Genomic DNA, 57671 nt, shown 5'->3' with positions numbered 1-57671 from the left:
CGCTGCGGCGACGGCCAATCCGCTGGCCACCCGCGCGGCCTGCGAGGTGTTGCGCGACGGTGGCACCGCGGCCGACGCCCTGGTGGCCGCACAGATGGTGCTCGGGCTCGTCGAACCGCAGTCGTCGGGCATCGGCGGTGGCGCGTTCGCCCTCTACTACGACGCGGCGTCGAACACGGTGCGCGCCTTCGACGGCCGCGAGACGGCACCCGCGGCCGCCACCGAGACCTACCTGACGCAGATCTCCCCCACCGATCCGGCACCGCCCGTACCGAGTGCCCGTGCATCGGGTCGTTCGATCGGCGTCCCCGGGGTTCTGCGGATGCTCGACATGGTCCACGGCGAGTACGGTAAGCAGGCCTGGCGCGACCTCTTCGAACCGGCCATCACGCTGGCAGACAGCGGTTTCGAGATCAGCCCGCGGTTGTCCGGGGCGATCGCCGCGTCCGCCGAGGAGCTGAAGGCCGACGAGGAGGCCCGCACCTACTTCCTGACCGGCGAGGGCACGGCGAAGCCCGCGGGCACCGACCTCGTCAATCCCGCCTATGCGAAAACCCTTGGCGCACTGGCCACCGACGGCGCCGCCGCGATGTACGACGGCCCGCTCGCCCAGGCGATCGTCGCCGAGGCGGGCAGCACCGCCGGCGGCATGACGCCCAGCCTCATGACCGTCGACGACCTGCGCGACTACCGGGCGATCGTCCGCGAGCCCATCGTGACGGAGTACCGCGGCCGCCAGATCGTGGCGATGCCCGGTCCGTCGTCGGGCGGCATCGCGGTCGCCTCCACGCTGGGCATCCTGGAGAACTTCGACCTGCCGTCGATGGAGCCCACCGAGCTGGACGACGCCGGGGTGAGCCGCGACGGAGGTCGGCCGGATCCCGCTGCGGTGCACCTGATCACCGAGGCCGAGCGACTCGCCTACGCCGATCGCGACAAGTACGTCGCCGACCCCGATTTCGTGCCGCTGCCGGGACGCGGCGTCGAGACCATCCTCGATCCCGCATACCTGAAGGCCCGCGCCGGGATGATCAAACCCGATTCCTCACTGGGTGAGGCACCCGCCGGGGACCTCGGGCCCGTCCCGCTCGGTTCGCATCCGGGCACCGAACACGGCACGAGCCACATCACCGTCGCCGACCGCTACGGCAACGTCGCGTCCATGACGACGACCATCGAATCGGCATTCGGCAGCTATCACATGGTCGACGGCTTCCTGCTCAACAACCAGCTCACCGACTTCTCGGCCGAACCGCGCGACGACGACGGCGCCCTCCTCGCCAACCGGGTGTCCCCCGGCAAGCGCCCGCGGTCGTCGATGGCCCCGACCCTGGTGATGCAGCCCGGGACCGACGGCGAACCCGCACAGGTGGTCGCCGCGCTGGGATCCCCGGGCGGATCGGTCATCATCCAGTTCGTCGTCAAGACGCTCGTCGGGATGCTCGACTGGGATCTGAACCCGCAACAGGCGGTGTCGATGATCGACTTCGGCTCCGCCAACACCCCGACGTCGAACGTCGGCGGCGAACATCCACTCGTCGACACCGCCGACGACGGCGCCCACGATCCCCTCGTGCGGGGCCTCCGCGAGCGCGGCCAAGAGGTGTCCGTCGACGAACAGTCCAGCGGGCTCAGCGCGATCATGCGCCACGACTCCGGGTGGATCGGCGGCGCCGACCCTCGTCGTGAGGGTGCCGTGATGGGCGACGACGCCGCGCTGAAGTGACCCGCTGAATCGTCCGAACGGACGAATTGTCCCGAGACACCCGCTGGGACAGTAGTTTTCCTCAGCGTCACACGGGGGCAACGGGGGGCATACACCCAGCTCATAGCGTCGAGTCGCTCGCAACCAGCGACAACCTAGCGACTTCGTCGTGCCGACCTGCCGGTGGTCGACGAGAAACACCAGGAGTAACCATGAGTGGCAGCATGTCCCGCCGTCAGGCCATCGAGGCCGTGACGACCTATGAGGTGTCGGCGCCCGGATTCACCGAGCCGTTGGCAGACACCTTCGGACGCAACGTGTTCAGCTTGTCGGTCATGAAGAAGCGCCTGCCGAAGCATGTCTTCAAGGCGGTCGCGGCAACCATCGACACCGGTTGCGCGCTGGACCCGACCCTCGCCGACTACGTCGCGGTCGCGATGAAGGACTGGGCCATCGAGAAGGGCGCCACGCACTACGCGCACGTCTTCTACCCGCTCACCGGTTTCACCGCGGAGAAGCACGACTCGTTCCTCGAGCCCGATTCGAGCGGCGCCTCGCTCGCCGAGTTCGCCGGCAAGACCCTGCTGCAGGGTGAGCCCGACGCGTCGAGCTTCCCCAACGGCGGTCTGCGCGGCACCTTCGAGGCCCGCGGCTACACCGGCTGGGACGTGACGAGCCCCGCCTACATCCTGGAGAACCCGAACGGCAACACCCTGTGCATCCCCACGATCTTCATCTCGTGGACCGGGGAGGCACTGGACAAGAAGACCCCGCTCCTGCGCAGCCAGCAGGCCATGAGCAAGCAGGCGGTGCGTCTGCTGAAGCTCTTCGGCCACGAGAACGTCGACACCGTCGTCTCCTATGCCGGCGCCGAGCAGGAGTACTTCCTGATCGACGAGCACTTCTTCTACGCACGCCCCGACCTGACGACCTCCAACCGCACCCTGTTCGGCGCCCCGCCGTCGAAGGGTCAGGAGTTCGACGACCACTACTTCGGCGCCATCCCCGAGCGCGTGCTGTCGTTCATGATCGAACTCGACCGCGAGCTGTTCAAGCAGGGCATCCCGGCCAAGACCCGCCACAACGAGGTCGCGCCCGGGCAGTTCGAGATCGCGCCGGTCTTCGAGCGTTCGGTTCTGGCCCACGATCACCAGCAGCTGATGATGACCACGATGAAAGCCGTCGCGGAGAAGTACGGCATGAAGTGCCTGCTGCACGAGAAGCCGTTCGCCGGCGTCAACGGCTCGGGCAAACACGTCAACTTCTCGCTCGGCAACGCCAACCAGGGGAACCTGCTCAACCCCGGCGACACCCCGCACGAGAACATGCAGTTCCTCACCTTCTGCGGTGCGATCATCCGCTCCGTCCACCTCTACGGCGGCCTGCTGCGTGCCGCCGTCGCGTCGGCGTCGAACGATCATCGCCTGGGCGCGAACGAGGCTCCGCCGGCGATCATCTCGATCTTCCTCGGCGAGCAGCTGATGGACGTCTTCGAGCAGATCGCCAAGGGCGGCGCGACCGGTTCCAAGGCGGCCGGCGTCCTCGAGCTCGGCGTCGACACCCTACCGCCGCTGAAGGCCGACCCGGGCGACCGCAACCGCACCAGCCCGTTCGCGTTCACCGGCAATCGATTCGAGTACCGCGCACCGGGTTCCAACCAGTCGATCTCCGATCCGATGGTCGCGATCAACACCATCCTGGCCGACTCCCTCGACCACATCTCCGCCGAGCTGGAAAAGCTGCTCGCCGACGGCGCCGACCTCAACGACGCCGTGCAGAAGGTGCTGCAGGAGATCGTCAACGCCCACGGTGCCGTGATCTTCAACGGCAACGGCTACTCCGACGAGTGGCAGGAAGAGGCCGCCGCGCGCGGTCTGAAGAACCTCCGCACCACCGTCGACGCCGTCACCGAGTACACCGCACCCGAGGTCGTCGAGATCTTCGAGAAGTACGGGGTGCTGTCGGCTCGTGAACTCGAGGCCCGCGAGGACGTCATCTTCGAGTACTACGCGCTGACCCTGCTCGTCGAGGCCAAGGAGACCGCCGAGATCGCCAAGACCATGATCATGCCGGCCGCGATTCGCTACCAAGGTGAACTGGCCGGCACCGCGGCGTCGTTGAAGATGGCCGGGATCGAGGCTCCCACACCGCTTCTCGCCGAGCTCACCGAGTTGATCAGCAAGCTGCAGGCCGCCATCGCCACTCTCGACGAGGGTATCGCCGGTATGCACGGGGACAGCACCTACGAGGAGTCGAAGTACGCGCTCGAGACGCTGATACCGGCGACCGCCGCGGTGCGCGAGGTCGCGGACACGCTCGAGAGCATCGTCGCCGACGACCTCTGGCCGCTACCCACCTACAACGAGATGCTCACGATTCTCTGACATCTCGCGGGTGTCCCCGAGCTACCGCACCCGCAACGACAACGCCACGACGAGCCTGGTCGCGGGATCCTCGAGGTTCATCCCGGTGAGGGTCTCGATCCGGCGGATGCGGTAGCGCAACGTGTTCGGGTGGACGTGCAGGTCATCGGCAGCCGAACGGACGTCGCCGAAATGGTCGAGATAGGCGCGCAGGGAGACGGTGAAGTCGCTGCCGGTGCGGTCGTCGAGGTCGGCGAGGTCGGAGACCCGCGGGTCGACGAGGTCGGGGTTCTCGGCGAGGAGCGCGACGATCTCGCCGAGCAGGACCCCGGTGCGCGACCCGGCGACCGTGGTGACGTCGTCGATCAGTTCCCCTTCGACAACGGCCGCGTCGAGCACTCGGTCGATCTGGCTGCGCAGTTCGGGTACCGCGGCGAGTTCGTGCGGCCCGGCGACCACCGCTCGGATTCGGAGTCCGAACTGCCGCTGCGTCGCATCAACGGACACCCGCGCCCACTCGACCGCGGCGTCGTCCGTCACACCGGGCAGCACGACGTAGGCGCGGTCGCCGATGGTCGAGGTCACCGACAGGGGACTGAACGCGCTGGCGTGCAGCGTGAGCGCGGAGAGGCGAGTGGCGTTCTCCGCCAACCGGACCGGGGCGTCGTCGGCTGAACCGATCGTTGCGAATCCGACGAGGACCACCGCGACGGACGGGTCGACGCCGAGCTGGGCGGCGAGCGCGTCGACGTCGACGATGTCGCCGCGCACGCCGAGCAGCCGACGGACAAGTTCGTCGTGTTCGGTGCCCGCGGAACGACGACGGGCGATCACCCGGGCGGCCACCGCGGCCGCTCCGGTGAGCACCTCGTCGGTGTCGCCGGCGAACGATCCGGCTCCACGCTGCAACCACACGACCCCCAGGAACTCGGCCGTGCCCGGGGCCCGGATCGCGACCGCGCGGCGTTCCCGCAGGCCGAGATCGGTGCGGGCGTCAACCGCGATCACCCGCGCCGATGTGCGCAACGCATCCATCACACCCCACTGCCGGAGCCAGGCGAGCATCTCCGGCGGACCCTCGCGACCGAGGATCGACAGGCGCCGCAACTCGTCGGCCTCGTCGCCGGCCGTGCTGTAGGCCAGCACGTGCGACCGCTCGTCCTCGATGCTCACCAGTCCGCCGGTGCGCCGGGCCACCTCGGCCGCGAGTTCGAAGAGATCGCCCGTCGCGCCCGACTCCATCGACTCGCCGTCGTCCGGCGAACGCCGCGGGGTGTCGAGGACACGCGACACCAGGTTGTAGATGCGCTCCCACCGGGCGTGCGGGTCGATGGCGACGACCGCGATCCCCAGCCGGTCGGCGAGGTCGGTCAGCGTCGCCGACCACGTCTTGCTCATGACGGCGACGGGGCGATGGATTCCGAGACCCGCCAGCAGTTCGGTGGCGACTTCGTCGGGTAGACCCACCAGCAGGAACACATCGGCCGACCGTGCCGCGCGACCGAGGCCGAAGTGGACGTCGTCGATGTCGATCATCGCGAGGCTGCGCACCGGCACGTCGAGTCCCCGCGGCGCGGTGACCAGGGTCGCCACCGTCCGGTCCAAGGCCAGGATGAGACGCCCGAGCGCGACACCCGGCGATTTGTCCATACGGACAAGGCTACGGCTGTGCGGTTTGCCGATCGGCCATATCGCGCGAACCCCGTCCACCGGTGGACTGACGTCATGGACGCCATCACCACTCCCCCGCGCCCGGCCAACGAGCCGGTTCACACCTACGCCCCCGGATCGCCCGAGCGCGCCCGGATCGTCAACGAGCTCAACCGTCAGTCCAACGCCGGCCGGCGCGAACTGCCGCACATCATCGGCGGCCGCCTGCACCTCGGACACGGCGAACAGATCGACGTCGTGCAACCGCATGCCCACCACGAGGTGCTCGGCTTCCTCACCAACGCCACCCACGACGACGCCCGTGCCGCCGTCGACGCCGCGATGGACGCGAAGGACGACTGGGCGCACACCAGCTTCGACGACCGGGCCGCGGTGATCCTGCGTGCCGCCGAACTGCTGTCGGGGCCGTGGCGTGAACGGATCGCCGCCGCGACGATGCTCGGCCAGTCGAAGTCGGTGCAGCAGGCCGAGATCGACGCTCCCTGCGAGCTCGCCGACTTCTGGCGGTTCAACGTCGCCTTCGCGCGCGAGATCCTCGCCGAACAGCCGGTGTCGTCACCCGGTGTGTGGAATCGGCTCGATCATCGACCGCTCGACGGATTCGTCTACACGGTCACCCCGTTCAACTTCACCGCCATCGCCGCGAATCTGCCGACGGCGCCGATGCTGATGGGCAACACCGTGGTCTGGAAGCCCTCTCCCACACAGGCGTATTCGGCGCAGTACACGATGGCACTCCTCGAGGCGGCGGGCTTGCCTCCCGGGGTCATCAACCTCGTCCACGGCGATGGACGCGCCGTGTCGGATGTGGTTCTCGCCGATGAGAACCTGGCCGGAATCCACTTCACCGGCTCGACCAAGACCTTCCAGTACCTCTGGCGCGAGGTCGGCAACAACATCGACAAGTACCGCAACTATCCGCGGCTCGTCGGCGAGACCGGCGGCAAGGACTTCGTCGTCGCGCATTCCTCCGCCGAACCTCATGCTCTCCGAACGGCATTGATCCGCGGTGCGTTCGAGTACCAGGGCCAGAAATGCTCGGCCGCCTCCCGTGCCTACATCGCCCGGTCGGTGTGGGACAAGATGGGGAACGACTTCCTCAGCGAGACAGCCGAACTCACCTACGGTGACGTCCGCGACCTGTCGAACTTCGGCGGCGCTCTGATCGACCAGCGCGCGTTCGACAAGAACATCGCGGCGCTGCGGCGCGCCAAGTCGTCGCCGATGATGACCGTCGCCGTCGGCGGACAGGTCGACGACACGGTCGGATACTTCGTGCGCCCCACCGTGTTGCTGTCCGACGACCCGCGGGACGAGGTCTTCTCCACGGAGTACTTCGGCCCGATCCTGGCGGTGTACGTCTACGACGACGCCGACTACGAGACGGTTCTCGACCTGGTCGACACCACGGCGAAGTATGCGCTCACCGGCGCGGTCATGGCGACCGACGTCGCCGCGGTCGCCCTCGCGTCGGACCGGCTCCGCCACGCGGCCGGCAACTTCTACATCAACGACAAGCCGACCGGCGCCGTCGTCGGTCAGCAACCGTTCGGCGGTGGTCGGGCGTCGGGCACCAACGACAAGGCGGGGTCGAAGCAGAACCTGTTGCGCTGGACGTCGACCCGCACCATCAAGGAGACGTTCAACCCGGCGACGACGTCCCGGTATCCACACATGAGCACCGACTTCACGGGGGTCACCAGTTGAGCACGCTCTTCGACACCCTGCTGCGTCCGACGATCACCGCCGCGGCGCGCAGCGAACGGATCCACCAGGCCTCGCAGCGTTGGTCGATGACCGAGAAGGTCGTGCGCCGGTTCGTGCCCGGTGAAACGCTCGACGACGTCCTCGCCGCCATCCGATGTGAGCTCGACGACGGGCTGGCGGTGACCATCGACTTCCTCGGTGAGGACACCGTCGACGAGTCCCAAGCCGATGCCACCGTCGCCGCATATGTGTCTCTGCTGGAGGCGATGCCGGGCCCGGCTACGACGCCACCGGGTGCGCTGGAGGTGTCGCTGAAGCTGACAGCACTCGGTCAGCGGCTGCCCGAACACGGCGCCAAGATCGCCGAGGAGAACGCCCGAACCATCGCCGCGGCAGCACGTTCTGCCGGGGCACTGGTCACCATCGACGCCGAAGATCACACAACCATCGACGAGCGTCTGGCCATCGTGCGCTCGCTGAGACGGGACTTCCCCGACGTCGGGACCGTGCTGCAGGCGTATCTCCGACGCACCGAGGACGACTGCGCGGACTTCGCCCGGTCGGGCGCGCGAATCCGGTTGTGCAAGGGCGCCTACGCCGAACCACCGTCGGTCGCCTATCCCGACCGTCGCCAGGTCGACGAGGCGTACCTCCGCTGCCTGCGAATACTGATGAAGGGCAACGGCTATCCGATGGTCGCCAGCCACGACCCGACGATGATCGACGCGGCCTCGATCCTGGCGGCCGAATTCGACCGCGCCCCCGGCACCTGGGAACACCAGATGCTCTACGGCATCCGCACCGACGAGCAACGCCGGCTCGTCGAATCCGGAGCGCGTGTGCGCGTGTACATCCCGTACGGCACCGAGTGGTACGGCTACCTCGTTCGGCGCCTCGCCGAGAAGCCCGCCAACCTCGGGTTCTTCCTGCGGGCGTTGGTGGGGTGACTGTTTACAACGGCTGGGCCCGCTTCACCGGAACGGCGGATCGGGTGGCGTCGAGTTCGACGTCGGTGATGATCGTCGCGGGACCGACGTGCAGAGTCCCCGACGTCATCGGCTGGGCACGCAATCCGCCTCGACCGATGAGCGCTTTGCGGACGCCCTCACCGGCGACGGTGTCCATCCACGAACAGGGGTGCGCGGGACGTCCGCCACGGAAGCGGATGGGCCCGGAGCCGGTGTCGAGGTCGAACTCCCGGCCGCGCAGCGGATCGAGTTCGACGCCGCGGACCACGACGTTGCGCCGTGCGAGCACTGGGTCGGCCTCACCGGCGGCCGCCGCCCAGGCCTCGATCGCCAGGAAGGTCACCGCGGCCTCGGTGTGTGCCTTCACACCGAAGAAGCGGTCGCCGCGAATCCCCTTGTCGGCGACGATCTCCACCGAGTCGGGTGTGAGCGTCTCGACCTCGTCGGCGGGACCGTCCTTGGGTCGCCCGAAGTATGCGTGCTTCGGCGACACCACGAAGGTGAGGATCTCGCAGGGATACTCGAAGCCCATCAGTAGCCGGTGAACGAGTCGGTGTGGATGCGCCACGGACGCAACCTCGTTGCAGGGTCGAGGTGCCGAATCGTCGACGACGTGCGTTCGACGAATGCCGGTGGGCCCGAGACGTAATAGTGCGCACCTCCGACGTCCGGACCGACGAGCTCGGCCAGTCGGTCGTGATCGTCGACGCCGTCGGCGAGTTCGGGTGCGACGACCGTCGTCACGCGCGCCCCCTTCGACCCGGCGTCGTCGACCACGTCGCCGTAGACCGCCCGGCCCGGTTCGCGGAGTACGTGCACCACGGTCAGACCGGACAGATCGCCGGGCAGCGAACGCATCATCGAGACGAACGGCGTGATCCCGATACCCGACGCGAGGAGCACGACCCCGCCTTTGCCGGGGAACGCCCGCGGCAGGACGAAGTCGCCACCGATCTCGTCGACCCAGGCTCGCCGGGCGCGGCCGTCGATGAGGGCAGCCTTGAACGACGACGGCTCCCCCGCGACCGTGAAACCGAACTCGACCGGATCCTCCTGCGGCGCGGACACGAACGAGAAGACCCGTCGCGAACCGGTCCACACCGGAGCCGACCACCGCGGCACACTCACGCTCGACCACTGCCCCGCCCGGAACGACGGTGCGCCGCCGGCTGGCTCGCCGCGCAACGCATAGGTGCGGTCGGCCAGCGTCGACGTCTCGACGTCGAGCCGCACCCGGCGCGCGGTGCGCGTGGCCAGGCGGACTGCGAAGGCGTAGAGGCTGCCGACGAGCAGCGCGATCTCCGGCACGAACGCCAAGGTGTACGAGTCGGTCACCTCGATCGTGTACTGGCAGTGCATCAGCACCCCGACCAGGGTCGCGTAGATCAGCCGATGCGGCTGTCGTGCCGGGGATGTCAGCGGTTCGGGCAGCATGATGGCCGCGATGAACAGCATCGGGGACGACACGATCCACGTCGACAGATCCTGGCCGCCGCGAACCAGTTCGACCACACCGATCGTCACCAGCGACGCGACGACGAACACTGCCACGAGGAGCCATTCGCGGATCAGGGTGACCACGGCAGTACCGATGACGATCATCGGGATCAGCAGCGGTTCGGCCGCCACCCACCAGAACGGGAAGCTCAGTCCCTCCACGCCGGCGTAGGCCAACGCGTAACAGCCGACAACGCCGGCGACCGCCGGGTTCAGGATCAGCCGACGCCGCCATGCCAGAACATATTTCGACGCCGCCGCGATCACCGCCGCCGTTGCGACGGTCGCCATCGCGGTGTCCTCCGAACCACCCGGCACCACGAAGAACAGGATCAGTCCGGTGATGAGCCAGGAGTCGGAGTTCGGCGGCACCCGGAGAACGGCGGCGAACAGATAGGTGGCCGCGCCGCTCACCCCGACCGCCACGAACAGCCACATCGCGAGTTCGTCTGGTCCGTAACCGAAGTCGGCATCGACCGCGGACACCACGAAGGCCGCGACCGCGAGCAGGACCAGCCCGCACAACACCGCCCGGTACGGGGTCAGGTGTCGCCGCGCGGCGTCGAAGGGCGCGAGTAGTCGCGGGAGGACCGCGGTCGTCCCGGGCGAGACATCGGTCGTCACAGGAACAGCTCCAATCCGGGGACCGCGGTGTGTTCGACACTGCCGTTGCGTCGGATGGTCACGTGATGAAAGCCCTCCGCGTGATGGCCGAAGTCGCCGCGCAGGAATGCGGCCGGGGTGAAGAACAGCGCCGTCGCCAGCCCGTCGGCCTCCATCGCCGACGGCGCGATCACCCACGTGGCCAGCACTTCCCACGCAGGCGAGGCGGTGCGCGGGTCCACGATGTGGTGCCAGTCCGCCCACACCCGGCGGTTGCTGGCCGACGCGCAGACAGCCCCGCCGTCGAGCGCGACCACACCGATCGCCTTGGTCGGGTCCATCGGGTGTTCCAACGCGACCCGCAGCGGGCGGGTGCGGGGTGAGACGACCATGTCGCCCCCGGCGTCGACGACGAAGTCGTCGGTGGCCCGCGCGACGATCTCCGCCACCCGGTCGGCAGCGAAACCCTTGCCCGCCGCGCCGACATCGAGCAGCGCCGGTCGGCGCAGTTCCAGCGCGGCGTCGTGTCCGGCGATCACCTCGTCCCACGCCGGCACTGCGGACACCCGAGCGGCGGGCCGCAGCGTGTAGTCCGGGTCGTACCCGGCGTCGGCAAGCGTCTGTCCGACCAGTGGCGTGACGGCACCGCGGGTCAGCCGATACAACCTGCGATACCAGTCGACGAGCGGCTGATCCGACTCCGCGATCGGGTAGCTCCCGGCCGTCCGCGACATCTCGGCGACCGTCGAGTCATCGCGAAATCTGGACCACGCCACGTCGATCCGGTCGATCTCGACGCGCACCTCGTCGACGACGGCGCCAGGCAGCGGTGTCGGTGTCGTGACCGTCCACCGGGTGCCGATCGCGTCGAACACCCAGTCATGGACGGCTGCAGGAGAATTCACGTCGGGAGAGCTCACGCCGGTCGGACTCAGTTGATGGCTTCCTGTTTGATCTTCTCGATCGCCTCGTTGAAACCGCCCGAGGTCAGCGACGAACCGGAGACCTTGTCGACGTCGATGTCGTTGATGTTCTTGCCCACGACGACATCCGAGATCCCGCCGGCGAACTTGCCCTGATACTCCACCGAGGGGCCCTTGGTCTGACTCGTGTCGACCGACACCGCGGTGATGACGTCGTTCGACAGCGTGACAGTGACGCCGACCTTCTGCGGTCCGCCCGGCGAGATGTATCCGCCTTCCGCGGTGTAGTCGCCGTCCTTGTACTGCTCGCCCGTGGCGCCGTCGGTGGCCGTCGAGGTGGAGGTCTCGGCAGCGGTCGTGCCGGCGGAGCCGGAGTCGTCGGAGGAACAGGCGCCGGCGACGAGGCCGACGGCGGCCATCGCCGCGACGACGCCTCCGGTGCGCATCAGAACCGACGAACGGCTCGAACCGGACAGCTCAGGATCAGACGTGGCAACGCTCGAAGTGGGGGTCACCGGCCCATTGTCCCTGATCGCCCGAAGGCCCGCCCCTCTGGTGCGGGGAACTCGTGCCGGTCAGCGACCGGCCGCGGCGACGCGCGCCTGGATGGCGTCGACGAAGACGGTCCGGATGTCGGCGGCGTTCTCGGCGATGTAGGTGGTGCCGCCGGTGGCCTCGGCGATCTGCTTGAGCGCGTCGGAGTCCGCGTCGTCGGAGATGCCGATCGTCAGGACCAGGACGGGTCGAGCCGGGTCCTCGAGGCGCTTCAGCTCGGCGAGCAGTTCGTCGAGGGAGATGCTGTTCGGGTCCTCGTTCTGCCCGTCGGTCATGATGATGACGCTGTTGGAGTAGTTCGGGTCGTAGGTGTCCTGGACCTTCTTGAACGCCGCGAGCGTTGTGTCGTAGAGGCCGGTGCCGCCGCCGAGATCCGACAACCCCTCCTCGACCGCCCTGCCGAGCGCCTCCCGGTGCGTGCCGCTGCCCGAACGCGCGTCGAGTCGTCGGATGGGGGCCATCTCGACCCAGTCCTGGCCGTCGCCGCCCTTGTCGACGCTGAACGCCCAGCCGCCGATCATCGTGTTGTTGGGGAACAGCTTCAGGCCGGTCGTCGACGCGTCGATCAGCAGACCGGCCCGGGTGGTGCCGCCGGCCGGGGTCGCCATCGATCCCGAGGTGTCCTGGACGACGAGGCTGCGAATCGGCACGCCGAGCACCTGCCACTGTCGCAGGGCCTTGTCGACCGACGTGGGATCACGCAGCTCGAGCTTCTTCAGCGGCTCGCCGACCCCGTTGCCGTCGGCGTCGCGATAACCCGCGTCGGTCAGCGCCTTACGGCCCACGTCGGAGTTCAGTGCCGCCACGAGCGCGGCACCGGCCTCGTCGGCGACCTGCTGACGTGCGGCAGAAGCAGTGTTCACGAGCGGGTAGTCGAGCATGACGGTGCCCGCGGCCGGGATGGAGGACTTGAGCTTGGACCCCTGGTGGGTGCGCATGAAGAGCTCGTACTGCTGCTCGGTCGTCACCACCGGCACACCCGCAGTGTTCGCCAGGTTGAGTCGGGTGCCTTCGTTGTCGTTGGTCAGACGCGCGTTGTTCTGCTGGATCGCGAGGACCGTCATGGCCTCGGTGAACTTCTCCTCCGGCAGTTCGCCGGCGTCGACCGCCGCGAGCGCACCGATGATCGGGGCATCACCGGTGCTGGTGTCGACGGGGCTACCGGTCCTGAGGTCGGGCAGCTTCATGACCTCGACCCAGGTGTCCAGCCCGGGGACGTTCTCGCCGGCGACGACGGTCGGGGTCGAGGCGATGGACGGTGCCACCAGATCCAGGTCGCGACGGACCTGCGTCGTGACACGGCGTGCCTGGACCTGCGAGTCGGCAACCCACAGGTCGGGGGCCGCGGCGCCCTGCGTCAGCAGACCGGGCACGTCGGCGCCGGCGGCGGTCTGGACGTCGTAGTCGTAGCAGGAGTCCGCGGAGGCCTGTCGTGCCACCTCGCGGAGGGGTCCGGTCATCGCGGCGTCGGAGGCGACGGCCACCCGGGTGCGGTCACCGCAGCCGCCGGAACCGGCCTGCCAGATGATCACGCCGGTGACCAGGGCAACGACCGCGATCAGGGCGATGATCGCCCACAGCCAACCGCCGCGGCGACCGCTACCGGCCTCGCGGTGTTCGAATCCGAAGTCGTCGTCGGATCGGCTCGCGCCGCTCGCGGGTCCCCCGTTGCTCGCCGCGCGGGTCCATTCGTTTCCGCCGCGATCGGCATCTGAGCTGTGACGCCCCATAGTTTTCCCGTTCCCCTCTTGCGGCGGTGTTCGCACACCGCCTGACGCATCGCTGTCACCCGCAGCCGCGCCGGCGCGGCGGCGAATGTGCCCCGCGCGACGTCACGCTCGGGTCAGCCGAAGACCTCTCGGAATTGCTGCAGCGACTTTCGCAGATCCCCCGAAACCGCCAGGGCCGCGGTCTTACCCACGGGCCCGATCAGCGGCAATCCACCCCAGATCAACAGTGAAGGTTACTTCCGATCCGCTCGAAGTGGGAACGATGCCCAGATCGAGCTTGGCCTTCACGCCGCCTTTACCGCTTCCCTTGAGACGTACGTGCGACACCGGGTCGAACTTCTCGACAACCCAGTCGAAGCGGATCCGGGTGCCCTTCACCACGACGATCGAGGCGATCTTCGTACCCTTGGTCAGGTCCCCGGAGGCCGGGATCGGGCTGCGCCAGGAGTCGTGGATCAGCAGCCACTCGTCGTACCGGGACAGGTCCGACGCGGCTGCCCAGGTATCTTCCGGAGACAGTTCAACCTCGATGGAGTCACTCGTCTTCGCCATGGTCCCAGAGCCTAGTGTCCGCATCTCCGACTCGCCCGCGCCGGTCGCCGAACAGGCCCGGGCGCTGCTCGGCACGCACCTGACCGGTCACGGCGTGACGATCCAGGTCACCGAGGTGGAGGCCTATGCCGGCCCCGATGATCCGGCCTCGCATGCGTACACGCGGACGGCGCGGTCGGAGATCATGTACGGCCCGCCGGGCCGGTTGTACGTCTATCGCATCCACGGCCACCACTGCGCCAACATCGTGGTGCACGGGCCAGGTCCCGCAGCGGCGGTCCTGCTCCGGGCGGGCGAGGTGATCGACGGGGTCGAGCTGGCACGTGCCCGACGCGGAGAGGCGCGCTCGACGCCGGTGTCCGACGACCGGCTCGCCAGCGGACCCGGAAACCTGTGCCGCGCACTCGGCATCACGATGGCCGATCTCGGCACCGATCTGGCAGATCCGGACATGCCTGTGACTCTGGACACATCGGGGCGCGGACCGCTTCCGGACCTGCCGGTGGCCGCCGGACCGCGCGTCGGCGTTCGCCGCGCGGCCGACCTGGCGTGGCGGTTCTTCTTCGACGGCCACCCGACCGTGTCCGGGTATCGGCGACACCCCCGCGCGGGAGCCTGACCTGCGACCTATTGCGGGTTCTGCGGGTTCCGGGGTTGCGGACTCTGCTGGCCCGGCAACGGCTCCCCGGGGTTGGTGGGCGGGGTCTGTCCCTGAGTGCCCTGTCCCGGGGCGCCGACGGCCTTTCGCAGGGCGTCCTGCGCCTTGTCGACCTGACCCGAGTACTTGTTCTTGGTGGCCTTGTCGATGGCGTCCCCACCCTTTTCGATCAGGTTCGGGTTCTTCTGCAGCGTGGCCCTGGCCTTGTTGACGAGTCCCTTGAGATCCATGACGTCTCCTGTGTGTCGACGAGCCGGACTTCTTCCGGCCACTCGCCGCAGAGTTTAGTCGCCGGCACGGCGTCGTCACACGGCCGACGCCTCGACCTCCGCCGAGTGTTCCGCGGGCGAACCGTGACGTGCGATCCACCGCGGCACCACCCGCGAAACGGCCTCCACACACACGATTCCGACCACCGCGGAGATGAGAGCGACCGAGTTCATCGTCCAGTTCGACGAGTCGAGGTGGAAGAGGTCCTGGGTGAACGGCCACGCGAAGATCAGCACGTAGGCACCGGCGGAGACGGCGAGCAGGAGAACCTTCCACCAGTTGTACGGCCGGGCCACCACCGCGAGCACGTAGACCGCGATCGCGATGAGCGTCATGAGGGAGGCGGTGGCGGCCTGCGTCTGCGCCGGCGACAGGTCGACGGCGTCGCCGCCGACCTCGACACCCGGCCCGCCCGGGTTGACGATCACGTAGGTGACGAAGGTGCACAGGCCGACGATGATGCCGTTGGGGACGGCCTGCAGCAGCACGCGACGCACGAAGCCGCGTCGGGCGCGCTCGTTGTTGGGCGCCAGCGACAGGACGAAGGCGGGGATGCCGATGGTGAACCACGCCGAGATGGTCACGTGGATCGGCTGGAACGGATAGCTCAGCGGATCGGAGTCGAACAGCTTGCCCAGCACGCCGCCGACGCCGACGAACAGCGCCAGCAGCACCGCGTAGACCGTTTTGGTGAGGAACAGGTTGGAGACGCGTTCGATGTTCCCGATGACGCGACGACCCTCGCCCACCACGTACGGGAGAGTGGCGAACTTGTTGTCCAGCAACACGATCTGGGCCACCGACCGGGCAGCCGAACTACCCGACCCCATCGCGACACCGATGTCGGCGTCCTTGAGGGCGAGTACGTCGTTGACGCCGTCGCCGGTCATCGCGACGGTGTTGTCCCGCGACTGCAACGCCTTGACCATGGCGCGTTTCTGGTCGGGACGGACGCGACCGAAGGTGACGCCGTGTTCGACGACGTCGGCCAGTTCGTTCTCCCCCTCGGGCAGCTTGCGCGCGTCGACGGAGGTGTCGGCCGAGCCGAGGCCGAGCGATTCGGCGACCGCACCGACCGAGCGCGCGTTGTCGCCGGAGATCACCTTGACCGCGACGTGCTGCTGTTCGAAGTAGTCGATGGTGCCGCGGGCGTCGGGTCGGACCCGCTGTTCGAGCACGACGAGCCCGACGGGGGTCACGGTGCCGGGGGCGACCGCGCCGCCGGTGGGTTCGGTGTCGACGGGGACGTCGGTGCGCGCGAGCAGCAGCACGCGCAGTCCGGTGGCGCCGATGTCGGAGGCCAGCTGCGCGGTCTCCCCCGCGGGGTCGAGCAGCACGTCGGGTGCGCCGATCAGCCAGCTGCCCACGTCGGTGCCGGACTCGTCGGCGAACGACATCCCGCTCCACTTGGTCGCCGAGGTGAACGGCTTGATCGCGGACACCGACCACGACGGCGGGGTCGGGTACGCCTCGGCGACGGCGATCATGCTGGCGTTGGGACGCGGATCGTGGGCGGCCAGCGCGGCGAGCACCTCACCGGCGGTTTCCGGCGAGACGTCACCGACGACGCGCAGCTCGGACAGGCGCATGCCGTTCTCGGTGAGGGTCCCGGTCTTGTCGGCGCACACGACGTTGACGCGGGCCAGGCCCTCGATCGCGGGGAGTTCGTTGACCAGACACTGCCGCTGACCGAGACGCACGACGCCGACCGCGAAGGCGATCGAGGTCATCAGAACCAGGCCCTCGGGCACCATCGGCACCAGCGCGGCGACCATGCCGAGCAGCGCCTGCTTGAGCCCGTTCTCGCTGATGAACAGCTGGTTGACGATGGTCAGGATGCCGGCGGGGATCAGCAGCCAGGTGATCACGCGCAGGATCTGGTCGATACCCGAGCGGAGTTCGGAGGAGACGAGGGTGAACTTCGACGCCTCGGCGGCGAGTTGCGCGGCGTACGCGTCGGCCCCGACCTTGGTCGCCCGGTAGGCGCCGCCACCGGCGACCACGAAGCTGCCGGACATCACGTGGGCGCCCGGGTCCTTGTCGATCGGGTCGGCCTCACCGGTCAGCAGCGACTCGTCGACGTCGAGGGCGATGGCCTCGATGATCTCGCCGTCGACGACGATCTGGTCACCGGCGCCGATCTCGATGACGTCGTCGAGCACGACCTCGTCGGGCGGGACCTCGGTCACCACGCCGTCGCGGCGTACCCGGGGCCGGGTCTGTCCGACGATGGCGAGTTTGTCGAGGGTGCGCTTGGCCCGGACCTCCTGGACGATGCCGATCGTCGAGTTGGCGATGATCAACAGGCCGAACAGTCCGTTGATGAGCGACCCGGTGAACGCGACGATGGCGAACAGCACGCCGAGAATCGCGTTGATGCGCGTGAAGACGTTGGCGCGCACGATGTCCGCGACGGAACGCCCGGAGCGGTCGGGCATCGAGTTGACCTTGCCGTCGGCGACCCGCTGGGCCACCTCCGCCGCGGTCAGACCGGGCTCGATCGTCTCCGCCGTGGTGCTCACGCCGAAACCTCCCACCAACTCGAATGCGCCACACCGGTTCCGGTGCGGTGTTCGAGGTCGATCGAACCACCGGGCTGGGGGACGAGCACAGTCGGGTCGCCGTGGTGTGCGGCGGCGCGCAGCCGCGCGATCGGCTCACCCCAGGGGTGGCGGGCGAGATTGAAGGTCCCCCAGTGGATCGGGATCATCACCGAATCGGCACCCGAACCCGGCGACACCATCCGGTGCACCGACAGCGCCTCCTCCGGGTCGACGTGGATGTCGGGCCACAGCACGTCATAGGCGCCGACCGCGATGAGCGTGAGGTCGAAGGGACCGAGCCGTGCCCCGACGTCGGAGAACCGTTCGGTGAAACCGGTGTCGCCGGAGAAGAAGACACGGTGGGTGTGCCCGGCGATCGCCCAGCTCCCCCACTGCGTGAGGTTGCGGGCCAACCAGCGTCCGGAGAAGTGTCGGGCCGGACCGCAGGTGAACCGCAGTTCGCCGCCGCGGGTGCCGACGACGATCTCGTCCCACCAATCCGCCTGCCGGATGCGGTCTTCGGCGATCCCCCATGACACCAGGTGCGCGGCGACGCCGATGGTCGTGACGAACACCGCGTCCGGTTGGGTCGCCGCGATCGTGGTGACGGTGTCCATGTCGAGGTGGTCGTAGTGGTCGTGGCTGATCACCACGACGTCGATCGGGGGCAACCCGCGCGCGGACAGCGGCGCCGCGTGCATGCGCCCCGGACCGACGAGCTGGCTCGGCGAGCACCGGCGGCTCAGGACGGGGTCGGTGATGATCCGCGCACCGTCTATGTCGACGATCGCGGTGGCGTGGCCGAGCCAGGTGACCCCGAGCGGTAAGGGGTCTTCGAAGGTCGGGACGGTGAGCATCACCGGCCGGCGCGGACGTCCGGGGCGGCGCGCCATGTCGGCGAGGACCTGCAGATCCGCGGCGCCGGCCGCCTGGGGAGGTTCGGGATTGTCGAAGACCCCGTCGTGCAGGTGCGGGGAGGTGCGCACGTGCGGCACGATCTCGTCGCGAGTCGCGCCGAGTGCGCGGGCCGGGCCGAGACCACCGGCGGCGAGGCGTTCGGCCACCGCGTCGGCCATCATCACGCCTGCCGACGTCACCCGCCCGAGGACCCGCGACGTCGCGTCGGAGCCGGTTCTTCCGGAGTTCGAGGTCACCTGCACACAGTAATCCGATCGGGTGATGTTCGACGGGAAGCGAGACGGGGCCGGTCCGGGGCTCACACGGCGCACGAGCATCTGTGAGGATCGACAAACATCCGGACGTTTCAGGCGGTGAACCGCGCAAACGCGATCATCGGCACTGATAAGCTGCGGCGAACATTGTCCACCGCACATGCGAAGTCGCATGCTGGCCAAGGGGTTGACCGTCGTGCCACGGATGTCCGTCGAGCAGCGTCGAAGCGCTCTCATCGAATCGGCCTATCGGGTGATCGCCGATCACGGTGTCGAGGGTGCCACCACCCGCCGGATCTGTGCTCACGCCGGAATGCCGCTGGCGAGTTTTCACTACGCCTTCGAGAGCCGGACTGCGCTCCTGTGCGCGGTGATGGAGCAGGCCGTCCCCGTGGACATCGAGCGCGTGCTGCACATGGTGCTCCCGGCAGCCGAGTACGGGGACACCGAAGCCGAGGCCTTCACCCTCGACGTGCTCCGGGACAACATGGAACGGCAGTTCCACAGGTTCCACGACCTGCTCAAGGCCGACCCGGGCCGAATGCAGGCAGGAATCGCGCTGGGCATGTACGCGCACAATCACCCGGAGCTGCAGCAGGTCGGTCATGCCATGTACGACGAGCTGTACCGGATCGCCACCGCCGGGTTGCAGATCGTCGCCGACCACGCCCCGGTGTCCTTCACCCGCCCCGTCGAAGAACTCGGCCCGTTCGTCATCGCCGCCACCAACGCGATCACGCTGACCCATCTGAGCACCGGTGACGACAAGGTGATCAACTCGATCATCACGGCGGTCGCCGACCAGCTCATCACCTATGTCAGGCTCGACTGAACGTCCTGCCCGTGGACCGTCCGTCGACGGGTTCGACGACGGTCTGTGGGTGACCGACCCCGAGCAGTACTGGGCGTCGATCGATCACGCGGTCACCGGGGCGGGACTCGACGCGCCGGTCCTGGCACTCGATCGGGCGGCGCTCGAGCACAATGCCGCGGACCTGCTACGACGCTCCGCGGGTGTCCCGATCCGGATCGCGAGCAAATCCCTCCGGGTGCGGTCGGTGATCACCGACCTCGCCGGTCGCCGCGGCTTCCACGGCGTGCTCGCCTACGACCTCGCCGAAGCCCACTGGCTGGCGACGACGTCGGACATCGACGACATCCTCATCGGTTACCCGAGTGTGCGTCGAGAGGCGCTCGCGGCCTTCGTGGACGACGAGGTGGCCACGAGCCGCGTGAGCCTGCTCGTCGACTCGGTCGAACAGCTCGACCTCATCGACGCCGTCGCCCCACCGACGTCCCGACGACCGGTTCGCGTGACCATCGACCTCGACGCCTCGTACCGTCTCCTCGGCGGTCGCGTACACATCGGGGTCCGGCGTTCGCCGGTGCATTCCCGCCGCGACGTACTCGAACTCGCCCGGACGATCGTCGCGCGGAACGGTTTCGACCTGGTCGGGGTGATGTCGTACGAGGCGCAGGTCGCCGGCGTCGCCGACGCGGTACCCGGGAAGGCAGTCGTCAACCGGGCGATCGGGATCATGCAGCGCCGGTCGATGGCGGAGCTGCGTCGCCGGCGCGGGAAGATCATCGGCGAGCTGCGGCAGATCGCCGACCTGGAGTTCGTGAACGGCGGCGGCACCGGGTCGCTGGAGGAGACGGCGCGCGACCGGTCCGTCACCGACATCGCCGCGGGCAGCGGCCTTTTCGGCGGCCACCTGTTCGACGGCTACGCCCGGTTCCGGCCGGCGCCCGCACTGTCGTTCGGACTCGACGTCGTCCGGCGTCCCGCCCACGGCATCGTCACCTGCGCCGGCGGCGGCTGGATCGCCTCCGGACCGCCGGCACCCGATCGTCTCCCGAAACCGGTGTGGCCGAGCGGACTCGAGTTCGTGGGCACCGAGGCCGCCGGCGAGGTGCAGACCCCGCTCCGCGGGAAGGCAGCGCCGGGCATCGCGATCGGCGATCGAGTATGGTTCCGGCACACCAAATCCGGCGAGGTCTGCGAACGAGCCCGGCACGTCGCGATCATCGACCGCGACGACGCTGGTCTCGCGGTGGTCAGTGAGGTCGTGCCGACCTACCGAGGCGAAGGGAAATGCTTTCTGTGAGCGGGACGTCGACTGCCGCCGGGCACAGCTGGCACAACTGGGGTGGCACCGCGTCGTGCACACCGAGCCGCGTGCTGCGTCCGACGAGTGTGGGCGCGATCGCCGACATCGTCCGGGAGACGGCCGAGCGGGGCGGCACGATCAAGACCGTCGGTGCGGGACACAGCTTCTCCCCCATCGCCGTCGCCGACGACGTCCAGCTCGAACTGTCCGGCCTGCGCGGCCTGGCCGGCGCCGACGGACGCCGGGTCACGCTGCACGCGGGGACCCACCTGCACGAGATCCCAGCACTGCTGGCGCCGCGGGGTCTCGCGATGGCCAACCTCGGCGACGTCGACCGGCAGACCATCGCGGGCGCGACCTCCACCGGAACCCACGGCACCGGACTGGCGTTCGGCGGCATCAGCACGCAGATCGCGGCCGTCACACTCGTGAACGGCAGGGGCGAGATCGTCACGATCGGCCCCGACGACCCCGAACTACAGGCCGCCGCACTGGGTCTCGGCGCGCTCGGGGTGCTCGTCGAGATCACACTCGACTGCGTCGACAACTTCCGGCTGCACGCCGTCGAGGGTCCGGCCACCGCCGACGATGCGATCGCCGGCTTCCTCGACCGTGTCGCCTCGTCCGACCACCACGAGTTCTACATCTTCCCGCACACCAATTGCGCGCTCGTGAAGACCAACACGCGGCTCGGAACGGATGCACCGATCACCGGGCCCTCCCGGTTCCGCCGATACGTCGACGACGAACTGTTGAGCAACAAGGTCTTCCGGGTGCTGTGCGAGGTCGGCGTCCGCGCACCCCGACTCGTTCCCGCCATCAACGCGGTGGCCGGCCGCAGCCTGTCGTCCCGCGAACTCACCGACACGTCGACCAAGATCTTCGTCTCCGACCGTGATGTGCGCTTCCGCGAGATGGAGTACGCGATCCCCCTCGAGGACGTCCCGGCGGCGCTGCGCGAGATCCGCGCGTTGCTGGACCGCCGCGAGTACCGCGTCAGCTTCCCGATCGAGGTACGAGCCGCCGCGGCCGACGACCTGATGCTCTCCACCGCCACCGGCCGCCGGAGCGGTTACATCGCCGTCCACCGCTACCACCGGGACGACCCGGCCGACTCCGCCGCGTACTTCGCCGCCGTCGAATCGATTCTCACCGGCTTCGGCGGACGCCCCCACTGGGGCAAGATGCACACCCGCGACGCCGAGTACCTGCGCAGCGTCTACCCGCGCTTCGACGAGTTCCGTGCGGTGCGCGACCGGTTCGACCCGTCGCGCGTGTTCGCGAACGACTACCTGCGGCGGGTGCTGGGCGACTAGCAGGCACCCCCGCACAGCTGTCGACGCCTCCACCGGCCCGTCTGGCCCGGCCGGGCGCCATCTGGTCAACTGGAATGCATGCGCGACATCCTGCCCGACCTGCTCGCCGTCCTCGACGGAGCCGACGCGCGTCCCGTGGCGCTGTGTCGGGTCATCTCGACGTCGGGGTCGGCACCGCGCGAGGTCGGGGCGTCGATGGTCGTCACGCACGACGACACCGTCATCGGCTCGGTCTCCGGCGGGTGCGTCGAATCAGCCCTGGTCCACACCGCGCAGCAGGTGCTCGAGGACGGGCTGGCGGTCGTCGAGCAGTTCGGCATCGAGGACCCTCGTGATCCCGCGCCCGGCCTCACCTGCGGTGGCCAGATCGACGTCGTCGTCGAACGGATCGAACCGACGCCGGAACGGCTGGCCCAGCTGCGACGCCTCGCCGACGCACTCGCGGCCGATGAACCGATCTCGGTCGCCACGACGCTGAACGCCCACCCGGACTGGTATGTCGCCACCGAGACCTCCCGTCCGCAGTGGCGGCGCCTCGACCACGACGTCGCCGACATGCTCGACACCGGTCGCACGGGCGTCATCGGCGTCGACGACTGCGAGGCCACCGATCCCACTGCGCCGACCGAGGACCGGCCACGCACCTTCGTGCAGACCTTCGCCCCGCCGGCACGTCTGATCCTGGTGGGCGCCAACGACTTCGTGCGCGCTCTCAGTTCACTGGGTTCGACGCTCGGGATGCGCGTCACCGTCGTCGACGCGCGACCCGTGTTCGCGACGCCGGAGCGCTTCCCCGACGCCGACGAGGTGATCGTCGGCTGGCCCGATCGCTATCTCGCCGAACAGATCCGGGACCGGCAGATCCGCTCGACCACAGCGCTGTGCGTGATGACCCACGACACCAAGTTCGACGTGCCGACGCTCCGCACCGCCCTGCAATCTCCGACCTTCGGATTCATCGGCGCGCTGGGTTCACGCCGGACCGCGGCGGACCGCGATCTTCGTCTCCGCGCGGAGGGCGTCGACGAGTCCCAGCTGTCGCGTCTGCGTTCGCCGCTGGGACTCGATCTCGGCGGTCACACCCCGGCCGAGGTGGCCGTTGCGATCGCGGCGCAGCTCATCGCGGAACGTCATGGCGCACAGGCCGGCCCGCTACACCAGGGCACCGGGCCGATCCACCGGCGCTGAACCGTTCGGGCGCGGGTTCAGCGCCCGGCGAACTTCGGCGGCCGCTTCTCGGTGCGCGCGGCACGACCCTCGGCCATGTCGTCGCTCTGCCAGGCGCGCATCATCGCGGCGACCCGGTCCTCGGGTGCGGTGTCGCGGGCGCCGTCGCCGTTGAGGACCAGCTTGTAGTGCTGCAGGGTGAGTGGCGCGAGGTCGGCGATGGTGGCCGCCCAGTGCTGGGCGTCGGCGAGATCGCCGATGCGGTTGGCGAAACCGAGAGTGTGGGCACGGTCGGCGTTCAGCGGGTCGCAGCCGATGAGCATGCCGCGCGCCTGCCCGGCACCGACCAGCGAGACGAGCCGACGAATGGTCCATTCATCCACGGCGACACCGAGTTTGGCGGCCGGAATGGCGGCGATCGCATCGGGTGCCATCACGCGGAGGTCGGCGGCCATGGCCAGCTGGAGTCCACCGCCGATCGCGGAACCGTTGAGCGCCGCGATGACGGGGACCGGCGTCGACTCGATGCGGTGCAGCGTCGACACCAGCTTGTCGAGGAAGCCCGGGTCGTAGACCGGCCCGGACAGGTCGGCACCCGCGCTGAACACCGGACCGCGTCCGGTCACCACGATGGCCCGCGCACCGGCCTCGGTCGCGGCATCGAAGGCGTCGGCCAGCCCGCCCAGCATCTCCTCGTTGAGAGCGTTGCGCTTGTCGACCCGATCGAGCTCGATGGTGACAACGGCGCCGTCGGTGGTGGAGTGGATCATGGGGGCCAAGCCTACCGATGACACTGTCGAGCCGAGTCGTGACAGGGTGGTGAGGTGCCGAACACCACGCCGAGCAGCACCGCACCGAGCCGCGACCTCCAGAACGACGCGCCCGGCTCGGACACGGTCGACGTCGACGCCCACTCGGACGTCCTGATCATCGGCGGTGGGCAGGCGGCACTGTCATCGGCCTACTTCCTGCACCGCTTCGGCCTCGGTGACCGCTACCAGATGCTCGACCATGCGCCCGGTCCCGGCGGCGCCTGGCAGTTCCGCTGGCCGACGCTGACCCTCGCCACCGCCAACCGGGTGCACGACCTGCCCGGGTGGGGCATCGTCGAAGCGCTCGGCCTCGACTGCGATCAGCTGCCCGCCGCCACCGCGGTCCCCGAGTACTTCGGGCGCTACGAGGAGAAGTTCGGCCTGAATGTCCGTCGGCCGGTGCACGTTCGGTCGGTCCGACGGAACGGCGAGGGGTTCCGCGTCGAGCTGGCCGATGGCCGCAGCCTGACCACGAATGTCATCATCAACGCCACCGGCACGTGGGACCGGCCGTTCATCCCGCACCTCCCTGGCGCCGCCGACTTCCGAGGGCGCCAACTGCATACCCACGATTACCGGTCACCGGCGGAGTTCGCCGGTAAGCGAGTCCTCGTCGTGGGCGCCGGGATCTCGGCGATCCAGCTGCTCATCGAGATCGCCCGCGAGGCGCCCGACGTCGAGACGTTCTGGTGCTCACGACGCGAACCCGTCTTCAACACCGAACCGTTCACGCCCGAGCAGGGACGAGAGGCCGTCGCACGCGTCGAGCGCCGTGTCCGCGCGGGACTGCCCCCGACGTCCGTTGTCTCGGTGACCGGCCTCGCCCTGACACCCGCGATCGCCGCCGCCCAACGTGACGGCATCCTGTCGTGGCGCCCGATGTTCACCCGCATCACCGAGACCGGCGTCTGCTGGGACTGCGGCCCCGCGGGCGGCGACCACCTCGACTTGGACGTCATCTTCTGGAACACCGGCTTTCGCAGTTCCCTCGACCATCTGGCGCCGCTTCGGCTGCGCGCGCCGGGCGGCGGGATCACGATGACCGGCCGTCTCGCAACGGTCGTCGAGGCCGATCCGCGGATCCAGCTGATCGGATACGGCCCGTCGGCGTCGACGATCGGAGCCAACCGAGCCGGCCGCGAGGCCGCGAGAGTGGCCGCTGACCTGCTCGGGGTCGCGTCCCACTGACTCGCCACCACCTCGACGACGTGGACGTCGGCTTAACCAGGGATTGACAGATTGTTGTGTTTTCCCAACACTTGGTGTGGTGAGTCCAATACGCCGTGGGGAAAAGCTTCCCATCTACAACCGCATCGGCGTCCTGCGTGCGGAACGGCAGATGTCGCGGGCCGAGCTCGCGACACTCGTCGGCATCAACGTGCAGTCCGTCGGTGCTCTCGAACGGGGCGACAACTACCCCAGCCTCGACCTGGCGTTCCGCATCTGCGATGTCTTCGACCTTCCTGTCGAAGCCGTGTTCAGCCGAACCCCGTTCGGTGCCATGTCGGCCGAGCTCTACCGGCGCGATACGCGTCCGACCTCGGCCAACTCACCCACCAACGACACCGGAGGTGATCGATGAACGACCCGAACTCGGCGTTCCCCGAGGCGGCGAAACCCGAGATCTGGCGCCGTTACGAGAACTGGCGGGGGCGTCGGCACGAGGAGTTCAACGCCAAACACGCCCACCGCCTGACCACCTGGCGGAACCAGCGCGCCTACCGGCGGCTGGTGATCGCGCTGCTGTGCGCATTGGTCTTCATCGTCGCCAGCTCCTACCTGGCCTTCCGCTCGACGGGGTGGTTCCTGCTGCCGTTCGGCATCGGCCTGGTGTCGGTCATCACCATCCAGACCGCACTGCGGATCGTGACCGGTTCCATCGCCGACGCGCCGGTGTCCGCACTCGACGAGATCCAGCTGGCCCAACGCAATTCGGCGCGGTCCTTCGGCTTCTTCGTGCTCTACGCGGTGATGTTCATCCCGTACTTCGTCCTCGTCGGTATCAGCATGCGCGACGAGGTCCCCGGCCAATGGGTTTACGGAAGCGCCATCCTCCTGATCTCCCTGGTCCTCACCGCGATCTGCGTGCCCAACATGCTGATCGCCTGGTGGATGGCCGATCCCGACCCGGAAGACCTGGTCGAACCCCGACAGACACCCTCCGACACCGCCATCGGCGGAAAGGAAATCGACTCATGAACGCACCACTCATCGTCGACGGCCTGCACAAGCGCTACGGGGACCTGGTCGCACTGCGCGACATGACCTTTCACGTCGAACCCGGCGAGATCTTCGGTTTCGTGGGCAGCAACGGCGCCGGCAAGTCGACCACCATGCGCATCATCCTGGGAGTCCTCTCCGCCGACGCCGGCGAGGTCCGCCTCGGCGATCGTCCCATCGATCTCGACCTCCGTCGTCACATCGGTTACATGCCCGAAGAACGCGGCCTGTACCCGAAGATGAAGGTCGGCGAGCAACTCACCTTCCTCGCGAAACTCCACGGCATGAACACTGCCGAGGCCGAGGAGTCGGTACGACGCTGGACCGATCGCCTCGGCGTCGGCACCCGTTACGACGACAACGTGGCCGACCTCAGCCTCGGCAACCAGCAGCGCGTCCAGCTCGCCGCCGCTCTCGTCCATGACCCCGACGTCCTGGTGCTCGACGAGCCGTTCTCCGGGCTCGACCCGGTCGCGGTCGATGTCATGAGCGACGTACTCAAAGAGAAGGCCGCCGAGGGTATCCCGGTCATCTTCTCCTCACACCAGCTCGATCTCGTGCAACGACTGTGCGACCGCGTCGGCATCGTCGTACGCGGCGAGATGCGTGCCCTGGGCACCGTCGACGCGCTGCGTTCCCACGACGGCATCACCCTCGAGGTCACCGGCCCACGCGCCGATGTCGCGTGGGCCGACGCCATTCCCGGCGTCCGGGAGGCCGCCTACGGAGAGACCACCCGGCTTCTCGTCGACCCGGACGTGGTCGACGACCAGCAGATCCTGGCGGCGGCACTAGACCACGGTCCGGTCCACCGCTTCACGACGTCCACCCCGTCCCTCACCGACATGTTCCGAGAGGTCGTTTCGGCATGACCGCACTGCATGACATCCCCACCACGACACCGCGCCCCTCCTCCAGGGCCTCGGCCGCTCAGGCCATCCGGCTCGTCGCCGAACGTGAGATCACCACCCGGGCCAAGACGAGGTCGTTCGTCGTCAGCACGGCCGTGCTGATGGTCGTGATCGTCGTCGGCGCGATACTCATCAACCTGTTCGCCGGCGGCGAGGACGTCGAGAAGGTCGCCGTCGTCGGACAACCGGCAGCGATCACCGAGTCGATCGTCGCGGTCGGCGACTCGGCCGGCACCTCCATCGCCACCGAACCCGTGGACACCGTCGAGCAGGCCCGCACCAAGGTCGCCGACGGTGATGTCGCGGCGGCACTCGTGCCGGGTAAGACCGCCGGGTCCTACGTGATCCTGAGCAAGGACGGCGCCGACCCGGCGGTCGAAGGCCCCATCCGGACCGCGGTCTCGCAGGCAGGGCTCACCGACGCACTCGCGGCTCGCGGAGTAGACGCGGCGTCGCTTCCCGCGGTGGACATCTCCGTGACGCAGCTCGACCCCGCGCGGCCAGATGAGGGAGAACGTCTGGTGATCGCCCTGGTCGGCGTCATCCTGCTGATCACGGCGATCATGATGGGCGGCACGATGGTGGCCGTCGGCGTCGTCGAGGAGAAGACCTCGCGGGTCGTCGAGCTGCTGCTGGCGACGATCAAGCCGCTGCACCTGCTGTGGGGCAAGATCATCGGTATCGGTGCGGTGGCCCTCACACAGGTCGTGTTGCTCGGTGCAACGGCACTCATCGCCGGAACTGCCACCGGAATCCTCACGCTGCCCGGCGCTGCCGTCGGCATGTTCGCGGCCGTCATCGCCTGGTTCGTGCTCGGGTTCCTGTTCTTCGCGTCCCTCTACGCCGCGACCGGCGCGATCGTCTCCCGCCAGGAAGAGCTGAGCTCGGCATCCTTCCCGTTGACGGTTCTCGCCATGGCCGTGATGTACGCCGGCATCTTCGGTGTGCAATCGCTCGATTCGACACTGATCAAGACCCTCAGTTGGATTCCCCCGTTCAGCGCAGCACTGATGCCGATGCGGATCGCCAGCGGCGATACCAACACTCTCCAGATCGTGCTCACGTTCTTGTTCATGGCGGCTGCGTGCGCACTCGCCACCTGGGTCGCGGCACGGATCTACCAGCGCTCGATCCTTCGTACCGGTTCCCGCCTCAGTTGGGGTGAGGTGCTCAAGCTCGCTCGCTGACAGAGACGGCGAATGCCCCGCGACCGGATGGTCGTGGGGCATTCTCATGTGTGGGTGGAAATGCATTGTGGCCCTACACGAATGATGTCGTGTAGGGCCACAATGGGATGTTGTGTTCGGCGGTGTCCTACTCTCCCACACTGATTAAGGTGCAGTACCATTGGCGCTGGAGGGCTTAGCTTCCGGGTTCGGAATGGGGCCGGGCGTTTCCCCTCCGCTATGGCCGCCGTAACTCTATGAAACAACCACAAACCGGTCATTTGTTTGTTTGTGTGTTGTCTCAGAAGATGCATAGTGGATGCGAACACACCAAAAAGACTTGTTTTGGTGATGTTGTGGGTGTTGTTGGTAAGTCCTCGGCCGATTAGTACCAGTCACCTGAACACATTGCTGTGCGTACAGTTCTGGCCTATCAACCCCATGGTCTGTAGGGGGCCTTAACCCCGCAAGGGGGTGAGAAACCTCATCTTGGAACAGGCTTCCCGCTTAGATGCTTTCAGCGGTTATCCCTTCCGAACGTAGCTAACCAGCGGTGCCCCTGGCGGGACAACTGGCACACCAGAGGTTCGTCCGTCCCGGTCCTCTCGTACTAGGGACAGGTTTCCTCAAGTTTCTTACGCGCGCGGCGGATAGAGACCGAACTGTCTCACGACGTTCTAAACCCAGCTCGCGTGCCGCTTTAATGGGCGAACAGCCCAACCCTTGGGACCTACTCCAGCCCCAGGATGCGACGAGCCGACATCGAGGTGCCAAACCATCCCGTCGATATGGACTCTTGGGGAAGATCAGCCTGTTATCCCCGGGGTACCTTTTATCCGTTGAGCGACACCGCTTCCACTTGCCGGTGCCGGATCACTAGTCCCGACTTTCGTCCCTGCTCGACATGTACGTCTCACAGTCAAGCTCCCTTGTGCACTTACACTCAACACCTGATTGCCAACCAGGCTGAGGGAACCTTTGGGCGCCTCCGTTACTTTTTGGGAGGCAACCGCCCCAGTTAAACTACCCACCAGGCACTGTCCCTGAACCCGATCAGGGTCCGAGGTTAGAAGTCCAATACGATCAGAGTGGTATTTCAACAACGACTCCATGAACACTGGCGTGCCCACTTCACAGTCTCCCACCTATCCTACACAAACCGAACCGAACACCAATACCAAGCTATAGTGAAGGTCCCGGGGTCTTTTCGTCCTGCCGCGCGTAACGAGCATCTTTACTCGTACTGCAATTTCGCCGAGTCTGTGGTTGAGACAGCAGAGAAGTCGTTACGCCATTCGTGCAGGTCGGAACTTACCCGACAAGGAATTTCGCTACCTTAGGATGGTTATAGTTACCACCGCCGTTTACTGGGGCTTAAATTCTCAGCTTCACCACCGAAGTGATTAACCGGTCCTCTTAACCTTCCAGCACCGGGCAGGCGTCAGTCCGTATACATCGTCTTACGACTTCGCACGGACCTGTGTTTTTAGTAAACAGTCGCTTCTCTCTGGTCTCTGCGACCCACACCAGCTCAAGGAGTAAATCCCGTCACCAGGATGGGTCCCCCTTCTCCCGAAGTTACGGGGGCATTTTGCCGAGTTCCTTAACCACAGTTCTCTCGATCGCCTTAGTATTCTCTACCTGACCACCTGTGTTGGTTTGGGGTACGGGCCGTGTACCAACTCACTAGAGGCTTTTCTCGGCAGCATAGGATCATGGAATTCACCGCAACGGCTACGCATCACCTCTCAGGCTGCATGTGTGTTCCGGATTTGCCTAGAACACGCCCTACAGGCTTACACCAGTACAACCACTGACTGGCCCCACTACCTTCCTGCGTCACCCCATCGCTTGCCTACTACCAGCCAAGGTCCCATGCATCACCCCACCCGGCACCCGAAGGTGCTCCTGGGGGATCTGGATGGTTAGTACAACTGATTCAGCATGGGCGCGGATACACGGGTACGGGAATATCAACCCGTTGTCCATCGACTACGCCTGTCGGCCTCGCCTTAGGTCCCGACTCACCCTGGGCGGATTAGCCTGGCCCAGGAACCCTTGGTCATTCGGCGGAAGAGTTTCTCACTCTTCTTTCGCTACTCATGCCTGCATTCTCACTCCCACACCCTCCACCACTAGATCACTCTGTGGCTTCCACGGATGCAGGACGCTCCCCTACCCACCCACACACCTGGTTGACACTCCGTAGAACGTCAACGGGCTAACGTGTGAGTGCCGCGGCTTCGGCGGTGTACTTGAGCCCCGCTACATTGTCGGCGCAGGATCACTTGACCAGTGAGCTATTACGCACTCTTTCAAGGGTGGCTGCTTCTAAGCCAACCTCCTGGTTGTCTTCGCGACCCCACATCCTTTTCCACTTAGTACACGCTTAGGGGCCTTAGCCGGCGATCTGGGCTGTTTCCCTCTCGACTACGAACCTTATCGCCCGCAGTCTCACTGCCACACTCTCACTTACCGGCATTCGGAGTTTGGCTGACGTCAGTAACCCTGTGGGGCCCATCGGCCATCCAGTAGCTCTACCTCCGGTAAGAAACATGTGACGCTGCACCTAAATGCATTTCGGGGAGAACCAGCTATCACGGAGTTTGATTGGCCTTTCACCCCTACCCACAGCTCATCCCCTCCATTTTCAACTGAAGTGGGTTCGGGCCTCCACGACGTCTTACCGTCGCTTCACCCTGGCCATGGGTAGATCACTCCGCTTCGGGTCTAGACCCGGCGACTCTTTCGCCCTATTCAGACTCGCTTTCGCTACGGCTACCCCACACGGGTTAACCTCGCCACCGAGCACTAACTCGCAGGCTCATTCTTCAAAAGGCACGCCATCACCCACCCCGAAGGCGCAGGCTCTGACGGATTGTAAGCGTCCGGTTTCAGGTACTATTTCACTCCCCTCCCGGGGTACTTTTCACCTTTCCCTCACGGTACTTGTCCGCTATCGGTCACCAGGAAGTATTCAGGCTTACCGGGTGGTCCCGGCAGATTCACAGCAGATTCCACGAGCCCGCTGCTACTTGGGCACCCATCACGCAAGACCATGTGTTTTCAGCTACCGGACTCTCACCGTCTACGGCAGACCATTCCAGGCCACTTCACCTAACACACGATTTTCTCACTCACGCTTCCACAGGTAGATGGAAGAAGATGAACCCCACAACACCACACACACAACCCCTACCCGGTATCACATGCGCATGGTTTAGCCTCATCCGCTTTCGCTCGCCACTACTCACGGAATCACTTTTGTTTTCTCTTCCTATGGGTACTGAGATGTTTCACTTCCCCACGTTCCCTCCACACCCCCTATACATTCAGAGGTGGGTAACACGACATCACTCGTGCTGGGTTTCCCCATTCGGACACCCTCGGATCACAGCTCGTTTGACAACTCCCCGAGGACTATCGCGGCCTACCACGTCCTTCATCGGCTCCTGGTACCAAGGCATCCACCGAACGCCCTTACACACTTACAACAACACCTACAAACCACCCCCACCCCACACAACCCAAAAAGCTGCGCTTCCAGCGGGGATCGAATGTAGACATCACAAAACAATTTTCTGCTAAATCACAGACCAAGCACTCCCACCCCAAAGGGTCGAAGCAATTGATTTGAAATAAAGATGCTCGCATCCACTATGCACTTCTCAAACAACACACACCATGAGATCGTTGGCATCTCCGCACCCCATCACAGGACACCTCAACAACACCGCCAACCACACAGCTAGGTCAGAGCAAACACACACACCCGAAGGCATGCCGCGTGTTCTCTCAGAACCCCGATAGTGTGACGTGAACCCGCCGGCCTCACAGCCAAACGGTAACCCGACCTCGACATCATCTGACATCGCGATCATGCGGGTTTGTCTGATGTTTCACCCTCGAACACACACCCACCGCACGGACATACGCCGGCAGAAATGGGTGATGTTGTGTGCTCCTTAGAAAGGAGGTGATCCAGCCGCACCTTCCGGTACGGCTACCTTGTTACGACTTCGTCCCAATCGCCGATCCCACCTTCGACAGCTCCCTCCACAAGGGTTAGGCCACCGGCTTCGGGTGTTACCGACTTTCATGACGTGACGGGCGGTGTGTACAAGGCCCGGGAACGTATTCACCGCAGCGTTGCTGATCTGCGATTACTAGCGACTCCGACTTCATGGGGTCGAGTTGCAGACCCCAATCCGAACTGAGACTGGCTTTAAGGGATTCGCTCCACCTCACGGTATCGCAGCCCTCTGTACCAGCCATTGTAGCATGTGTGAAGCCCTGGACATAAGGGGCATGATGACTTGACGTCATCCCCACCTTCCTCCGAGTTGACCCCGGCAGTCTCCTGCAAGTCCCCGGCATAACCCGCTGGCAATACAGGACAAGGGTTGCGCTCGTTGCGGGACTTAACCCAACATCTCACGACACGAGCTGACGACAGCCATGCACCACCTGTACACCAACCACAAGGGAACATGTATCTCTACATGCGTCTGGTGTATGTCAAACCCAGGTAAGGTTCTTCGCGTTGCATCGAATTAATCCACATGCTCCGCCGCTTGTGCGGGCCCCCGTCAATTCCTTTGAGTTTTAGCCTTGCGGCCGTACTCCCCAGGCGGGGTACTTAATGCGTTAGCTACGGCACGGAACTCGTGAAATGAGCCCCACACCTAGTACCCACCGTTTACGGCGTGGACTACCAGGGTATCTAATCCTGTTCGCTACCCACGCTTTCGCTCCTCAGCGTCAGTTACTACCCAGAGACCCGCCTTCGCCACCGGTGTTCCTCCTGATATCTGCGCATTTCACCGCTACACCAGGAATTCCAGTCTCCCCTGTAGTACTCAAGTCTGCCCGTATCGCCTGCACGCCTACAATTGAGTTGCAGAATTTCACAGACGACGCGACAAACCGCCTACGAGCTCTTTACGCCCAGTAATTCCGGACAACGCTCGCACCCTACGTATTACCGCGGCTGCTGGCACGTAGTTGGCCGGTGCTTCTTCTCCAGGTACCGTCACTCACGCTTCGTCCCTGGTGAAAGAGGTTTACAACCCGAAGGCCGTCATCCCTCACGCGGCGTCGCTGCATCAGGCTTGCGCCCATTGTGCAATATTCCCCACTGCTGCCTCCCGTAGGAGTCTGGGCCGTGTCTCAGTCCCAGTGTGGCCGATCACCCTCTCAGGTCGGCTACCCGTCGTCGCCTTGGTAGGCCATTACCCCACCAACAAGCTGATAGGCCGCGGGCCCATCCTGAACCGCAAAAGCTTTCCACCAAACACCATGCGATGTAAGGTCATATCCGGTATTAGACCCAGTTTCCCAGGCTTATCCCAGAGTCCAGGGCAGATCACCCACGTGTTACTCACCCGTTCGCCACTCGAGTACCCAGCAAGCTGGGCCTTTCCGTTCGACTTGCATGTGTTAAGCACGCCGCCAGCGTTCGTCCTGAGCCAGGATCAAACTCTCCATGAAAAAATAGTGAAACAAAAACCAGCACCCACAAGCGCCAGCGTTTCAACACAATCAGGAAAGCAAACCTGACCAATCCAAAACTAGCAAATGTGACACCCCAGACGGGGCCGAGCGCCACACAAAAAAACAAACATCCACATCAATAAAGATGCTCGATGCCACAAAATGGCATCAGACAATTCATCATCACACTATCGAGTTCTCAAAGAACACACACCCACCAGCTACACACCCCCACAAGGGCTCTCACCAGCAGACCAGGTTCAGACTATCCGCGTCACACCCGTCTCCGGGGCAACTCTTCCAGCCTACCAGACCCCCACCACGACCCGCAAACCCGAAGTTCGCGACCCACAACAGAGACCCAGCCACCCCAAACCGCATCCAAGACACAAGGACTCGAACCACAAATTCAGGGGCGGTCAGCAACAAACCCGATCTCCACTCCCCATCCCCAGACCCTCTCAGGCCGGCCGGGGCGGCGCCGTGGCGCGCTGACTCGACATAAGTTACGCAGACTTTACCCTCAACACAAATCGGCTGGTCAGAGGCTTTCTGCGGGGCTAGATCGCACCGAACCGTCGAAGCGCTTCCTCGCGTTCGGCTTTGTGGTCCACGATGGGTTCCGGGTAGTCGTCGGCGTCGACGTCGCCTACCCAGCGTCGGACGTACTCCCCCTTGGGATCGAACTTCTTGGCCTGCGCTTCCGGGTTGAACACCCGGAAGTACGGCGCCGCATCGGTTCCGGTGCCGGCCGCCCACTGCCACCCATGGTTGTTCGACGCCATGTCGCCGTCGACGAGTTGGTCGAGGAACCACTCCGCACCCCACCACCACGGCAGGTGGAGGTCCTTCACCAGAAACGACGCGGTGACCATGCGGACCCGGTTGTGCATCCAACCCGTCTCGGCGAGCTGCCGCATCCCGGCGTCGACGAGTGGGAACCCGGTGCGGCCGGACTTCCACGCCTCGAATCGCTCGTAGGCCGCGTCGTCGGTGTCCAGTTCGATGTCGTCGAACTGCCGATTCCAGTTGTGCCACAAGCTGTGTGGCCAGTGGAAGAGAACATCGGCGTAGAAGTCGCGGAAGGCGAGTTCACGTAGATATGCCTGCGGCCCATCGCCTTTGCCGAGATCGGCGGCGAGCGTGCGCGGGTGGATGTTGCCGTACTTCAGGTAGGCCGACATCCGGCTGGTGACGTCGGCGGCCGGGTCGTTGCGGCCGGTGTCGTAGTCGGCGAGATCGCCGTCGACGAATTCGGCCCACCGGGCCAGTGCGGCGTCCTCACCGGCGGGGAAAGACAGGGTCGTCGGCGCCGTCGGGATCTTGATCCGGCCGGACTTCTTCACGCCTGACGGGTCGAGGACTGCAGAACCCGGGATCGATGAATCGGCCGGCTTACGCCACCCGTGTTCACGCCACCGGCGGAAGTACGGGGTGAACACCTTGTACGGTTCGCCGTCGTCCTTGGCGATCCGACCGGGTGACACCAGGTACGGCGAGCCGGTGGCCTCCAACGGGATGTCGCCGAGCGCCTCGGCGACGGCCTCGTCACGGTGTCGGCCGAACGGGGTGAAGTCCCCGGAGATGTGGACGGCCTCGGCGTTCACGGCCTTCGCGAGCCGCGGGATCTCCTCGTCGGGGCGGCCCCGCACGACGAGCAACTTCCCGTCGAGCTTGGCGTCTACGTCGCGGAGCGAATCGAAGAGGAAAGCGAGTCGCCGCTCCCCCGATGACTTCTCGAGCCGAGGATCCACCACAAAGCACAGAAGGACCGACGAATCGTCGGCCCCTCTGGCTGTAGCTAGTGCTGGCAGGTCGCTCAGACGCAGGTCACGTCTGAGCCACACCAGGTTGGTGGACGTCAGCCCACTCCGAGCAGATCGATGACGAACACGAGGGTCCGTCCCGAGAGGCGGTGTCCCGCGCCCGCCGGTCCGTAGGCCAGCTCCGGCGGGACGGTCAGCTGGCGACGGCCGCCGACCTTCATGCCGGGGATGCCTTCCTGCCAGCCCGGGATCAGCCGGTCCAGCGGGAAGTTGGCCGACTGGCCGCGATCCCACGAGGAGTCGAACTCTTCGCCGGTCTCGTAGTCGACACCCACGTAATGGACGTCGACGACGCCCCCGCGGACGGCCTCGGCACCGTCGCCGACGATGAGGTCGGTGATGGTGAGGTCGGCCGGCGGAGGACCCGCCTGGAACTCGACTTCGGGCTTCTCAGTGCTGGTCACAGGACTCTCCTTTGAGTCGGGCGGTCAGTCGTAGTCCCAGGTGGTCGGCGACCCGACCTGGCGGGGCGATCGCTCAGCGATCACCCATCTGCACGTAGTCACGCTCGGTGTAACCGGTGTAGAGCTGACGCGGACGGCCGATCTTGGTGGTCGGGTCCTCGTGCATCTCACGCCAGTGGGCGATCCAGCCCGGCAGGCGACCCAGCGCGAACAGCACGGTGAACATCCGCGTCGGGAAACCCATCGCACGGTAGATGACGCCCGTGTAGAAGTCCACGTTCGGGTACAGCTTGCGCTCGATGAAGTAGTCGTCGGACAGGGCGACCTCTTCGAGGCCCTTCGCGATGTCGAGGAGCTCGTCCTCGACGCCGAGGGTCTGGAGGATCGAGTCGGCGGTCTTCTTCACGATCGCAGCGCGCGGATCGTAGTTCTTGTAGACGCGGTGACCGAAGCCCATCAGCTTGACGCCGGCTTCCTTGTTCTTCACCCGCTTCATGAAGTCCTTGGTGTCGCCACCCTCGGCGCGAATGGCGTCGAGCATCTCGAGCACCGCCTGGTTGGCGCCACCGTGCAGCGGGCCCCAGAGGGCGTTGATGCCGCCGGAGATCGAGGTGAAGAGGTTCGCCTGCGACGAGCCGACCAGACGGACCGTCGAGGTCGAGCAGTTCTGCTCGTGATCGGCATGCAGGATGAACAGCATGTCGAGGGCCTTGGCGACATCCGGGTTGACCTCGTAGGGCTCGGCCGGGAAGCCGAAGGTCATGCGCAGGAAGTTCTCGACGAGGCTCAGCGAGTTGTCCGGGTACAGGAAAGGCTGACCGGCCGACTTCTTGTAGGCATAGGCGGCGATGGTCGGCAGCTTCGCCAGGAGGCGGATCGTCGACAGCTCGACCTGCTCGTCGTCCTTGGGATCGAGCGAATCCTGGTAGTACGCCGACAGGGCGTTGACCGCGCTCGACAGCACGGGCATCGGGTGCGCGTTGCGGGGGAAGCCGTCGAAGAAGCGCTTGAGATCCTCGTGCAGCAGGGTGTGCCGCTGGATCTTGGTGGTGAAATCCTCGAGCTGCGACGGGGTCGGGAGCTCGCCGTAGATGAGCAGGTAGCTCACCTCGATGAAGGTCGACTTCTCCGCGAGCTGGTCGATCGGGATACCGCGGTACCGCAGGATGCCGGCGTCGCCGTCGATGTAGGTGATGGCCGACTTGGTCGACGCGGTGTTCACGAAACCACCGTCGAAGGTGGTCAGATTTGTCTCGGCAAGAAACTTGCCGAGTGCCACCGAGTCGGTGCCCTCGGTGGCCTTCAGGATCGGGAGCTCCAGCTGTCCACCGGGGTAGGTGAAGGTCGCTGAGGCCGTGTCGGACGCCTGGTCGGCTGGGACTGTTTCAGCAGACACACGAACCCCTTATTCAGATCAGAGTTTTTGACAGTGTCCGGGTAGGACACACAGGTACAAACTAGTCGCTTCTCAGCTCGCCTGCCCAAGGAGGGTCGGCGCCGGGCCTCGAGACGGTGACCGCAGCGACGTGAGCTGCGAATTCGGCGACCTCGCGCCACTGATCGGCCGTCAGTGAGCGAACGGAATCCGGTGCCAACGCGCCAAGTCGGTCGAGCTGGTGCACGATGCCTCCCAGGACGCTGTCGCCGGCCCCGATCGTGTCGACGACGTCGACGTTCCGGGCCGGAACGGCGACCTCGTCCTCCGCGGTGGTCACGGTGATCCCGGACGCCCCCGCGGTCGTGATCACCGCGGCGACACCGTCGGCGAGCCAGTCCTTCACAGCACTCCCGCGGGCGCCTTCGCCGAGCCATGCCGCGTCCTCGTCGGACAGCTTCACGACGTCAACGGACGACATCCAACTGCGGAAACGGCTCCGGTAGGCGTCGGCATCGGGGATGACGACCGAGCGAATGTTCGGGTCCAGCACGACGAGTCGGCGTTCGGCGTGGCAGCGCCGCATCAGGTCCTCGTAAACGGTCGCCCCCGGTTCGAGCACGAGCGACAGGGTTCCGAAGGTCACCGCTGCGACGGTCGGGGCCAGCGAACCCGGGTCGGTGACAGTACGATCCGCCGTGCCCTCGACGTAGAAGGAATACTGTGCGGAACCGTCGTCGCCGATCGTGGCCAGGGCCAAGGACGTGGGTTCGTCGCGGCGCTGCAACATCGCCGTCCCCACCCCGGCACCCTGCAGTGCGCCGACGATCGCCTGTCCGTAGTTGTCGGTCGACACCGCCGACAGCAATGACACGGCACTCCCCAAGCGTCCCAAGGTGATCGCGACGTTGAAGGGCCCGCCACCCAGCGCCGGCTGCAACGACGCCAGCGCTGCGCCGGATGCCCGCTTCTCCTGCACCACGTCGACCAGCGCCTCGCCGCAGACGACGATCTCTCTCATGGGACCCCTCTTCTCCGTGTGACACAGTCTGCCATTCCCCCGGCGGTAGATTCTGTACATGCGTGAGTTGCCGGCGGGCCCCGATGCGGTCGTGCTCGACTTCTCGGCCGACGAGTCCCCGTCGGCCGCAGTGCTCGACGCGACGATTGCCCTGCGGGATGCGGTGGACCGGGGAGAGCTGCCGGAGGTCACCGACCTGGTGCCGAGTGCGCACACGCTGCTGGTGCAGGCACGGCCGGGCCGTGGCGTCGACGAACTGGGCGTGCGGCGGGCGTTGCGGCGTCGACGCTCCGGCATCGATCGCGGTGCCGGGTCGGCCGACGAGATCGTGATCCCCGTTCGTTACGACGGCGAGGACCTCGCGGATGTCGCTGAGGCGCTGGACATCTCGACTGACGAGGTGATCGGCCTGCACTGCAGCACGCGCTGGCGGGTGCAGTTCATGGGCTTCGCCCCCGGGTTCGGATACCTGGTCGCCGACGAGCCGACACCACACCCGTTCGACGCGGTGGCCCGGCGCGCCGAGGCACGTACGCGGGTTCCGGAAGGTGCGGTGGCGATCGCCGCCGGTTACAGCGCCGTCTACCCGAAGGCGAGCCCTGGTGGGTGGCAGTTGTTGGGCCGCACCGATGTTCGCCTGTGGGACGAGACGGCCGACCCGCCCGCACTGTTCGCGACCGGGCGGATCGTGCGGTTCGTCGACGCCGGAACGGGCAACCGCGGATGACCGCGATCACCGTGCTCGCGACCGGCCCCCTCGCAACCTTCCAGGATCTCGGGCGTCCCGGCTACGCGCATCTCGGCGTACCCGCGTCCGGCGGTGCGGATCGCGGCTCGCTGACCTTGGCCAATCGTCTTGTGGGCAACGACGAATCGGCGGCCACGATCGAGACGACTCTCGGCGGCCTGCGTATCCGCGCGGAAGGCGATGTGCTGGCCGTGGTGACCGGAGCCGACACCGCGGTGCGCCGCAACGGAGTTCCCGTCGGACTCGCCGCGGCCGTCGTACTGCGCGAGGGCGACGAACTGGCCGTCGACCCACCGGCGTGGGGACTGCGCAACTATCTCGCGGTCCGCGGCGGGTTCGACGTCGAGCCGGTCCTGGGGTCTCGGTCGACCGACACCCTGTCGGGGCTGGGGCCGCCGGCTCTGACCGCGAATGTGACCGTGAAGGTGGGCGTCGCCGCCCGTGAGTGGCCGCCCGTCACGGCGGCACCGGCGAACACCGCGCATCCGCGGGTCGTCGTGCTCGAGGTGGACGAGGGACCCCGCGCCGACTTGCTGGCCGCTCCGGCGGATCTGGGCGCGGGGACGTGGGTCGTCGGGGCCGACAGCAACCGCGTCGGCGTGCGCATCGACCGCGCCGAAGGATCGGCGCACCCCCTGCTGACGCATCGGGAGGGCGCCGGCGAGCTGCGTTCGGAGGGCGTCGCACACGGGGCGGTGCAGGTACCGCCGAGCGGACGACCGGTGCTGTTCCTCGCCGATCATCCCGTCACCGGCGGATATCCCGTCGTGGCCGTTCTGACCGACGCCGCGGTCGATCTCGCGGCTCAGCTGGTCCCCGGCTGGGAGGTTCGCTTCCGGAGGCGGTGAGGTCCGGGCTCCCGTCCGGGCTCACGTTTGGGACCGCGGACCACCGGGAACGCGGTGGACGTCCCCGAATGGAGGTACCAACGTGAGCGATCCGTCTGTGAACGACCTGTCGACCGTGCAACTGGTCGAACGCCTGCAGAGTCAGACGACAACCCTGGTCAAGACCGAGCTGCAGAATGCGGTGGCGGAGATGAAGGGCAAGGGCACCCGCATCGGAGTCGGGGCGGGGATTTCCGGCGCGGGGAGCCTGCTGATGCTCTTCGGCCTCGGAACGTTGATCGCGGCCGCCGTCCTGGGCTTGGCGAACGCGGTTCCCGCGTGGCTGGCCGCGGTGATCGTCGGCGTGGCGTTGCTGGTGATCGGCGGAGCGGCCGCGGCCATCGGCGCCAAGCGCGCGAAATCAGCTGTTCCGCCCGCCCCCGAGCACACCGTCGAGAGCGTCCAGCGCGACGTAGCAACCGTGAAGGAGCACCTGTAGATGAGTGACACGCAACCCGACCGGAATCCGGCCGGCGACCCGCCGCCGATCGAACAGCAGCGCGAGGAACTCGCCGAGACGGTCGACGCGCTGGCGGCCAAGCTCGACGTCCCGGCGCGCGTGAACACGGCTGCTTCGGAGACCGCCCACACCGCGAAGGTGAAGGCCGAAGAGAACCGGACGGCGCTGATCGGCGTCGCGGTGGCCGCGGTACTGGCCATCGGCACCGTCATCATCGTCAGACGCCGTCGCGGCTGACCCCGATCCACGAGGAGTACGACATGAGTGCCGTGTCCAAGACGTTCTACAAACCGCTTTCCCTCGCGACAAGCGTGCTCGGCGGAATCGCCGCCGGCGCCGTCTTCGGTCAGATCTGGAAGCGGATCTCCGACGACGACGAAGCCCCCGACCCGAAGGACCTCGACCGCAGCAACACCGAGGTGTTGGCTGCCGCTGCACTGCAGGGACTCGTCTTCGGACTGGTCCGTGCGGCCGTCGACCGTGCCGGAGCGCGCGGATACAAGGCGGTCACGCACGAGAATCCCGACTAGGCCGGTTGACACCCACCTGAGACGAACCTAGAGTTCTGTCTCATGACCGAGGTACTGAACGACGCGCAGAACACCTGTCCCGTTCACACCGCAGAGAACGCTCCCGCCGCGGCCCCATGCGCGGCCGGGCAGTCCTCCGGTGCTCAGTTCTCGGAAGAGGGTTACGAACTCAACGCCTCCGGGGTCAAGGCCGCCCACGAGTACGAACCACTCGGTCCGGATTCGCTGACGTGGCAGATCTGGGGCACCTGGACCGGCATGTTCCAGGGCCTGTGGGCCGGATCGATCCAGAACATGCACCCCAAGCTGGGTGCGGCCGTCTGGGACCACTCCGACTTCTTCGGGGAACGCTGGCAGCGCCTCATGCGGTCGCTCTACCCGATCAGCGGCGTCGTCTTCGACTCCGTCATCCCCGGCGCCGAGACCGGCCTCGAGGTGCGCGATTACCACAAGACGGTCAAGGGCACGATGGAGGACGGATCGCGTTACCACGCACTCGATCCCGACGTCTTCTACTGGGCGCATGCGACGTTCTGGTACGGCAACGTCCGTCTGTGCGAGCGATTCGGCCCGTTTCTCACCGAGGATCAGAAGCGTCAGCTGTTCGAGGAGTCCAAGGCCTGGTACGCCCAGTACGGTGTCTCGATGCGTCCCGTTCCGGAGACCTACGAGGATTTCCTCGAGTACTGGGACTACATGTGCCGCAATGTCCTTCGTGACCACGTGTCGGTACGCACGGTCCTCGACATCACCCAGTTGCCGCCGCCCCCGTTCCTGAGCTTCATCCCGAAGTCGATCTGGGACAAGTATCTCGTCCCGCAGAACCAGAAGATGTTCATGTGGCTGACGACCGGCTTCTACGACGAGCCGATCCGCGAGATCCTCGGCCTCGAATGGACCGATGCGGACGAGCGCCGATTCCGCCTGCTGGGCAAGGGCATCAACCTCGTCATGCACAAGATGCTGCCGAAGCGCTTCCTGCGTCATCCGCGTCCACGCGACGCCTGGGACCGCGTCAACGGCAGGGTCGCAAAGGACGCGCCGATCGTGCACACACCCAAGCGCAACCTGCCGCCGCTGGATCAGCGCGACAATCCGATGCACTACTGCCCGGTGACCGCCGCTCGTCGCGCCACATATCCGACGGTGTTGACCTCGGACTGAGGTCCCGGGCAGCCGGCCGGGCCGGTCGCGCTCATGATCTCCGTCGGCGCCCACTTCTTCTGCGTGAGCGAGAACGGATCGAGTGAGCGAGACTCATCGGGCGGTCCACTGTCGGGTGGTCTACTGTCCGGGGCTCCGACGCATCGCGTGGCGAACCCGTTCGGCCTCACGCTGGGCATAGGGGTTCGGCCGGCCGGCCCGTGATCCGGCGAGTTTCGCGCCGATGTGCTCCCCCACCGTGATCGGTGAATACCGGCTTCCCGCACCGACACACGACGGCAGGGTCGCGATCATCGCATCGATGTTGCCGTCGTGGAAGTACGCGGCGGAGCGTCGACGCTGGATCGCGCCGTCGACGATCGGCGGTTTCACCCGATGCAGCGTCGACATCCACCGCTCGTTGGTCCAGCGGGCCATCAGGTCACCGAGATTGATCAGCAGTGCACCGTCTTCGGGACTGACGTCGTGCCATTGCCCCTGACGGTCGAGGACCTGCAGACCCTTCACCTGATCCGCCCACAGGACGGTGACGATGCCGTAGTCGGTGTGCTCCCCCATCCCCGTCAACTCCCCGTCGAGATCGATCTCGCCGGGCGGGAGGGCGTAGTTGTTCATGCGCAGCACGTCGAGCGAGTGGTCGGTGAAACCCTCGAAGAAGTCGGCGGGGAGGTCGAGGGCGTCGGCGAAGATGCGGGTCAGGGTGTGCGCGACGCGTCGTGCCTCGACGAAGTACGCCGACACCGCCGCCTCGAAATGGTCGACGGCCGGCCACTCGTTCGCGGCGTAATGATCCTCGGGAAGGGCGAGGTCGGGGTATTCGCGCGCTTCGACGCCGACGTTGAACGCCTCGAAGAAATCGTTCATCCGGCCCGCCTGCTCGACGCCCAGCGACAACGACAACGACTCCGACTTCGGTGGCGCATAGCCACGATTGATCTCGGGTGGCGTCCGATACGCCTTCTTCACCTCGAGCGGAAGCGCGAAGAAATCGTCCATGACCGCGGTGAATTCCTCGATGACCGCCGGCGGGATCTCGTGGCCGACGATCTGCATGAACCCCACCGCACTGGCGGCGTCATCGACCTTGGCCGCGACGACGGCCCGGTCGGCGGGATCACCGTTGCGGATGTAGGGCGAGATGTCGATGATCGGCACTCCGAAACCCTCGGCGGCGGCGGTCATGGCGTCCATGGTGACACCGAAACGCCGAAACCGCTGGCCAGGCGGCGAACAGGTCAGGTGCGCTGACCCGCTCGGTACTGGACGAAGGCCGGGATCAGCAGGGCGGCGATGATCGTCGCGATCACCACGGCGACGCCACCGAAGGCCGTGGCCGCCGCCACGCCGATCGATGCGGCGGCGGTGCCGTGCGCGACGTCGGCGATACGCGGACCGCCGGCGACCACCACGATGAAGACGCCCTGCAGGCGTCCGCGCACCTCGTCGTTGGCGGCCTCGAGCAGGATGGTCTGTCGGAAGGCGGCCGAGGCCATGTCGGCGGCACCGCCGACCATCAGCAGGACCACCGCCACGACGAGCATCGGCATCGCCGCGCCGTCGGCGAAGGACACCGCGATACCCGTGCCGGTGATCGCCAGACCCCAGATGATGATGCACACGATCACGGCCAGACCCTGCCGTTCGACGCGCGTGACCCAACCCGAGAAGATGCCACCGACCACGGCACCCGCCGAGATCGCCGTGAACAGCAGGGCGAAGGCGATGCCGCCGCCCTCCGGCCCGCCGAAGTTCTCGTGAGCCATCTGTGGGAAGAGCGCCCTGGGCATGCCGAAGATCATCGCGATGAGGTCGACGAGGAACGACGCCATCAGGATCTTGTGGCCGGTCAGGTAGCGGAGGCCCTCGATCACCGATCGCAGGCCGGCGACCTTCGGCGCGGCGTCGCTCTCCGGCCGCAGCGACGGCAGCATCACGACCGCGATCAGCGTCGGCAGCAGGAGCAGGGTGTCGGCGAAGTAGAGCCACGAGTAACCGAGGATCGGGATCAGCGCACCACCCACGAGCGGTCCGGCGATCGCACCCGCCTGCATGACCGTCATGTTCAGCGACAACGCCGCGGGCAGGTCCTTGGCATCGATCAGGCGCGGCAGCACCGCGGTCCGTGTCGGCTGATTGATCGCGAAGAACGCCTGCTGGACGGCGAAGAGCACCAGCAGGACCCACACGTTGTCGCCACCGGCCGCGGCCTGTGCCCAGAACAGCGCGCTGCACACGATGAGGCCGATCGTGCTGACGATCAGCAGTGTCCGCCGGTCGACGACGTCGGCGAGCGCGCCGCCCCACAGTCCGAAGACGACCAGCGGGACGAGACCGAACACACCGGTCAGACCGACGTATGCGGAGCTGCCGGTGATCTCGTAGATCTGCGCGGGCACCGCGATGATCGTGAGCTGGGCCCCGATGACGGTGACGATGTTCGCGACCCACAGACGCCGGAAGTACTGGTTCCGCAGGGCGTCGTGTCTGCGAGGAGCCGTGACATCTCCACGATGCTAGGAGGCTCCCGGGTGTGACCTCCGTCCGGTCCGTTGGGACCGCTACGAACTCCCTCCGATCACCGGAGGTTCCGTCTCAGGGCTGCAGCCGCTCGATGTGCCATCGGTGGTCGACGTGGATCAGCCGCACCCGGTTGTGCAGACGGTTCGCCCGCCCCTGCCAGAACTCGACCTCCACCGGATCGATGCGGTAGCCACCCCAATCCGACGGGACGGGGATTTCGTCGCCGGCGTCGAATCCGCCATAACGGTCGGCCAGATCGGCGGCCTTCTGCTCGAGTTCGAGCCGACTGCCGATCGGCCGGGACTGATCCGACGCGGCAGCCGACAACTGCGAGCCGCGCGGTCGGAGCTCCCAGTAGGCCTGTGTCTCCTCGGCGCTGACGTGCTCGACGGGACCGCGGAAATGGACCTGACGTTCCAGCGCGATCCACGGGAATGTCACCGACGCGTAGGGATTGTCGGCCAGGTGCCTGCCCTTGTCGGACTCGTAACCGGTGAAGAAGACCACCCCGTTGGCGTCGACACCCTTACACAGCACGGTGCGGGTCGACGGCCGTCCATCGGCGTCGGCGGTCCCGAGGACCATCGCGTTGGGCTCGGCGATCCGGGCGTCGAGCGCTTCCTTCAGCCAGACGCTGAACAGGTCGAGCCACGGCGGGTCGCCGCGGAGCCAGCTGGGGTCGAGGTTCTCGCGAATTCCGTCTGCTCCCGCCGCACGATCGCCCTCACCGATGTTGGGCGGAATACCTCCGCCGTAGCCGACGCGCATGTTCGGCAGATCAATCGAATCGAGCGGTTTCTCCAACACTCGCCTGAATTTACTCCGACGACATCGTTACTCCCTCGTACACGCGGAGCATCGCGCTGATCTACAGTTCGATCTGGATCGACGCACGTGATTGCAGGACACAGTTGTCTCGAGTGAGGTGGTTGTCATGGCCAACGCGGTTCCCACGGATTTCGTCCCAGGTCTCGAAGGCGTGGTGGCTTTCACCACCGAGATCGCGGAACCCGACAAGAACGGCGGCAACCTGCGTTATCGCGGCGTCGACATCGAGGATCTCGTCGAGAACAAGGTCACCTTCGCCGACGTCTGGGCTCTTCTCGTCGACGGCAGGTTCGGCGACGGACTGCCCCCGGCGGAGCCGTTCCCGCTGCCCATCCACACCGGTGACGTGCGCGTCGACGTTCAGGCCGCACTCGCGATGCTCGCCCCGATCTGGGGGTACGAGCCGCTGCTCGACATCGACGACGAGACCGCACGCGAGAACCTGGCCCGCGCATCGGTGATGGCGCTGTCCTATGTGGCGCAGTCGGCGCGGGGAATTCACCAGCCCGCCGTCCCGCAGCACGTCATCGACGAATGCTCCACCGTCACCGAAAGGTTCATGACCCGCTGGAAGGGCGACCCAGACCCCAAGCACGTCGCCGCCATCGACGCGTACTGGGTCAGCGCCGCCGAGCACGGCATGAATGCGTCGACCTTCACCGCACGGGTCATCGCCTCCACCGGCGCCGACGTCGCCGCGTCGCTGTCGGGAGCGATCGGCGCCATGTCGGGACCGCTACACGGCGGCGCTCCGGCGCGCGTGCTGCCGATGATCGAAGAGGTCGAGAACAGCGGCGACGCACGAGGATTGGTGAAGGGCATCCTCGACCGCAAGGAGAAGCTGATGGGCTTCGGACACCGCGTCTACCGCGCCGAGGATCCCCGCGCCCGAGTTCTCCGACGCACCGCCCAAGAACTCGGGGTGCCGCGCTTCGAGGTGGCCGCCGCCCTGGAGCAGGCCGCCCTCACCGAGCTCCGTGAACGACGCCCCGACCGTGCGATCGAGACCAATGTCGAGTTCTGGGCCGCGGTCATCCTCGACTTCGCCGAGGTTCCGACGCACATGATGCCCGCCATGTTCACCTGCGGCCGCACCGCCGGCTGGTGTGCCCACATCCTGGAGCAGAAGCGCCTCGGCAAGCTGGTCCGCCCCGCCGCGATCTACACCGGCGCCGCACCCCGCCGTCCCGAAGACGTCGCCGGCTGGGGTGACCTGGTGAAGCCGGGGCTGTAGCCGCCGCGGAGTCCTCAGTATCAGTGTGATGTTGTTCCCCGGATACCGGGCACAACATCACAAGGATCTCGAGGCCTGTGGACATGGTCGCACACCTCACGGAGGCCAGACCGTAAAGTGTTTCCCAAGTGATCTGCACGTTGAGCACTCGGGGGAACAATTGAGTGGGGATTTCACGGTCAATCCAGGGGCGATGGACGCAATCGCCGGGGCACTCGAAGGCATTGCCGCTGACATCGAAGCAGCGCCGAGGCCGGATGTCGCTGGGATCGTCAACAGAGCGATGCCCAACTCTCCACTCGTCGCCGCCTCATCCGACGCGACGGAAAAGCTGACCAATGCACAGACCGCGGTCTCTGGACAGTGGGAGACATTGGCGTCCGCAGTCCGTGCCGCACGCAGCATCGCGGTCGACGCCGATGACGAGAATGCGACGAAGATCAGTACCCTGTCCGTGCTTCCGGCAGGCGAGCTCCCTCGATGAGCGCAGCCCTCACCAAGGCGATCATGGATTCGTGGAAACCTTGGGACTTGCCGCAGGAGCATCTGAGCGGCCTGGCGGACACGTTGCTCAACGATTCGGTCGCTGCTGAATCCATAGTCGACGGCATGCCGACACCGTCATGGAATGGCGCGTCCCGCTCCGCGGCGAACGCACGGGCAAGCGATCAGAGCGCCTGGTCGAAGAAGGTCGCCGCCAACGTAGACAATCTCAAGACTGCGCTGGACAACGCGGCAGCGGAGATCGATTCGGGCAAGACCGCGGTGAATGGCGCCCTCCTCGGCGCAAGCATGCAACGCTGCATACTCGTCAGCGAATCCGACCCCTCCTGGACGATGCGCTACGTACCCAAGGAAGACGACGATCTGACACCCGAGCAGATGGCGGAAAAGGCGCGTCAGATGACCAGCTTCGTCAAACAGAAGGCCGACGAACTCGCCGCGTCGGCAGCAGACCACGCCGCGCTGATCAAAACGGCGATCGCAAACGTCGACACCATTGCACCACCTGGTCTGACCTTGAGTGCTCAAGACGGGCGACGCCACGCACTCATGGCCGAGGACGGATGGACCGACGAGGAAGCCGCCGCTGCCGGTCGAAGCCTTCGCGCCGCAGGACTTACCGACGACCAGATCAACCGCCTTCTCAACGGAGAAAAGCTCACGGACGTTCCGCGCGGCATGCAGGAGTACCTGCACATGTTCTACGGCAACCTCGACGCCGACGAGCTCTTCAGCCTCAAGTCCAAGTTCGACGGAATGCACACGCCAACAGGTGATTCATGGTCCAGAGCACTCGGCCAGGGACTGGTCACGCTCTCGAACGAGAACGTCGGCAACAACACCGGATACGAGTACCTGCCAGGGTGGGTTCAAGATTGGGTCGAGAACCGCGCCTCAGATGGCGCTCCCCTTCGATACCAGGATGTTCCGCTCGCAGGGCTTCTGGGCAACTCGGGCGGTGTGCCACCCGGCGAGAAGTTCGGTACCGAGCTCATTCGCCGAAGCTCCGCTGGAGCGTCCCGCGACATCGGCGGGGAAGGGCAGCGCCCCGAAGTCGCGTACGGAGCCTTTGACACCGAACCCGACGAACTGAAACGGATCTACGAATCGACTATCCGCCAGTTCCTTGAAGTAGGTACTCGAAATCACGAGTCTGCGGCCGCGATCCTCACCGGTGAGTACGCCGATGGGACGAAGCTTGCAGAATACGAACGAGACCAGACTGTGAGTCACCTGATGGGCCACGATTGGTCAGATCACGGGGACACCGCCGGTAATTTGGTCGATTGGATTCATGACTATGGCGGCAGTACCGACCCAGATAAAGTCAAGATCGCCGATCGTGCATTCTCCGGGCTCTGGGATTATGCGACTTCCACGGACGGAGACAACAACTTCAAGCAATTAATGAATACCAACAGCGACGGCGATGCCGCGGGGAAGATAAATCCACTGCTCGCTGACGCACTACGCCAGGCTTCACTCCCCTATCTGAACTACCTGGGGAATCCAGAGGGAACTCCGGCGATGCACGGCCATCCAGGGCTTGAGCTGACGGACTTTCAAGACAAGCACGCTTTCGAAGCGCGAGCGACTCGCCTATTCGCACTGATTGCCAGCGACGACTCACCTAACGGAGCAATTTCCGACGCCAATCCGGATGGCCTCAATACAGCCACACAACTCTACCGGGACATCTTGGAGCAAACGAATAAGAATTCAGTCTGGGTGAGCAGCCATCCCGAGCTTGCGCAAAGCTTGGGGAGCACTTCAGCTGAGTTGCTCGAGCGCGGCCGCGCGGGAATCTATGGCGCACAGTTCGACCTCGCGGTCGATGAAAACGAAAAGGCCACTTCCTCGCAGGCGGCCGAAAGCCAAACCGAGAAGATCCTGTCCTCCGCGAGCTACCTACTGAGTGTCACACCTCACGGAACGGCCGCATCCGTCGGAATCGGTGCCGCAGCACCGTGGTTGATCACCTCCGATCCTGCAGGAGACGTACCGTTCCGACCGCCCAGCGGGGATGAGGCCTTCGGATCGGACGATCCAACGCGAGTAAGACTCTCATCGACCTACACCATGTTCGCGAATTCCGGAGTAGAGGGACCCGAGGAATGGTACGGCGCAGACGGAAACCTCAAGTCGGTCGAAGCGATTCTTGAACAGTCCGACGGCGATGCCAGCCAGCTAGATCAAGCGATTCGGACGATGTTGCGAACGCAGAACCCGGAGCTTTACGGCGCGGACGGTCCAATCGGCTACTGGGACGCCGGATTCAACGAGGGCGCGAAGGACGAAGATCTCCAGTACAACGCGACGAACATGAACACTTACAAAGACTGGGTCCTGAAAGGGGACGAGCGGTGAGGGGCAGAGAACGTGCCATGCTGTGTTCTCTTCCACTCCTCCTACTCACGTCCTGCACACAGTCTCCCGCACCATCGCCCCACGACAGACCCCACATCAGTTCGATTTTGCCGACATCTGACTCCACGCTGGAACCTCTCATGTACGAGTTCCCGGTCGATCTGGCCGGCGATTTCAGTGTCGTCTGGAGTGCGCAGCCTGGTATTGACCTGAACTCACGGCCGGGTGAGGTTGTTCGCGCAACGGCGGAAGCGGGAACGCTCATGAGCGTTCCCGGCGAACGAAACTACCCCGGCGCCGAGTCAGCCGCTGAAGAGTCTTGGACCACGCCAGGCGGGTACACCTTTGGCGGTGATCCGATGAATCTGACTGAAAAGAACGGCACTATCTTCATCCATCTCACCGATCTCACCTCCACCGCAACGACGATTCACGCCATCGGCTGCAAGTTCGAGTTCGGAGTCATCGCCGAGCTGGATCAGCCGGCAGCGGGTGGCTACCTTGGCGGCTATGCGTTCGCTGTGGACGCAACCCGACCCCCAGATGCTGTGGACCCACGGGAGAACTTGCCCCGGACCACGCCGGCTGGCACCGGCGACAGAGCTCCGCGCTTCGATGCTTTCTTCCCCTGGAGCGTGGCTTATCGGACTATCCCACAAGATGACCCGCGGCTCGAATCCTGCCTGCCGAAGGGAACGGCGATCGCCAAAGACCATCCCGCCTATTCGGACTACCCGTTTACCGAGGACACAAAATCCGTCAGCGTGATCAAACCGCCCAGGCCAGAGTTGTTTCCCGTCCTTCCACAATCTCCTGCGTGGCCGCCACCGTGATTCGGGCACGCACACCCCAGGCGCGCGGCGATGCTCGAGTAGCTCGGCGGAACGGTCGACCGAGTTCGGGGACTCGCGCGTCGGCGAGCATGGCGCTCATCGCCCTCTCCGCCTGCCTCAGTGCCATCGGATGTTCGAACCCCTGCACCTCCCCAGTTCGAGTGGACACCTGAGATAGCGGGGCGTGGGGTCCCGCTGGAAGGATGTCACTATGTCGAGGGCGCGTCGGTCGTTTACACCTGAGTACAAGGTGGAGGCTGCTCGTCGGGTGATCGACGGCGGCCGGCCGATCACCGAGGTTGCGCGTGAGCTGAACGTGCACGAGAACTTGTTGGGCAAATGGGTACGGGCGGAACGACTTCGCGACGGCGTCGCCGCCGAGGGGCGCAAAGCTCCACCGGATGGTGAACTCACTGGGGGCGAACGTGCGGAGTTAGCGCGGCTGCGTGCCGAGGTCGCCGAGAGAAGGGGGGGTGTCAGATGGTCTGTGTAAGTCCAGTGCTCATCAGTGAGAGGAAGATCTATGAGCATGGCGTTAGACGACAAGCAGCAGGGCCACGACGACGAGCAGTTGCCTGAACTGGCCGAGCCGCGCTCGACCGCGGAAGTCGCCGAGGCATTACAGGCCTCGGGCATGGTCGATGAGCTGCTCGCCCAGATCGATACCGGCCAGGTCCAGATCACCGGCGAAGGCGGGTTGATCCCAGGTCTGATCAAACTGGCCCTCGAACGCGGTCTGAAGGCCTAGCTGACCGATCACCTCGGCTATGCCAAGGGCGATCCGGCCGGGCGGGAGTTGCCCAACGCCCGTAACGGGTCGAGCCCGAAAACGGTGGCCTCGGAGGCCGGGCCGGTCGAGCTGAACATTCCTCGTGACCGTGACGGCACGTTCACCCCGCGGCTGGTCCCGAAGGGCTCGCGCCGCCTCGGCGGCCTCGACGACATCATTATCTCGCTCTACGCCGGCGGCATGACGTTGCGCGACATCCAACACCATTTGGCCTCCACGATCGGCACCGATCTCTCGCACGAGACGATCTCGAAGATCTGCGACGAGGTCCTCGACGCGGTCGATGAATGGCAGAACCGGCCGCTGGAGCCGTTGTATCCCGTCATCTACCTTGACGCCCTGGTGGTGAAGGTCAAAGACGGCGCCCATGTCCGAAACAAGCACGCCCACATTGCTATTGGCGTCGATATGGCCGGCGTCAAGCATGTGCTGGGAATCTGGATACAGGCCGAAGAAGGCGCCAAGTTCTGGGCCGGGGTGTGTGCGAATCTGGCCAACCGCGGCGTCAAGGACGTGCTGATCGTGTGCTGTGACGGGCTCACCGGATTCCCCGAAGCGATCGAGGCGACCTGGCCGCTGGCCACCGTGCAAACCTGTGTGGTGCATCTGATCCGCAACTCGATGCGGTTCGTGAACTACAAAGACCGCAAAGACGTCGCTCGGGCGATTAAACCGATCTACACCGCCCCCGACGCCGAGACCGCCCGCCGCGAGTGGGAAGCCTTCCGCGACTCGGAACTAGGCGCCAACTATCCGAGTGCGGCAATGGCTTTCGACCGAGCCTGGGATCGGTTCATCCCCTTCCTGGCATTCCCGCCCGAGCTGCGCAAAGTCATCTACACCACCAACTCGATCGAGTCGCTGAACTACCAGATCCGCAAGGTCATCAAGAACCGCGGACATTTCCCCAACGACATCGCGGTCCGCAAACTCTTGTGGCTGGCCATCTGCGACATCGAAGACAAACGAGCCGCTCAACGCCTCAAAGAACGCGGGACCAGGCGGTCACAGCCCCGTAAGGCCCTCGGACGACTGGTCGAGGGACAGGTCGTCACCAACTGGAAGCAGGCCCTCGGACAGCTCGCTCTGGCCTACCCCGACCGGATCGAACCGCACCTCGGCTAAACCCACGGACCACAAGAAAATCAGGAGTCACGTTCTTACACTGACATCTTGACAAGCTCCGAGAAGGACAGGGACATCGCGTTCCTGAAAAAAGTATCGGCGTACTTTGCGGCACAGCATCATCGATGAGCAAGTTCGAGCTCATTGCCGCGGAGTGCGCCGACCATGAGATCTCGAGACTTGCGGCGCTACTGCATGTTTCACGCTCGGGCTACTATGCTTGGGCGGCACGGCAACGCCGTACCGAGCCGACAGCTCGAGAGCAATGGCGACGTGATCTCGACGTCAAGATTTCCGCGCACTGGAAGACCTCGCAACGCACCTACGGATCTCCGCGGATCACCGTCTGCACTCCGAGGGAGTGGCGGTATCGGCGAATACCGTCGCCAAGATCATGGCCGAGATGGGTACAGAGGGCATAAGTCCGCGCACGTTCAAGACCACCACGCAGGTTGACCCGACCGCAACGTTCCCGCCCGATCGAGTGGGCAGGCGTTTTGATCGGGGCCGGATCGACGTGGCGTGGACATCGGACATCACCTATCTGACCTGAGGTGAAGGCGATGTCTACCTGTGCGCGATCCGTGACGAGCACTCCCGTCGGATACTCGGCTGGGCCGTAGCCGACCACATGCGCACCGAGCTCGTTGAGGCCGCCGTTGATGCCGCGGTACGCACGCGTGGTGGGTCGGTACGCGGCACCATCATGCATTCCGACCGTGGCACCCAAGGTGAATTCACGAGTCATGACATGGCCAAGGCCTGCGCCAGGCACGGCTTGAAGCGCTCCATGGGTGCCACCGGGGTCTGCCGGGACAACGCCGGCGCCGAGGCGCTGTGGTCCACCGTCAAACACGAGTACTACAAGCGGCATGCTTTCGCCTCAACGCGAAACTTACTGCTGGACTTGCCAATTACATCCGATTCTACAACCATGCCAGGAGGCATACGGCGTTAGGGATGATCTCACCTATCGACTTCGAGCTCGCCGAACAGGCAAGCCAACAATCAAGCTAACCGTGTCCACTTTTCTGGGGGAGCCTCAGCCCGCGAGGAGCACCTGTCCGTGGCCGTCACGTACACGGTCTACCAAGAGTTGATCCACGCCTACGGCCAACCGAACAAACGTGACGGCTCCGGCGGCCTGTCACAGCACCTCCACGCACTCTGAATCAGGAAGAGCCCTGAAAGGGGACGAGCGGTGAGGGGCAGAGAACGTGTCATGCTGTGTGCTCTTCCACTCCTCCTACTCACGTCCTGCACACGGTCTCCCGAACCTTCTCCCGAGGAGACCCCGTTACCTTCTTCGTAGTCCCGCACCGCGGGGCAACGGTCGCCAAGTTCGGTATGACTTCTTGCCCCTGTCTCTCGAATGATCCGGGGGGTGGTGTCGCCGAACCTGGTGACGTCGATGGACCGCTGATAGGGACAGGGCCGCCTGTTTGCATCGAGCACCGGGCAGGTCTCTTCGTAACGTGGGTGCCGGGTGTCGACGTCTGATCGGTGACCGTCCGGAGCGGAACGAAAGGCACGCTTCATGGACCCGACCTACGCCGTGTTCTGCGGCATCGACGTGGGCAAAGGCGAACACCACGCCGTCGGACTCGACCCCGCCGGCACCCGCCTGTTCGACAAAGCCCTGCCCAACGACGAAGCCAAACTGCGGACCGTGTTCGACCGCCTGGCAGAACACGGCCCGGTGTTGGTGATCGTCGACCAACCGAACACGATCGGTGCCCTGCCGGTCACCGTCGCCCGCGCCTGCGGACACGCTGTGGCGTACTTGCCGGGGTTGACGATGCGGCGCGTCGCCGATCTGTACCCCGGCCAGGCCAAGACCGACGCTCGAGATGCGTTCATCATCGCCGACACCGCCCGCACGATGCCGCACACGCTGCGCCGGATCGATGTCGGCGACGAGGCCCTGGCTGAGCTCGGGGTGCTCGTCGGGTTCGACGACGACCTCGCCGGTGAGGCCACCCGGATCAGCAACCGCATCCGCGGATTGCTCACCGGAATCCACCCTGCCCTCGAACGGGTTCTCGGTCCCAGGATCGCGCATCCGGCGGTCCTCGAAATCCTGTCGCGATGTGGCGGGCCGGTCGGCATCCGCAAAGCGGGCAAACGCCGACTCACCACACTCGCAACCAAGCATGCCCCGCGGATGGGCGCCCGACTGGCTGAGGAAATCCTCACCGCGCTCGATGCCCAGAGCGTGACGGTGCCAGGCAGCAACGCCGCCGAGATCGTCCTGCCGAAGCTTGCAGATTCCTTGAAAGAGGTTCTGCAACAGCGCAAGAGCATTGCTGAAGATGTGGAGAGGATGCTCGATGACCACCCTCTTTCCCAGGTCCTGATGTCGATGCCCGGCGTCGGCGTCAGGACCGCAGCCCGGATCCTGCTCGAGGTCGGTGACGGCTCGGCGTTCGCCTCTGCGGCGCATCTGGCGGCCTACGCCGGTATCGCCCCGGTGACCCACCGTTCCGGCTCGTCGATCCGTGGTGAGCACCCCGCCCGGTCGGGTAACCGCAAACTCAAACGGGTGTTGTTCCTGTCCGCTTTCGCCGCATTGCACGACCCGACCAGTCGCGCCTACTACGACCGCAAACGCGCTGAGGGCAAGAAGCACAATGCCGCGTTGATCTGTCTGGCACGCCGTCGCTGCGACGTCCTCTACGCCATGCTCAAGAACAAGACCTTCTACCGCACCCCCGCTGCTGCCCCCGCTTGACCAAACCATAGGGACACCCCCCCCCACATCAGTTCGAGTTTGCCGACATCTGATTCCGCGTTGGAACCGCTGAAGTACGAGTTCCCGGACGACCTGGCCCCAGATCAGCGATCTCTCTGTGTAGATCCCACGGGAAAGTCGACGACTTGGCCCGGTTCAGATACGCTGGCGCCAGTCTCTTCGCCGCGAGATCACGGACCGCGTCACGTATCTGAAGCCGGTCGGAATCGAGCTCGACGGTCACGCATCCACCTCGGATTTCCGTGCCTTCGCGCCCTGATCGGTAGGTTCTACGACGGTGTGGTCCAGTGCGTACTTGTACGCACCCATCGCCAGCAGACAACCGATCCCGGCAACCACCATGATGACAATCGGCAGTGCCCCCGCGGTGTACGAACCGGTCGCGCCGTAGACCTGGCCCAACAGGAAGATCCCGAATGCCGAACCCATTGCGTAGAGGAAGTACACGCAACCGAGCACCCGCGCGTAGGAGTGCTTGGGGAAGTAGCGGCTCGTCATATAAGCAGCCATGTCACCCTCGGCGCCGAGCGCGAATCCGACCAGAATCGCACCTGCGAACAGCAGCGGCGTTGCCGTCGGGAGGATGAGCAAGGCCACTCCGACAGCACACAGCGCGAAGATGATCGAGCCGACCACCGGCGCGAACAAGCGATCCAGAAGGTAACCGACGATCAGACGCGCCAGCACCGACGACAGACTCAGCACGGAGAGGATCACCACCGCAGTACCACGCCCGATGCCCTTGTCCGTGGTCATCGGCACCACCTGGGACATCAGTCCGAAGGTCGCCGACGAGACCAGGAAGATCGCGGCTGCGAGCAACCAGAACTGGCGCGAGCCCTTCACGATCGACCACAACGATTCTCCGGCGACACGTCCCTGAGCACGAGCCTCGCGGCGTTCGGCATCATGCTGCGCCGGCATACGTGTTACGAACGCGTAGATCGACGCAGGAATCACCGTGCACAACGCACCGATGACGAAGAACGTGGTGCGCCAGTTGGCGATCCCGAGAACGAACTCGGCAAGGTAGGGCATCAGGACGCCGCACGCGCCGAGACCGGCCATCAGAATGCCCAGCGCCAGACCTCGACGGTCGGCGAACCACGCGCTCACTACCGTGGCGTGCGCTACCGGGTTCAACGCCCCGGCACCCGCGCCGATCAGGACACACAGTGCATAGAAGACGAACTGGCTGTTCGGCAGCGCAGCCATCAGCATCAGGCCGCCGCCGAAGGCGAACACCATCGGCACCGATGGAAGGCTCGGCCCGTAGCGATCGACCAGCATGCCGAGAGCCACGATCGAGACGCCGACAACCAGGGTCTCGATCGACAGTCCGTTGGAAATGACGCTGCGATCCCAGCCGAACTCGTCGGACATCGATTCGCCCAGCACGTTGAAGAGAACATTCACCGCTGTCGTCCCGAACAGGAGAGTCAAGAAGCCGGTGGCCGCATACCACCACCTGTTCAGCTGCCGTCCGCTTGCCGCCGTCGCCATCGAGGCCATGTGCGCTTCCTTCTGCCGCAGGAGTGAATTGTCCGCGCCGTGCACACACCCCACCCCGCGCGGTGTCCGACGTCACATCATCGAATCATATGGCCAGTCCAAATGTAAATATTGGTCCAATTACACCTCACGGACCGGGCGAATCGGGTCCAGGTATTGCCCGCAAGCCTTCAGCGGCGTTAGTGTTGTGCAAATGGTCAGTCCTAATGACCACAACACCAAGTGGGCGCCCGCCCGCGACAGGAAGGGACACCGAACTCTGATGACCGATTTCTCTGACATCACATACGAGGTCGACAACGGACTGGCCTGGATCACCATCAACCGGCCCGAGCGCTACAACGCCTTCCGCGCCCAGACCGTGGACGAACTCATCCTCGCGTTCAAGCGTGCCTGGGCGAGTTCAGAGGTGGGTGTCGTGGCTCTGACGGGTGCCGGCGACAAGGCCTTCTGTGCCGGCGGTGATCAGAAGCAGCGCATGGAGACCGGCGACTACGGCCCCTCCCAGAGCGGACTGTTCGAGGTCGAGTCGCTGCATCGCGTCATCCGGGACAACCCGAAGCCGGTGATCGCCGCGGTCAACGGTCTGGCCATCGGCGGCGGTCACGTACTGCATGTGCTGTGCGATCTCACAATCGCCGCCGACACCGCCCAGTTCGGGCAGAACGGTCCGCGAGT

General features: G+C 65.7%; 47 protein-coding genes, 3 rRNA genes and 3 pseudogenes (2 of these 53 only partly in view). 31 read left to right on the top strand and 22 right to left on the bottom strand.

What is annotated here, in order from left to right:
* Positions 1–1726, top strand: partial view of a gamma-glutamyltransferase gene (gene ggt / locus RVF83_RS12000; RefSeq protein ID WP_039881187.1) — the 3' portion only. It extends 260 nt beyond the left edge of the window; 1726 of the gene's 1986 nt are visible here — the last part of the coding sequence; the start codon falls outside the window, past its left edge; it ends in the stop codon at positions 1724–1726.
* Positions 1727–1917: 191 nt separating this feature from the next.
* Positions 1918–4089, top strand: coding sequence for a glutamine synthetase III (locus RVF83_RS11995; RefSeq protein WP_005200894.1), 2172 nt, complete (start codon positions 1918–1920; stop codon positions 4087–4089).
* Positions 4090–4110: 21 nt separating this feature from the next.
* On the opposite strand, the gene RVF83_RS11990 is transcribed toward RVF83_RS11995, so the two are convergent.
* The gene (locus RVF83_RS11990) at positions 4111–5718 is read right to left on the bottom strand and encodes a PucR family transcriptional regulator (RefSeq protein WP_005200897.1); all 1608 of its coding nucleotides are present in this window, start codon (positions 5716–5718) and stop codon (positions 4111–4113) included.
* Between the two features lie 75 nt (positions 5719–5793).
* On the opposite strand from RVF83_RS11990, the gene pruA reads away from it, so the two are divergent.
* Both pruA and RVF83_RS11980 read left to right on the top strand, forming a co-directional pair.
* The gene (pruA, locus tag RVF83_RS11985) at positions 5794–7446 is read left to right on the top strand and encodes an L-glutamate gamma-semialdehyde dehydrogenase (RefSeq protein WP_005200899.1); all 1653 of its coding nucleotides are present in this window, start codon (positions 5794–5796) and stop codon (positions 7444–7446) included.
* Positions 7443–8393: a proline dehydrogenase family protein gene (locus RVF83_RS11980; protein ID WP_005200901.1), complete on the top strand. Its 951-nt coding sequence runs from the start codon at positions 7443–7445 to the stop codon at positions 8391–8393. The genes pruA and RVF83_RS11980 overlap by 4 nt, the downstream gene beginning before the upstream one ends.
* A gap of 4 nt (positions 8394–8397) precedes the next feature.
* Here the strand turns inward: RVF83_RS11980 and RVF83_RS11975 are convergent, their stop codons facing one another.
* The 6 genes and pseudogenes from RVF83_RS11975 to RVF83_RS11950 all read right to left on the bottom strand — a co-directional run bounded on the left by RVF83_RS11975 (position 8398) and on the right by RVF83_RS11950 (position 14274).
* Entirely contained in the window at positions 8398–8946 is a 549-nt protein-coding gene (locus RVF83_RS11975; protein WP_005200904.1) for a hypothetical protein, read from the bottom strand.
* Positions 8946–10535: an FAD-dependent oxidoreductase gene (locus tag RVF83_RS11970; RefSeq protein ID WP_005200906.1), complete on the bottom strand. Its 1590-nt coding sequence runs from the start codon at positions 10533–10535 to the stop codon at positions 8946–8948. The genes RVF83_RS11975 and RVF83_RS11970 overlap by 1 nt, the downstream gene beginning before the upstream one ends.
* A complete protein-coding gene (locus RVF83_RS11965) occupies positions 10532–11419 on the bottom strand; it encodes an FAD:protein FMN transferase (RefSeq protein WP_168432685.1) in 888 nt (295 codons plus the stop codon). Before RVF83_RS11965 ends, RVF83_RS11970 begins: the two co-directional genes overlap by 4 nt.
* Before the next feature lie 26 nt (positions 11420–11445).
* Positions 11446–11952: an FMN-binding protein gene (locus RVF83_RS11960; protein ID WP_005200910.1), complete on the bottom strand. Its 507-nt coding sequence runs from the start codon at positions 11950–11952 to the stop codon at positions 11446–11448.
* A gap of 60 nt (positions 11953–12012) precedes the next feature.
* A complete protein-coding gene (locus RVF83_RS11955; protein WP_005200911.1) occupies positions 12013–13722 on the bottom strand; it encodes a substrate-binding domain-containing protein in 1710 nt (569 codons plus the stop codon).
* A 113-nt stretch (positions 13723–13835) separates the two neighbouring features.
* Positions 13836–14274, bottom strand: a pseudogene (locus RVF83_RS11950) (type II toxin-antitoxin system Rv0910 family toxin).
* On the opposite strand from RVF83_RS11950, the gene RVF83_RS11945 reads away from it, so the two are divergent.
* Positions 14252–14893, top strand: coding sequence for a DNA-3-methyladenine glycosylase (locus RVF83_RS11945; protein WP_005200916.1), 642 nt, complete (start codon positions 14252–14254; stop codon positions 14891–14893). The pseudogene RVF83_RS11950 and the gene RVF83_RS11945 sit on opposite strands and share 23 nt — an antisense overlap.
* Before the next feature lie 8 nt (positions 14894–14901).
* Here the strand turns inward: RVF83_RS11945 and RVF83_RS11940 are convergent, their stop codons facing one another.
* From RVF83_RS11940 to RVF83_RS11930, 3 genes are all read right to left on the bottom strand, one after another.
* Positions 14902–15162: an antitoxin gene (locus RVF83_RS11940; RefSeq protein WP_005200918.1), complete on the bottom strand. Its 261-nt coding sequence runs from the start codon at positions 15160–15162 to the stop codon at positions 14902–14904.
* Between the two features lie 75 nt (positions 15163–15237).
* The gene (locus RVF83_RS11935) at positions 15238–17724 is read right to left on the bottom strand and encodes an HAD-IC family P-type ATPase (RefSeq protein WP_005200919.1); all 2487 of its coding nucleotides are present in this window, start codon (positions 17722–17724) and stop codon (positions 15238–15240) included.
* Positions 17721–18905 (bottom strand): MBL fold metallo-hydrolase, encoded by a 1185-nt coding sequence (locus RVF83_RS11930; protein WP_005200921.1) that lies wholly within the window; start codon positions 18903–18905, stop codon positions 17721–17723. Before RVF83_RS11930 ends, RVF83_RS11935 begins: the two co-directional genes overlap by 4 nt.
* 172 nt (positions 18906–19077) lie before the next feature.
* Between RVF83_RS11930 and RVF83_RS11925 the strand changes: the two genes are divergently transcribed.
* The 4 genes from RVF83_RS11925 to RVF83_RS11910 all read left to right on the top strand — a co-directional run bounded on the left by RVF83_RS11925 (position 19078) and on the right by RVF83_RS11910 (position 23532).
* Positions 19078–19749, top strand: a complete 672-nt coding sequence (locus RVF83_RS11925; protein ID WP_174351915.1) for a TetR/AcrR family transcriptional regulator — start codon at positions 19078–19080, stop codon at positions 19747–19749.
* The gene (locus RVF83_RS11920) at positions 19733–21025 is read left to right on the top strand and encodes an alanine racemase (protein ID WP_005200924.1); all 1293 of its coding nucleotides are present in this window, start codon (positions 19733–19735) and stop codon (positions 21023–21025) included. Before RVF83_RS11925 ends, RVF83_RS11920 begins: the two co-directional genes overlap by 17 nt.
* Complete coding sequence (locus RVF83_RS11915; RefSeq protein ID WP_039881191.1) at positions 21013–22344, top strand: D-arabinono-1,4-lactone oxidase; 1332 nt, start codon at positions 21013–21015, stop codon at positions 22342–22344. Before RVF83_RS11920 ends, RVF83_RS11915 begins: the two co-directional genes overlap by 13 nt.
* A 78-nt stretch (positions 22345–22422) precedes the next feature.
* Complete coding sequence (locus tag RVF83_RS11910) at positions 22423–23532, top strand: XdhC family protein (RefSeq protein WP_005200927.1); 1110 nt, start codon at positions 22423–22425, stop codon at positions 23530–23532.
* A 17-nt stretch (positions 23533–23549) separates the two neighbouring features.
* Here the strand turns inward: RVF83_RS11910 and RVF83_RS11905 are convergent, their stop codons facing one another.
* Positions 23550–24281: an enoyl-CoA hydratase gene (locus RVF83_RS11905; protein WP_005200929.1), complete on the bottom strand. Its 732-nt coding sequence runs from the start codon at positions 24279–24281 to the stop codon at positions 23550–23552.
* A gap of 54 nt (positions 24282–24335) precedes the next feature.
* Here RVF83_RS11905 and RVF83_RS11900 point away from each other — a divergent pair, with 54 nt between their 5' ends.
* The 5 genes from RVF83_RS11900 (at position 24336) to RVF83_RS11880 (ending at position 28641) form a co-directional block, all read left to right on the top strand.
* Positions 24336–25511, top strand: a complete 1176-nt coding sequence (locus tag RVF83_RS11900; protein WP_005200930.1) for an NAD(P)-binding domain-containing protein — start codon at positions 24336–24338, stop codon at positions 25509–25511.
* A gap of 79 nt (positions 25512–25590) precedes the next feature.
* Complete coding sequence (locus RVF83_RS11895; RefSeq protein WP_039881202.1) at positions 25591–25905, top strand: helix-turn-helix transcriptional regulator; 315 nt, start codon at positions 25591–25593, stop codon at positions 25903–25905.
* Positions 25902–26522, top strand: coding sequence for a hypothetical protein (locus RVF83_RS11890; protein ID WP_005200934.1), 621 nt, complete (start codon positions 25902–25904; stop codon positions 26520–26522). The genes RVF83_RS11895 and RVF83_RS11890 overlap by 4 nt, the downstream gene beginning before the upstream one ends.
* Positions 26519–27415 (top strand): ABC transporter ATP-binding protein, encoded by an 897-nt coding sequence (locus RVF83_RS11885; RefSeq protein WP_005200935.1) that lies wholly within the window; start codon positions 26519–26521, stop codon positions 27413–27415. The genes RVF83_RS11890 and RVF83_RS11885 overlap by 4 nt, the downstream gene beginning before the upstream one ends.
* The gene (locus tag RVF83_RS11880) at positions 27412–28641 is read left to right on the top strand and encodes an ABC transporter permease (protein WP_005200936.1); all 1230 of its coding nucleotides are present in this window, start codon (positions 27412–27414) and stop codon (positions 28639–28641) included. The genes RVF83_RS11885 and RVF83_RS11880 overlap by 4 nt, the downstream gene beginning before the upstream one ends.
* 114 nt (positions 28642–28755) lie before the next feature.
* On the opposite strand, the gene rrf is transcribed toward RVF83_RS11880, so the two are convergent.
* From rrf to RVF83_RS11845, 7 genes are all read right to left on the bottom strand, one after another.
* A 5S ribosomal RNA gene (gene rrf, locus RVF83_RS11875) occupies positions 28756–28872 on the bottom strand.
* 113 nt (positions 28873–28985) lie between these two features.
* Positions 28986–32114 (bottom strand): 23S ribosomal RNA (locus RVF83_RS11870).
* A 475-nt stretch (positions 32115–32589) separates the two neighbouring features.
* Positions 32590–34110, bottom strand: a 16S ribosomal RNA gene (locus tag RVF83_RS11865).
* The 16S, 23S and 5S rRNA genes sit together here, the layout of an rRNA operon.
* A 563-nt stretch (positions 34111–34673) precedes the next feature.
* Complete coding sequence (locus tag RVF83_RS11860) at positions 34674–35960, bottom strand: cryptochrome/photolyase family protein (RefSeq protein ID WP_168432646.1); 1287 nt, start codon at positions 35958–35960, stop codon at positions 34674–34676.
* 14 nt (positions 35961–35974) lie between these two features.
* Positions 35975–36343, bottom strand: coding sequence for an FKBP-type peptidyl-prolyl cis-trans isomerase (locus tag RVF83_RS11855; RefSeq protein ID WP_005198205.1), 369 nt, complete (start codon positions 36341–36343; stop codon positions 35975–35977).
* A 73-nt stretch (positions 36344–36416) separates the two neighbouring features.
* Positions 36417–37739 carry a citrate synthase gene (locus RVF83_RS11850; protein WP_005198206.1) on the bottom strand — a complete coding sequence of 441 codons (1323 nt, stop codon included), beginning with the start codon at positions 37737–37739 and terminating at the stop codon, positions 36417–36419.
* 61 nt (positions 37740–37800) lie between these two features.
* Positions 37801–38739, bottom strand: a complete 939-nt coding sequence (locus tag RVF83_RS11845) for a carbohydrate kinase family protein (protein WP_005198207.1) — start codon at positions 38737–38739, stop codon at positions 37801–37803.
* A gap of 58 nt (positions 38740–38797) precedes the next feature.
* On the opposite strand from RVF83_RS11845, the gene RVF83_RS11840 reads away from it, so the two are divergent.
* From RVF83_RS11840 to RVF83_RS11815, 6 genes are all read left to right on the top strand, one after another.
* Positions 38798–39466: a 5-oxoprolinase subunit B family protein gene (locus tag RVF83_RS11840; protein ID WP_005198208.1), complete on the top strand. Its 669-nt coding sequence runs from the start codon at positions 38798–38800 to the stop codon at positions 39464–39466.
* Entirely contained in the window at positions 39463–40335 is an 873-nt protein-coding gene (locus tag RVF83_RS11835) for a biotin-dependent carboxyltransferase family protein (RefSeq protein ID WP_005198209.1), read from the top strand. Before RVF83_RS11840 ends, RVF83_RS11835 begins: the two co-directional genes overlap by 4 nt.
* Positions 40336–40417: 82 nt before the next feature.
* The gene (locus tag RVF83_RS11830; protein WP_005198210.1) at positions 40418–40813 is read left to right on the top strand and encodes a phage holin family protein; all 396 of its coding nucleotides are present in this window, start codon (positions 40418–40420) and stop codon (positions 40811–40813) included.
* Complete coding sequence (locus RVF83_RS11825; RefSeq protein ID WP_005198212.1) at positions 40814–41071, top strand: DUF3618 domain-containing protein; 258 nt, start codon at positions 40814–40816, stop codon at positions 41069–41071. It begins immediately after the preceding gene.
* Positions 41072–41094: 23 nt separating this feature from the next.
* Entirely contained in the window at positions 41095–41364 is a 270-nt protein-coding gene (locus tag RVF83_RS11820; RefSeq protein ID WP_005198213.1) for a DUF4235 domain-containing protein, read from the top strand.
* A 42-nt stretch (positions 41365–41406) separates the two neighbouring features.
* Positions 41407–42528 (top strand): oxygenase MpaB family protein, encoded by a 1122-nt coding sequence (locus RVF83_RS11815; protein WP_005198215.1) that lies wholly within the window; start codon positions 41407–41409, stop codon positions 42526–42528.
* A gap of 120 nt (positions 42529–42648) precedes the next feature.
* Here RVF83_RS11815 and RVF83_RS11810 read toward each other — a convergent pair whose 3' ends face one another.
* The 3 genes and pseudogenes from RVF83_RS11810 to pdxH form a co-directional block, all read right to left on the bottom strand.
* The gene (locus RVF83_RS11810) at positions 42649–43719 is read right to left on the bottom strand and encodes an isopenicillin N synthase family dioxygenase (protein ID WP_005198216.1); all 1071 of its coding nucleotides are present in this window, start codon (positions 43717–43719) and stop codon (positions 42649–42651) included.
* A gap of 44 nt (positions 43720–43763) precedes the next feature.
* Positions 43764–45031 (bottom strand): annotated as a pseudogene (locus RVF83_RS11805) (MFS transporter).
* Between the two features lie 89 nt (positions 45032–45120).
* Positions 45121–45816 carry a pyridoxamine 5'-phosphate oxidase gene (gene pdxH / locus RVF83_RS11800; protein ID WP_210735689.1) on the bottom strand — a complete coding sequence of 232 codons (696 nt, stop codon included), beginning with the start codon at positions 45814–45816 and terminating at the stop codon, positions 45121–45123.
* A gap of 166 nt (positions 45817–45982) precedes the next feature.
* Here pdxH and RVF83_RS11795 point away from each other — a divergent pair, with 166 nt between their 5' ends.
* From RVF83_RS11795 to RVF83_RS11765, 10 genes and pseudogenes are all read left to right on the top strand, one after another.
* Positions 45983–47110: a citrate synthase 2 gene (locus tag RVF83_RS11795; protein ID WP_005198221.1), complete on the top strand. Its 1128-nt coding sequence runs from the start codon at positions 45983–45985 to the stop codon at positions 47108–47110.
* Positions 47111–47303: 193 nt separating this feature from the next.
* Positions 47304–47594 (top strand): hypothetical protein, encoded by a 291-nt coding sequence (locus RVF83_RS11790; RefSeq protein WP_039880381.1) that lies wholly within the window; start codon positions 47304–47306, stop codon positions 47592–47594.
* Entirely contained in the window at positions 47591–49981 is a 2391-nt protein-coding gene (locus RVF83_RS11785) for a hypothetical protein (RefSeq protein WP_005198223.1), read from the top strand. Before RVF83_RS11790 ends, RVF83_RS11785 begins: the two co-directional genes overlap by 4 nt.
* A 140-nt stretch (positions 49982–50121) precedes the next feature.
* Positions 50122–50814, top strand: coding sequence for a hypothetical protein (locus RVF83_RS11780; protein WP_005198224.1), 693 nt, complete (start codon positions 50122–50124; stop codon positions 50812–50814).
* Positions 50815–51025: 211 nt separating this feature from the next.
* Positions 51026–51307, top strand: coding sequence for a transposase (locus RVF83_RS23745; protein WP_005198225.1), 282 nt, complete (start codon positions 51026–51028; stop codon positions 51305–51307).
* 30 nt (positions 51308–51337) lie between these two features.
* Positions 51338–52729: pseudogene (locus RVF83_RS11775) on the top strand (IS256 family transposase).
* A gap of 361 nt (positions 52730–53090) precedes the next feature.
* Positions 53091–53282 (top strand): hypothetical protein, encoded by a 192-nt coding sequence (locus tag RVF83_RS11770; protein ID WP_005196971.1) that lies wholly within the window; start codon positions 53091–53093, stop codon positions 53280–53282.
* A gap of 18 nt (positions 53283–53300) precedes the next feature.
* Positions 53301–53687, top strand: coding sequence for a DDE-type integrase/transposase/recombinase (locus RVF83_RS23740; RefSeq protein ID WP_157226829.1), 387 nt, complete (start codon positions 53301–53303; stop codon positions 53685–53687).
* Positions 53648–53746: a hypothetical protein gene (locus RVF83_RS23735; protein ID WP_423133034.1), complete on the top strand. Its 99-nt coding sequence runs from the start codon at positions 53648–53650 to the stop codon at positions 53744–53746. The genes RVF83_RS23740 and RVF83_RS23735 overlap by 40 nt, the downstream gene beginning before the upstream one ends.
* A 520-nt stretch (positions 53747–54266) precedes the next feature.
* Positions 54267–55460, top strand: coding sequence for an IS110 family transposase (locus RVF83_RS11765; RefSeq protein ID WP_005196966.1), 1194 nt, complete (start codon positions 54267–54269; stop codon positions 55458–55460).
* A 240-nt stretch (positions 55461–55700) separates the two neighbouring features.
* Here the strand turns inward: RVF83_RS11765 and RVF83_RS11760 are convergent, their stop codons facing one another.
* Positions 55701–56993, bottom strand: coding sequence for an MFS transporter (locus RVF83_RS11760; RefSeq protein ID WP_005196965.1), 1293 nt, complete (start codon positions 56991–56993; stop codon positions 55701–55703).
* A gap of 262 nt (positions 56994–57255) precedes the next feature.
* Between RVF83_RS11760 and RVF83_RS11755 the strand changes: the two genes are divergently transcribed.
* A protein-coding gene (locus RVF83_RS11755) for an enoyl-CoA hydratase-related protein (RefSeq protein ID WP_039880214.1) crosses the window boundary here: on the top strand, positions 57256–57671 show its 5' portion. Its footprint extends 379 nt past the window's final position; 416 of the gene's 795 nt are visible here — the first part of the coding sequence; it begins with the start codon at positions 57256–57258; its stop codon lies beyond the right edge, outside the window.

The organism is Gordonia rubripertincta (genome assembly GCF_038024875.1).
GTDB lineage: Bacteria > Actinomycetota > Actinomycetes > Mycobacteriales > Mycobacteriaceae > Gordonia > Gordonia rubripertincta.
Note: the sequence above shows the minus strand (reverse complement) of the source record. Positions and strands in the feature narration are given on the sequence as shown.

Excerpts from the sequence above, each read along its gene's own strand:
- RVF83_RS11995 (WP_005200894.1), top strand. The coding sequence starts at position 1,918 with ATGAGTGGCAGCATGTCCCGCCGTCAGGCCATCGAGGCCGTGACGACC.
- RVF83_RS11990 (WP_005200897.1), bottom strand. The coding sequence starts at position 5,718 with ATGGACAAATCGCCGGGTGTCGCGCTCGGGCGTCTCATCCTGGCCTTG.
- pruA (WP_005200899.1), top strand. The coding sequence starts at position 5,794 with ATGGACGCCATCACCACTCCCCCGCGCCCGGCCAACGAGCCGGTTCAC.
- RVF83_RS11975 (WP_005200904.1), bottom strand. The coding sequence starts at position 8,946 with ATGGGCTTCGAGTATCCCTGCGAGATCCTCACCTTCGTGGTGTCGCCG.
- RVF83_RS11955 (WP_005200911.1), bottom strand. The coding sequence starts at position 13,722 with ATGGGGCGTCACAGCTCAGATGCCGATCGCGGCGGAAACGAATGGACC.
- RVF83_RS11945 (WP_005200916.1), top strand. The coding sequence starts at position 14,252 with ATGGAGTCACTCGTCTTCGCCATGGTCCCAGAGCCTAGTGTCCGCATC.
- RVF83_RS11940 (WP_005200918.1), bottom strand. The coding sequence starts at position 15,162 with ATGGATCTCAAGGGACTCGTCAACAAGGCCAGGGCCACGCTGCAGAAG.
- RVF83_RS11925 (WP_174351915.1), top strand. The coding sequence starts at position 19,078 with ATGCGAAGTCGCATGCTGGCCAAGGGGTTGACCGTCGTGCCACGGATG.
- RVF83_RS11920 (WP_005200924.1), top strand. The coding sequence starts at position 19,733 with ATGTCAGGCTCGACTGAACGTCCTGCCCGTGGACCGTCCGTCGACGGG.
- RVF83_RS11915 (WP_039881191.1), top strand. The coding sequence starts at position 21,013 with ATGCTTTCTGTGAGCGGGACGTCGACTGCCGCCGGGCACAGCTGGCAC.
- RVF83_RS11910 (WP_005200927.1), top strand. The coding sequence starts at position 22,423 with ATGCGCGACATCCTGCCCGACCTGCTCGCCGTCCTCGACGGAGCCGAC.
- RVF83_RS11905 (WP_005200929.1), bottom strand. The coding sequence starts at position 24,281 with ATGATCCACTCCACCACCGACGGCGCCGTTGTCACCATCGAGCTCGAT.
- RVF83_RS11890 (WP_005200934.1), top strand. The coding sequence starts at position 25,902 with ATGAACGACCCGAACTCGGCGTTCCCCGAGGCGGCGAAACCCGAGATC.
- RVF83_RS11885 (WP_005200935.1), top strand. The coding sequence starts at position 26,519 with ATGAACGCACCACTCATCGTCGACGGCCTGCACAAGCGCTACGGGGAC.
- RVF83_RS11880 (WP_005200936.1), top strand. The coding sequence starts at position 27,412 with ATGACCGCACTGCATGACATCCCCACCACGACACCGCGCCCCTCCTCC.
- RVF83_RS11845 (WP_005198207.1), bottom strand. The coding sequence starts at position 38,739 with ATGAGAGAGATCGTCGTCTGCGGCGAGGCGCTGGTCGACGTGGTGCAG.
- RVF83_RS11840 (WP_005198208.1), top strand. The coding sequence starts at position 38,798 with ATGCGTGAGTTGCCGGCGGGCCCCGATGCGGTCGTGCTCGACTTCTCG.
- RVF83_RS11835 (WP_005198209.1), top strand. The coding sequence starts at position 39,463 with ATGACCGCGATCACCGTGCTCGCGACCGGCCCCCTCGCAACCTTCCAG.
- RVF83_RS11825 (WP_005198212.1), top strand. The coding sequence starts at position 40,814 with ATGAGTGACACGCAACCCGACCGGAATCCGGCCGGCGACCCGCCGCCG.
- RVF83_RS11820 (WP_005198213.1), top strand. The coding sequence starts at position 41,095 with ATGAGTGCCGTGTCCAAGACGTTCTACAAACCGCTTTCCCTCGCGACA.
- RVF83_RS11815 (WP_005198215.1), top strand. The coding sequence starts at position 41,407 with ATGACCGAGGTACTGAACGACGCGCAGAACACCTGTCCCGTTCACACC.
- RVF83_RS11810 (WP_005198216.1), bottom strand. The coding sequence starts at position 43,719 with ATGGACGCCATGACCGCCGCCGCCGAGGGTTTCGGAGTGCCGATCATC.
- pdxH (WP_210735689.1), bottom strand. The coding sequence starts at position 45,816 with ATGCGCGTCGGCTACGGCGGAGGTATTCCGCCCAACATCGGTGAGGGC.
- RVF83_RS11795 (WP_005198221.1), top strand. The coding sequence starts at position 45,983 with ATGGCCAACGCGGTTCCCACGGATTTCGTCCCAGGTCTCGAAGGCGTG.
- RVF83_RS11790 (WP_039880381.1), top strand. The coding sequence starts at position 47,304 with ATGGACGCAATCGCCGGGGCACTCGAAGGCATTGCCGCTGACATCGAA.
- RVF83_RS11785 (WP_005198223.1), top strand. The coding sequence starts at position 47,591 with ATGAGCGCAGCCCTCACCAAGGCGATCATGGATTCGTGGAAACCTTGG.
- RVF83_RS11780 (WP_005198224.1), top strand. The coding sequence starts at position 50,122 with ATGTACGAGTTCCCGGTCGATCTGGCCGGCGATTTCAGTGTCGTCTGG.
- RVF83_RS23745 (WP_005198225.1), top strand. The coding sequence starts at position 51,026 with ATGTCGAGGGCGCGTCGGTCGTTTACACCTGAGTACAAGGTGGAGGCT.
- RVF83_RS11765 (WP_005196966.1), top strand. The coding sequence starts at position 54,267 with ATGGACCCGACCTACGCCGTGTTCTGCGGCATCGACGTGGGCAAAGGC.
- RVF83_RS11760 (WP_005196965.1), bottom strand. The coding sequence starts at position 56,993 with ATGGCCTCGATGGCGACGGCGGCAAGCGGACGGCAGCTGAACAGGTGG.